Raw genomic sequence first — 57,671 nt, forward strand, 5'->3', positions numbered from 1 at the left:
ACTACGAGAGCGCCCCTTCCCTCGTTGTTTACCTGGTGCTGAATTCGTCCCTTGGTCACTGCCATTTGTGTCGTCATTCATTTTGTTCACCTCGATCAAAGTTTTTATGTATTGGGCAGCGAATTGAGATTAAACAGGCCACTATCCGACTCATCGAACGACGGCGCCGCCGCCGGCATCGTCGCATCAGGCGCCGTCGCTGGCGGCGCCTCGGACGTTGGTTTGACCCTCGATTTCTCGAGAGCTTGCTGTGCCAGACGCATCGCATCTGTGCGAGACGGCTGGTCCGGCACATCGTCGTCTGGCAGCCATTCGTGGGTCTTGGATTTTCGCTTTTCCTTTCGCCGCATGGTTTGGCCGTTGCTTTGGAATAGCGCCCGCATCCGAAAACTCACAAAGGTCTCGTCCCATTTTGCCGGCGGATATAGTCGGCCGATGTCTTCTGATGTCGTGAGGTTAGTGGCATAGACAATGCGCGCATCCCTGAGCGAACAGTACACTTTCAGCTTGTTGCCAATCTGACTGAAGTCCTGGGCAATCGTTTTGCTGGTGTAACGCCAGCCACCAATCTTGATGTAGGGGCGCTCACCTTTTGCAAGACTCCCTCTGATGACCACCGTAAATGCTTTGTACATCATCACCCCGTGCCCGCCTTCGTCCCGGCGAGAGATATTTGGAATGGGAGCGTAAATAAAAGGGCTAGCGGGATTGTCCATCACTGCGGCCAGCGCATCGATGGGTTGCGCCATCAGAAGCCCAGCAGTACGCTGTTCATTGTGATCGGCGGTGACTTTCTCCAGGGCGCAAATCAGATCGGTGAGCCTTATATCTAACTGGACCGCAGTTTGTTCCGGGTTTTCGCGACGGGTATCTAAGACATTCGCACCATAGGTGGCAGGGCTGCTTTGCAGTGCCGCCCTTGTCATCAATCCAAATACTCGCTCGATATTGTGGCGAGTCCACCATGATCGAACCGGCCCGAAATCGACTGCGGCGCCAATGATATCGATGATATTGTCGATGACATGAATGGCGATATTCGACCATCCGTTATCCATGCGGATGACATCAAACCCCTGCCCGGCGAGCCCAGCGAGCAATTGATTCGCAAAGACTTTCCTGCCTGCGCCGATGGCAATGGCCACGCTCCCAGATTTTGCCAGCACTGGTATAAGTCCCGTTTCAATGGTCTCGAGCACCGAATCCGAGCTTGGTGTGATTTCCAGAGCCACTATCGCGCCAAGAATTAACTCGTAGTGCTCATCGATGAGCAGACCAATGTGCCAACGCGGCAAAGGCACCACGATCTCCACGCCAAAGGGATTGGTGACCCTGATAATGCTGGCGGAGTCGATCTTATGGAAGTCGAGCTGCACGGCGCCGAAGGGTCTTCTTGTTTTGAACACTGGCGCGTTACCCGTACCGATGTTGCTATTGCCGACAGCCAGTGGGCCACAGCGTGCGGCAAGGTAGCGCTTTTCGTGGACTCGTATAAGCTGCTTGCAATATCGCCGCAGTGTTTCAATTCCTTCAGACTTGGTGTTGAGGGGCCACTCATTTTCCTTGAGCCCTTTTTCCTCCAGCCAATCGATGACCTTGCCATGTAATTCTTCGATGCTGAGGCGAGCATTCTGGTACTTATTTTCACGACGGGTTCGCAAGAATTCAGACTGAATAAATTCTTCCAGAAGGCTAAAGCGCCCAAACAGCTGGCCTAAGGCGGCAGAGCAACCTGGTGCTGCGTCGCCTTCCATCCTCTGTACTTTAATGTGCCGCGTGTAGCCTTGAATGTTGCAGCCGAGAATCAGAGCTCGATATCCAAAAATCTGGCCATCAGTAGCGACGCTCTGGCAGCGCCGCATGAGACGGCTCAAGACCTGCCGACTGATGCGAGTTTGCTCGAAGATGTGTTCCTGCGGATAGCCTTGCGCATAAAGCTCGACGGCTTCACAGCGCGACTTGGTGACTGCCAGCTTGCGACCAGTGAGTGCGCTCAAATCAATCGCTGGCCACCCCCGCAAGGGAATCTTCAGCATGCTGCAACGGTGTTTTGCTTGCATCATTTTTGGCTCCTCAGCGTGGACACCGTGGATAGACGCGTGATGGGTGCATCCTGCGTTTCGCAGCTCACAGCGCCGGCTTGTATGGCTCTGGCGATCGCGGCGAGCATGCAGGCTCTATCGATTCCGCTTTGCGACAACAGCGTCTCGAAGCTGACAGAACCAAGGCGTTCAAGCATCGAGCACATCACCCCGGCCTCGTTTTCACAGGAATGAAGCCTTGCTCTGTTCATGGATGCGCACAAGAAGATCCAGTTTTCGATCGGCACCTGCCGATCGCGTACGTAGTGATCGGTGATCAGCATCGGCTGCGCTGTCCTTGTCGTGTCAGCAGCACCTGTTCCGGTTAGAGAGGCAATCAGCGGGGGACGTAAGCCATCGAGTAGATAGCGAGTTTCATAGTCCTTGCTTCTCCCGTCACGTAACTGCGCGGTGAAACCAGGAGTGTCGGCAGTTGTTCTCGGCCCATAGCCGACCACACCCAATTCCCCCTTAAGCAAAATGGCGAGATAGAAATTGAGCTGGCCGCAGAATATAAAGCGGCGGCCGTTTTTGGGGGATTGGAAATAGAAGAGATGAGCCTTCTTCCCCGCAAACTCCCTTACAGAGGGCGGCGCGGGTGTCTGGTCATCGATGACTATTACAGTCTGCTGCGGTCGTGCTGGCATACGTCCTCCGATGAAGAGATGACGATGTCCTGAAACTACAACACGTAGGCATGATAAAACCCTTGACTCTCTTCTGAATTACGAAGAAAATCAAATCGCTCGCTCAAGTTGTTCATTCGAGGCAAACGGTCGCGGCAAACGACCGTTTCCTGTCTACGTATTATTAGATCATTTCATCACCTAAAAAATTGAACGTGTTAAATCCTGGCGCATCACCGCGCCATATGGTGACCGTACTACATACCCATCTGTGCAAGTTCTTGAAATACTGCGCGTTTTCCGAGGCAATTTCTCTTTGCTGAGAGGTACGTAGTTCAGCGGTCGTTGATGCTACAGCAGTGCGTTGCGATATCTCTTTCTCAGCACCTCCTCTAGTGTGATAACGGCCAAATTCCTTAATATATTCCGGAGGGCAATGCGCCTTGACTGCAGCGCCAGGCACGAGCACAAGCGATTTATAGATGGCGTCATGAATTGGGAATCAATAATAGCGGCTACAATGCCAGGGCTCTAAGCCGAGCCAAGCTTTATCAATCTCCCAAATACGATGCACCCTCGATTCGCAATTGAATTAGCGTTATGGATTTTTGTGCCAGTCTTCTGCAATCTATCAGATCGAATTTTTAGATTCCAGCGCTAAATCACCATTTCCGCATTCACTTACAATTCCGCATTATGTGGAACAATGAAGATATACAGAACTGAAGCGTAGAAATTCAACGTTTTCCCGAATCTTATTATTAAATTCACTCCTATCCCGATAATAGGTCCACAAAATTCTGCGTACGAGGGTTCAGCGGCCTGCCACATCAGGGCTAAGTTGCAACAGGGTGTTGCGCCCGTGCTTGTCAGCGAAGCTTGGCATGTCCAAAAACACCGTCCGGCCCTACCTGCACTCGAAAACCGTCGAGTCAGCCTCCGCCTAGGCGGCGCTCCAGCTTTCAGCGCTCCTCAAGACCCAATCGACAAAGTCACGCAAGCAGTGGCGCACGCTGAAACAGCTCAATAAGAAATTGAAGGAATTGAGATTCGAGCGGTCTTACGAGCGTGTCGCGGCACTCACCAGGCAATAGAAGGAGAGTCAAACTGCGTGGGGAGATTAGCAGCGTCACCGAATTGGACTTCATCGACTACGTCATGCAGTCTGGCAACAACGACGGTACCACCAGCAGCCTCTATGCCCTGGCTCAGGCCATCGGCGTGCAGCCCGGTGACACCACCACCGGACAATAACAACGGCCGCGTCCAGCACCAAACCCTGCGCGGCATGGGCGGCTGCATTACCGTCGACCTTACTAAACAGGCGACCCGCGCATACGAAGGAAGGGCGTGATCGGCGGCTACGACGCGGTCGGCAGTGAGCGGTATTGGAAAGGCCTACAGACGGAAGAACGTGTGAAGCAGGTCTTGATATGCGAAATCAGATCAAGCATTCCATCCGTCATAATATTTATGTGGACGTGAAAGTACCTACTCCATCCGTCATAATATTTACGTGGAGACAATGCTAGAAAGCAAGAGTAATCGGCATAAATATTAGGACAGGTCCAACCTGGATTATCCAAAAAATTCTTTAAATTCAAATACTTAATATATAACTGATTTGTCACGCTACTTATGTTGAAGCGTTGCTGGATCGAATCAAAAGGATCTAAGCCGTCGTCGCTAGTTAGATAAACGCTGCAAGCCAAGTAATTTCCAACTGGTGCCCGACGTGGGTGCAAGCGCGCTGGCCTTCATCGGCGAGCGCTATCAAGACGCCCAACACTCGCCTGTGAGAAGCTCCGTGAGCTGCTCGACATCGTCCTTGCCCAGGAGTCAGTTCGTCAGCGCCGATCGCCGCCAATTCACGCCATCAGCACGCGATGCAAAACCGACGGTAACTCAGTGCAAATGCTCGTCCGCAAGATCGACAATTACCTTCGTCAGCTTTTCGGTGCCCATGGCCACGGCTGCGGCCACGCCGACGGTCACCACGGCGGAGGTCACCAGAATGGCGCCGGCGGACAGCGTCATTCCGGCGACGGCTGATCCTATGCCCACGGCGACAGTTGCTTCGATAAGAGTCGGGGCGGCAATATCCACCGCGACTAGCGCTGCGATGCCGGGGATGACTTCCAACAGAGTGGCTTTTCCGGCGTCGTAAGCCGCCGCTGTTTGGCCATTGGCCAATAGTTCGCCGGCACCAGCAAGCCCTCCCGCAAGCTGGGCCGCCGGGGCGGTCCAATCGATCAGCTCGTTCGGCACGGGCGTGCCACCATAGGTGTCAAGCGTCTTGAGACCAAGGTCCCGCGCCGACTCGATAAGCTTGTCGCCAGCCTGTCCGATGATCGACGGTGCATCCGCCTCGGCGTTAACGGCAATGACGCCGTCGCCAATGGCGCCGCCTCCGTCCGGGCCGTATTCCCCCACGCTCACGGCCAGTGACGATCGCGTGCCCGTGCTGGATGGACGATGGGCGGTCCATGCGCGCAACGCGTCCGCCGCCGCAGGCTTGCCAGCCGCCGGCGTGGCAGGCGTGCCGGTTTCGCCGCAGACGACCCACTGGGGCAAGCCGGCATATTCGATATGCGCCGTCAGTGCAGCCATTGTGGCGTCGGACACCCGAAAATGCCCGGATCCCATCCGCAGCGATCCCGCCGCGCCCGGCGCCCCGCCGTGGATCAGGATTTCGAAGCGTCCAGTCGCGTCCGCCAGCGCCGCGTCGCCGCTCCACGGCAACAGAACGAAGGCGCCCGACCGGCCGTACAGATCGGCGCGTAGTTTGCTGGCCCCGCCCGTCTCTCGGATCCCCACCAACTTGTAAGTGCCCGTTGGCGGGTCGCCGTAGGGCAACAGCGGATCCCGTGTGGGGTTTTTATGTTCAGCGGCAATCGTGTCGGCCACGCGGCCCGATATCGGAAACGGACCGAGCAGTATCCGCCCTTCCCCATCCTCGAGCCAGATCTCTCCTTCGTAATCGCGATTAATCGGGAGATGGATGCAGAGCTGGTCCATGATCGGCTACCTTTCAACAGTCAGAGCACTTCGGCATAGCGTTGTACCATTTGAGACATGGCAAAATGGGTGTGGGCCCGGGCCTGCCCAGCGCGCCCGAATCGTTGTGCTTTATCGGGATGCTGTAATAGCTCGGCGATCCAGCCGGCCATCGCCTGAGCAGAATAGTCTTCGATGAGGTAGCCGGTGGTGCCGTGCACCACTTGGTCGGCGGTGCCGCCGACCGCGTTGGCGACCACCGGCAGTGCGCACGCCATCGCCTCCAGCGACGAATTCGGGCAACCCTGTGCTTCGGACACCATGACAAATACGCGAAACGCAGGCAAAAACGACAAGGCGTCCGAGCGCGGCCCGATGAAATGGATGCCCTTTATTCCGCGCTGTGCAATGTCGCCTAACACAGACTGCACGTAGTCGGCATGCCGTGGGTCGACGCCGCCGACCACGGTCAAGCTTGCGCCAGGGACTTGGGCCTGGAGTTCGGCGAACACGTCCACCAGGAATGCCAGGCATTTGGTTGGGCTCAGCCGGCACGTCGTGACCACGGCCAGCTCGGGGACGGCGTCCGGTGGCAACAGGTCGACGTCTGGCGTGCCGTTTTTACGCGCAGGTACGCCGTTCGGGATGACGGCCGTGCTGCGACATAAACGCGACGCGGCCTCAGGGACACCGCCAGCGTATTTCCCGACGAGCAAATCCAAGCGCCTCAAATAATCATCGGATGAGAACGCGATGCGGCGTTGCAGCTCGCCGCTGGCCTGAAGTTCGTCAAACAGGCTGGGCCCGGGGCTGACGTCAACCAGGCGCACTTCGGCATGCTCGAGCGTCTTGGCCAGCAGCAGCTTGCAGGCGCTATCAACGTTCCAGAATACGATGGTGCGTACGCCCAGCCGTCGCGCGAGTTCCAGTATGGCCTGCGTTCTCTCGACCAGCGTGCGGACCTGCGCCAGGCCGACACACGGTATCCGGGCCGCCATCAGACTGGCGACGAAGTCTGTTTCCAGCACTTCGTCGAGTATGCACAGTCCATAGCGTGCAGCCGCGCCGGCGCTCGACAAGAGATTGAACAGTGAGCGCTGGGCGCCCCCAGCATTCATATTGCTCGTCACGAAGAGCGCTTGCAGCAGACCGCCTTCTGCTGGACGCCGCAGATCGCCATAGTGAGCGATCCAGGACCAGAGCCGCGGCACCAGGTCCGGTCGTACCGGCGCCGGCACGACGCGGCGCCCCGCGTGCATGACGGACCGGATCGCATCGACATAGGCATCGATGTCGGCCGGTTCATGCACCAGCACGTCTTGCGCAGCAACCGCCTCGGTCTGGCCGCCGACATCCGCGCTCACAACCGGACACCCCGCTCGCACGGCCTCCAGGGTGGCGATGCTCATGCCCTCATAGGTGCTGGTGTTCAGGAAGACATCGAAAGCGGAGTACCAGGGGCTGATATTTTCTACTGCGCCGATGCAAATCAAATCCGTCTCGACGCCCAATTCGCGCGCCTGCGCAATCACCGCAGCGTATGCGAGCCGGCCGGCGCCATAGGCGTGGTCCCACCCGCCCGCAATCAACAGCTTCACCGGTGTCTGCAGCCGCAGCTCGGCCAGCACGCGGACTGCGCGGACATAGGCTTTGTGGGCCTTGAACTGGCCGACCATCCCGATCAGCAAGGTGTCGTCGGCGATCTGCATGTCTGCGCGCATGCGGGCCCGCGCCCTGGCGTCGAAAGCCATGCCCGGCCGTGGGCCCAGCTCATGGCGCAACACCGTGATCGGTCTGCTCAGGCCGGCCGACCGCAATTGATCGGCAACCGACCGGCAGACTGCCACCACACGCGGTACCTTGCCTTCGTGCAGAGCCGCAGGGGGCTCGTGCCATCCCTGCCGCGAGTTATGGATCACGGGTGTGGTGGCGATTCCCATGTCCCACAAATGGCGCAGGTCAGTGCTTCGTATCATATGCGTCACGACCGCCGGATGGGCGGACATTAATACTTGGGCGCCGATGCGAGCGAGTTTTTCAGCCCTGTTACGCCCCTTGACATAATGCACCGTGAATGAACGGAAGACGGGCGTAGCATAGTGGATGCCGGCTTGCTCGAGGACAAACAGATGGCCGTCGACACGGCCGTCCAGGGCCGCGACAACATCAAGCACACACCGTTCTGCGCCGCCCAGTCCCAGACTCGGGATCACAAGGTTTAGCGAGGTGCCGGCGGCCGTCGCGAAGGCAATCGGCTGGACTGCGGCAACCCTGTTGCGAATCTGAGGTACAACATCAGACATCCGGACTCCTCACAAAATGGCGCTCGCGCCCAGGCTGGGGATGGATCGTCGCCACGCAATGACGACGTCCCACGCAGCGTACCGAGCATGCCCATGAGTGAATAATATGTCAATATATTTATTGCTATCCTACGCTGAGCGTAGCCGGCAGACGCGCACTGTGTGGCGCCGCCGGGCCATCCCGATCGCCTAGCCGCCAGCTGCGCGGCGAGCATCATCCAGCGTTTTCCGGGCGTTGATATTGGCAACTTCCGCCTCCATCAGTGCCGTATCGCTCTTGAACTGCGCGGTTCGATCCGCCACTGACGTGTCGCCCGCAGGCGCCAGCGCCTTGAGCGCGTCGTTGTAGTCCTTCTGGGCCGTCAGCAATTTGGTTTTGGCCTGCAAATCGGTCAGCTGCTGCTCCGATTTCGTCTTATGGACGGTGGTGGCAAGATCGGTCATATCGCCCAGCAGGCTGGCGGCCTTGTCGGATGAGGCGCTGCTTTTCACGCCCAGCGTCTGTACCATGCCCTGCTCGCTGAACGTGGCGGCGATGGTTTTGTTGGACAAGAAGGCGTTCTCGAGCGGAATCGTGTACACATAACCGAGCTGGCTGAACTTTCCAGGGTCTGCCGAGGCGACTTTGTTCGCACAGTAGGCGTCGGTGCATAAATCCAGCTGGCCATCGGCGGGGATGCGGTATTTAAAGCCCTCCGGCTGATCGTCCGCCACCGCTGCCTTGAAGTTGGCTGGCGGCGTCGGCGCCTGCCGCGCCACCGTGCTCAGTGGCGAAATCTGAAAGTACACGCCAGTTGACTTTGCCAGACTGTCGTAGTCATAGCTGGCCTGCGTGAGTTGCCGGTTAGCCGGCACTTGCAAGTTGACCAGCTCCAGAATTTGCTCGCTGCTCAGCGCTGGAATCGGCGCCTCTGTCCCGCGCTCCAGAATTTGCTTGCTGCTCAGCGCTGGAATCGGCACCTCTGTCCCGCGCTCCGGAATTTGCTTGCTGCTCAGCGCTGGAATCGGCGCCTCTGTCCCGCGCTCCGGAATTTGCTTGCTGCTCAGCGCTGGAATCGGCGCCTCTGTCCTGCTTGAAAACACCTCGCCGTTTTGCGGCCACAGAATTGGTTGCGAGGTAAACGACAGGGTCTTGAGCAAGCCCTTCAGCGACACCTTGTAGTCATCCAGCTTGTTGAGCTCCTGTTGCAACGCCACCATGGTGAGGGCCACCGTCTTGCGGCTGGCATCATCCCAGCCCCGTCCCAGCGTCGTGCCCACGGCGGTCTGATCAGCGAGGCGCTTGGTCAGCGCCTCGGTGCGCTTGGTGGCGTCTTTGATCGACTGCTCAAGCGCGTCCACCTGTGCCAGCCGTGCAACCAGCTCAGCGCTGCAGCGTGGTGTATTGGCCGGTGGTTCGACGCTGAGGAACGCTGCGCCGGCAGCCGCCAGCTTGGTTACGTTTTTGGCGACACTGCCGATGAATTCGCCGGTCTTGTCTTCGGCGGAGGCATTGATCGACTTGACTGCGCCATTGGGATGGTAGGCCACCGACACATCTGTCGTCTTGAAGAAACCTTGCAGCGATTTGAAATCCAGCGAGTAGTAGCGTAAGGGATCGGGCAATTCACTGGCGGTAGCGTCCACCGCATAGTCGACACTGAGCAGTTGCCGGCTACCGTTAACGCCCTTCTTCTCGGTGCACGCGAGCCGGCGGCTGACCACCAACTTGTATTGCGTGAAGCTCAGGTTATATAAGGCGCCCGTCTTGAGCGGCTCGCCATTCATGACGCGCACTGATTTTAATTCCGTGCTGCAAGCGCTGAGCAGCACGACTGACACGGCAAGAATACCCTTGATACGGTTCATATTTTTTTCCCTAGTGGTTGGAATCTTGAGTTAACTACGTGCTTCAATCCCTCATGGCTTTCTGGCGAGGATTTCTTCTATCCGGATGCCTTTGTTGACCTTGTCACACACCCCGCCCGGTTTGCTGAATTGAAGATGGTGCAGGCCTACCAGCCTGTTCTGTAGATCGAACACCGGCGCGCCTGAACTGCCCGCCTCGGTGTCGCAATCGTGGGTGAAGTCCGGCGTGCCCTGGCCCTTCCAGCCCTCATAGACGGGCTGGACCACACGGCAGCTGAGGCTGACCTGTTTCGGCCGGCATGCGGGATGGTGGACGATGATGATGTTTTCTTTTGCCGCCACCGGGCTATCGCGCACCGGCGCAGGCAGGAGCGCGTCGCGCCCATTTCTGGCGGCGATTTCCAGGATGGCATAGTCTTTCTGCTGGTTTTTCTCGATCACCTTGCGGCACACAAACTCCCGGTCATTGCCGTCGCCATCCCATGACATGTCGATGATGGTGTTGTCGCAGATGTCCTGATTCCAGTAGTCGTCTGCGTTCACGCCGGTTTCGGGCGCACCGCAATGCCAGTTGGTCAGCAAGCGGTTCTCCGCCACGGCCACGCCCGAACAACACCAGGACACGCCCTTCCAGCTCGCCATCAGCATGCCGACTGCATCACCGAGCCGGCGACGGCCGGTTTCGGCTTTTTCAATCGGTAAAAAACGGTACACGCCGGCCTTTTGCAAGGAATAATAGGGGCGCGTTGCCGCATCCGGCATCAGGATGACCTGGCGGATTTCAATTTCCACGCCGGGATCTGCCTTCAAATCAAACGCGGTACTGCCCTGGCCATAGAGCCGGCGCGTCCAGATGGCCTTTTTATCCAGGTTCAGTGACGATGAAAACACTTCCAGTGGCCGCAGCGACTGGTCGCGGATGGTCAGATACCACTTGGCCTTGTCCGGCGCGCGGACCGCCAGCAGTGCACGGAAGTAGCGCACCTTGCCCACCTCCTCTTCGTAATTTTGTTCGTTGAGTCCGCCGTTTTCCAGGATCGCGCCGACCTGGATGACGCTGCCCAGCTGCGTCTGCATGGTGGCGCCGCTCCCGCATTCATCCTCAGCCAGCACGGGGGCCAGCGTAAGCGCAGCGCCCAGCAACGTTGCATAACGCCAGCTCCGGGACGCGGCGCTCATTTGCACTCCCCTGCGCCCACTTTCTTGGCCAGCAAAAGGTGTTGAATCTGGTTCAGCGAAATGCGGCTGCCGTCAGCCAGTTGCAGCAACCTGGCGCCCGGGCTCCAGGTGCCAGGCGAACTGCGGCGAATATCGGCGGCCCCTTCCGGCGACGTGAATACCCAGCGCGACGGTTCCTGGTCGGCGCCGCGCGCATAGCGGGCAATGGCTTGTACTTGCTTGAGTTCAAAAAAGCCATCGCTCATGGTTTCCTTGCTGAAGGCGTCCGACAAACCGATCACCGTCTCGCACCAGTTCTTCGGCCGGATCTCGACATAGTCCGCATCGCCATATTTCTTGAGCCAGCTCCGCGACGGATCCAGTAGCGCGGCCTCGGCATCGACTATGCCGGCACGCAATTTCTTGGCATCGTCCTGGTCCAGCACCGCACGCGAGGTCAGCATGAGCCGCTGGCGCACGCTGGCCGCGTCGGGAAAATAATCGCCGTGGCAGTTCAGCATGGAGGCCGCAAGGCCGGCAACAAAGGCTGCCGCCTGCGAGGTGCCGCCTTTCGGTTGCGCCATGCGGGTCGTAGTCGCCCAGCCGGGCACGTTGCTGCCGGGTGCGGCAAGGTGCACCATATGATAGCCTTGCGAATAATTGGCCGCGTCATCGAGTTTGGCATTGTGGTCGCTGCAATCGGTGCACGACGTCACCACCACCACATTCGCCTGGTCGCCCAGGTTCATCGGCGACATCGGCGTACGCGGTGTCAGCTCTACCGGCACCTGCGCCGCCGACATTTCGTCGGCCTGTCCGGCTGCGGTGATCCACAGCGGACTCAGCTCCCGTATCCGTTTAGCGGTCTGGCTGCGGAAACGAAAGTTGGCGTCCTTGAGGCTGCCGCTTGCGGCGTCGACTGCCCCATCCGGATAGGCTTCAAACATGGAGGCGAACAAAAACAGCTTGCGCTGCGGCCTGTCGGTCCGGTCCATGGCCTCGCTGATCAGGTCAGCGAATTTCTCGTCCGACAAGCCATCGCGTTCATAGGTGAACAGCTGGGCGCCCGGACTCAGGCCCAAAAAGCCATAACCGTTCGGCTGGCTTATCATGATGCCGGCTAAATGCGTGGCGTGGTGCTCGCTGGCCTTGAACGGAATCTCCAGGCATAGCCTTAGATCGGCAGCCTCATCGCCGTCGCCTGCCGGTCCCGCGTAATTTTTTATCGCCGGCAGGATGTCGGGGTTGGGATAGACCCGCGTGTCGACAAAATGAATCTGCGCGCAACGCCCTTCCGCGCAGCCCATCGCGCAGGCTGGCAGCGCAACGGCGCCGGCCGTGGGATTGCGCAGCATGGTCAGGTAGTCGCCCTCGACCGCCGGGGCTTTTTCGCTCTGGTGGCACTGCATCACCCTGTCCTCGGGGCTGGTGGAGGAATACAGCACTGGCGCGCTACTCCTGGGCTGGACAACGTTGAGGTAGACATTCACCGAGCTGGTCAGTGCATCGCTGAAATGCAGCGGCGGCGCATCCTCGGCCATCTTGATGCGTACTTCGTAGCCCTCAAAAGTCAGCACCGACTTTTTGCCATCGCTGCTGCGGCTAAATTCCGTCACATTCCATAGTTTCTGGTCATCGCGCAATCTGGGCTGGGCGTCAGCATCCCAGCCGTAATACACCCGCGAATAGTTGTACGGCTTGATCCCCATGCTGTCAGGGACCATGATCACCTGGCCCAGCGCCAGCTTGTCTGACGCGATATGGGGATTGAGCTGCTTTAGCAAGGCGATGAACTGCGGCTCGGGACAGCGCAGGCGCTTGGGATAACCCAGGCTGTTTTTAAAAATCGTGCAGATTGAATCTTTCGCTTTGACCTGGTAGGACTTGCTCTCCAGCAGACTCTGCGCGAGTAGCTCGCCTGCCGCCAGCGCGAGGTTGTGCGCCGCTTCCCCACCTTCCAGCCGCATCACGAGTTCAGCATGCCGGTGCTGCGGCGCCGCCGCTTTCTTTTCCGCGGATCCCAGGTATTGCTTGCGGTGGCCCTGGATATCGACGGCAGTCAGCTTCATGTCCAGCGTGCCAGCATTGCCGCAAAAATAATGCATGACCGAGTGCGCATCGTACGGTGTCAGCGGAGTCCATGCATCGCCCACCGGATCGGGTTCGCAGCCTGCCACCCCGATCACATGCTCGTGGCGATACCCCAGGATATGGCCGAGTTCATGCCTGAGTACGCCGATCTTGTCGGCATTGCCGCTGAAATAAATGGGATCGACAAACAAATGGCGGCGCGCCACCGGCGTGGAAGGATAAAAAGACGCGGCCGCAAATTTGCCGCCGGTAGCGACTTTCACGACGTCGAACAGCGGTTTCTTGGGCCCGCCTTCACTCACTTGCGAGAACTTGATGTTGCATTCAGCGCAAGCCTGCTCCCAGTCGCGCGCAGCCTGCTTGAGATGATCGACCACCAGCTGATATTCGGCATCGCTGTCAAACGTGCTGCGCGTAACCGAATACAACAGCTTGCGCTGCTCTTGCTTTTCCCAATAGTCACGCTTGCCATCGACCACGTTCGAGATCAGCTCGCCTGTGGCGAGATTACTGCCCTTGTCGTCCTTGCCGCTATTTTTAAGGCTGATCAGATGCGCGCGCACCTCGTCGCGCGTCAGCAGCAAGTCCCCCTCGACCACATACAGCCGGATACCGGGCGGCTGATTGACTGTGCCCAACAGCTTCAAGTAGCGCTCAAACGCCGTGTCGTCAAATGGATCTTGCAGTGCAGCCTGATGAATTTCAAGCCGGGTGGCGCCCGTTACGGGCTGGGCCGGCGAACTGGCGCTGAATAAAAAAACCACAACCGCCAGGGTGAGTCGGATGAGCCGCATGGAAGTCCCCCAAAGACAGACTGCGCGTGACACTGCTGGAAAATTGCTGCGCCATTGTCCCTTGGGTTGACGCGCCGAAAACTCTCTAATTATCACAATGATAATTATTAATATTGAAAAACAACGGTGTTGAGTTTCCTGCCCCACACGTGCAATTTGGTGAGATTTCCACTGCCTTACATCTGCTAACATCGCCCACCACGTTTTATTGTTAGTAAAACAATCGTTCCTAACATTCATCGAAAGTGCAGGCAAAATGAAACCCATTCGTGCAGCCGTGTTACTTGCCTTCATTGCCGCAGCGCCGGCGGCTCAGGCCCAGACCACCCTGAGCATTAGCCAGCTTCAGGCATCGACGAAATGCAGCGACGCGCTGATTTTTATCACCGACACTGGCAGAGAAGGCATGTTCGTTCCGGTTCCCGGCTCGACGGCAGTGGCCAATAACGGCACCACGCTGTCCTGTAATGCCAACGGCGGAGCTGGCCGGGTGGTATATAAACGCGTCTACGACAGCACCATCAATGCGAAATGGTTTGGTTTGAGCGAAACCGCAGCGGATAACTCCGTGGCAGTGCAAAACGCCATCGACTCCGCCAAAAAAGGCCAGGAAGTGCTGATCCCGGAAGGCTCTTATACCTTCCAGAATTCGATCACGCTGCCCGACAACCAATACATCCGTCTGACGGCAAGAGGCGAGCTGACCTTCAATGCAGCTGAGGGCATTGTCGTGATTGGCCGATTTGGCCATGTGCTGGATTTGACCCGGCTACACAATCATGCATGGGAAGATACGCCGCGCTACGGCTACACCGGCACTGCAATCAAGCTGGTCAATGCGGTGAATGCCACGGTCAAGGTGAATTGGATCGACGGCTTTAAAACCGCCATCATGCTCACCGGTGAAGGACATAACGGTTCGCAATACAACAAGATTAATTTCGACCTCCTGACCCATAACGACATCGGTCTGCAACTGACCACGGAGAGCGATGGCCAGCTGAATTGGGTCAATGAAAATACCTTTACCGGCGGCCGCATTAGCGGCCTCACGGGCCTCTCGGCGGTACCGGGCGCCGGCCAGACCGATCCTTTTAACGGCAATAAGTTCTACAACATCGGCTTTGAGGGCGCCACGACGGGTGTGGATGTCGACAAGTTCTCCTGGAATATATTTATCGCCCCTCGCCTGTTCTCTGCCGAAGGCGTCGTCAACGGCTTTAAGTTCAGCCCTTCCTCGCAAGATAATGCGATTGTCACTACCGGCCTGTACGAAAACGCGTTTGTTTCCAACGGTGTTGCCGCCAATGCCGGGGTACGCACCCTGGTGCTGGGCCGCTTGCTGACGTCTGATGGCGTGACCTCGGGCGTGCTGAATATTGCCGATGACAACGGACGCTTCCTGGGGCTGAAACGCGATACGCCGGTCCCATCCAAGAGCAAGTCGCGGGTGTTGCCATTGTCTACGCTGACTGGCGTCTCGCCGTAAGCGCCACCGCGCACGCACGGCACCAAAGGCTGCAGCCCCCGGGCGCGCAGCCTTTTTCTTTGGGGCCGGGCTGGCGCGTTGTATCCTGAATGCCAGTCTGTTACCATTTGCCTTGAAGTATTATCTTAAGGCAATGGCATACGGACATTGCCAACTTTGTTTGCCCGACCCAGCCACCGTCGCCCGGCAAACCAAGCAACAGAGCTCCGCCACCCCGAGCTTGTCGTTTAGAAAAATCAACTTAGCTATGCTGAAGAAAATTTCTGTCGACCACGCACGTGCGGGCATGTATGTACACGAACTGTGCGGCTCGTGGTTCGACAATCCATTTTGGAATCCGACTTTCCCCTTACGTAACAGTACGGATGTCAACAAGCTCCAGGCCAGCGGCGTACGCGAACTGTGGATCGATACCAGCAAGGGCTGCGACGTCGAGTCGCCAGACCAGGACCAAGACGAGGCCAACGCGGCCGCGCCGGTCCAGGAGCCCGTGCCCTCGCCGCCCGCCTTCGCGTTCGTGCCCCAGGCCGCAGCCAGCATGCAGGATGAAGTGGCCCGCGCCACCAAAATTCTCAAGAAGACCCGCGACGCGGTCGGCGTGATGTTTGAGGACGCGCGCATGGGCCGTATGGCGAGCGCCCAGGCCGCCATGCCGCTAGTGGAGGAAATCGCCTCGTCCGTGATGCGCAATTCCGGCGCCCTGGTGAGCCTGGTGCGCCTCAAGCAGGCCGACGATTACACCTATATGCATTCCGTCGCCGTGTGCGCCATGATGATTGCGCTGGCCCGCCAGCTGGAACTCAGCGATGAGGAAGTGCGCGACTATGGTCTGGCCGGCCTGCTGCACGATATCGGCAAGATGGCGATTCCGGCCGCCATCCTGAACAAGCCAGGCCGCCTGACAGATGAGGAATTCTTGACGGTCAAGCGCCACCCGAGCGCCGGCTATGACATGCTCAAGACTGTGGAAGGCATGCCGGAGATCGTGCTGGACGTCTGCCTGCATCACCACGAACGCATGGACGGCATGGGCTATCCCGACCAGCTGGCAACGCAGACCCTGAGCCAGGCCGCGCGGGTCGGCGCCATCTGCGATGTATATGACGCGATCACCTCCAATCGGCCGTACAAGCAAGGCTGGAGCCCGACCGAGTCCTTGCGCAAGATGGCCACCTGGGCCAAGGAAGGCCACTTTGACGAAAAACTGTTTGCCGCCTTCGTCAAGTGTATCGGTATTTATCCGGTCGGCACCCTGGTGCGCCTGAAATCCAACCGGCTCGGCGTGGTGATCGACAACAGCAAGTCGCTGCTCAAACCAACGGTGCGCGTGTTCTTTTCGATTACGTCCATGGCCTATCAGGCGCCGACCACGATCGACCTGAGCCGTCCCGGCACCATGGAGGCGATTGCCGCCTCGGAAGAAGCGCATACCTGGAAAATCCGCAATCTGGACAGCTACTGGACGGCTGAGTAGCTTTTTCGCCCCTTCATGGATGCAAGCCCTGCTCCGGCGCCAGCCGCACAGCACGCCGCTGACGCCCCGCAGCGGCGATTTGGCTAATTTCCACAAGTCAACGTCAACTACTTTTTATCATGTTGTAGCAATGCCGAACGTGACTAATGGAGACAATCTGACCCAGCCCTAACTCCTAAGATTCTATATACGAATTGCGCATGTGCTTATGCGCTGTATGGACATGGGAGAAAGACATGGCATTGCGAAATGTAAGCGTCGCCAAACGGTTGGGCATCGGGTTTGGCCTGGTTTCGGTTCTGCTGCTGATTATCATTGTGCTCGGACTGCGCAGCATGCAGCAGATCCAGTCGCGCATGATAGAAATTACCAAGGTCAACGACGTCGAAACCCGGCTGGCCCAGACGATGGACCTGACCGTCACCGAGCGCGCCCTGGCCTTGCGCAACCTGATCCTGCTCAAAGAGGAAAAGGAAATTCAAATTGAAATCAAGCGCATCGCCGACCAGGAACAGAAATACACCGCCGCGATGGACAAGCTGGGCAAGATGTTCTCCGACCTCAACCTGACCACCTCGGACGAAACCGCCCTGCTCGCGGACATCCGCAAGCAAGGTGAACTGGCGGCGCCGTTCTACCGGCAGGCGCAGGATCTGGCGCTCAAGCAGCAGCAAGACCAGGCCTACCAGATCCTGCGCTACCAGTTCCGGCCGATCCAGAAAAAATGGTGGGAGCTGCTGCGCCAGCTCATCGCGCTCGAGGAAAAACAGAATACGGAAGCAGTGGCCCTGGCCGAAGCGGCGTATGACAGCGCCCGCAACCAGATGCTCATGATCGGCACGCTGGCCCTGCTGTGCAGCCTGGCCGCCGCCTGGCTCATCACGCGCAGCCTGGTCAGCGAGCTGGGTTGCGAGCCCAATGAAGCGGCGGACATTGCCAACGAAATCGCTGCCGGCAACCTGACCGTGCCGATTCATCCGCGCGCTGGCGACGACCACAGCCTGCTGCACGCGATGCAGACCATGCGCGACGGCCTGACCCGCATCGTCGGCCAGGTGTACACCAGCAGCGACACGATTGCCAGCGCCGCCGGCCAGATCGCCAATGGCAACCTGGACCTGTCATCGCGCACCGAGCAGCAGGCCAGCACGCTGGAAGAAACCGCGTCATCGATGGAGGAACTGACCAGCACCGTGCGCCTGAATACGGACCGCGCGCGGCAGGCCAACGGCCTGGCCGTGAGCGCGTCCGACGTTGCGGCCAAAGGCGGCGCGGTGGTGGCCCAGGTGGTGGATACCATGGCGGCCATCGACACCTCGGCGCACAAGATTGTGGACATCATTGCGGTGATCGATGGCATCGCGTTCCAGACCAACATCCTGGCGCTCAACGCCGCTGTCGAGGCGGCGCGCGCGGGCGAGCAAGGCCGCGGCTTTGCCGTCGTCGCCAGCGAGGTGCGCACGCTGGCCCAGCGCAGTGCTGCGGCAGCCAAGGAAATCAAGGAGCTGATCGGCGATTCGGTGGACAAGGTCCAGGCCGGCAATCGCCTGGTCGAACAGGCCGGCGCCACCATGGACGAGGTGGTATCCAGCGTCAAACGCGTGACGGATATCATGACCGAGATCATGATGGCCAGCCAGGAGCAATCCGCCGGCATCGAGCAGATCAACAACGCCGTGACCCAGATGGACGATGTGACCCAGCAGAACGCGGCGCTGGTGGAAGAAGCCGCGGCGGCCGCGCAAGCCATGCAGGACCAGGTCAACAGCCTGAACCTTGTGGTCAGCACCTTCCGCCTTGCCGGTGCGGGTGGGCACGCGATGACTGCCGTCGCCAAGCCGTTGCGCCGGCCAGCCCAGGCCGCGCCTCGCCTGACGCACAGCACTGCTGACGCGGACGCATGAGGGAGCTGACATGGGCCGCATCGAAAATCTGCAGGACACCACGCCACAGGTGTTCTGGCATGCCAGCGCCGTCACGGCGGAAGAACGCCTGCATCAACTCAGGCAGCAGCCGGCCACTATCTGGCTGACGGGCCTCAGCGGCGCCGGCAAGTCCACCCTGGCCTACGCGCTGGAACGCCGCTTGTGCGCGGACGGCCGCCTGGTCTATGTGCTGGACGGCGACAACCTGCGCCATCATCTGAACAGCGACCTCGGTTTCAGTAGCCGTGACCGCCGCGAGAACATCCGCCGCAGCGCCGAAGTGGCGCGCCTGCTTAACGACGCGGGCCTGATCGTGATTTGCGCCTTCATTTCGCCGCTGCGCGAAGACCGCGCCATGGCCCAGGCCATCATCGGCCAGGCCAACTTCATCGAGACCTATGTCAGCACGCCGTGCGCGGTATGCGAGGAACGCGATCCCAAGGGGCTGTATCAGAAAGCCCGCGCTGGCCTGATTCCCGAATTCACCGGCATCTCGGCGCCCTACGAAGTGCCGCTGGCGCCCGCGCTGGTGCTCGATACCGAACTGCTGACGCCGGACCAGGCATGCGCGCGGCTCCTGCAGCATCTGGCGCCGCGCCTGCGCTGATGTCATGGGCTACGACATCTTCAACGGCGATGCCGACGGCATCTGTGCGCTGCACATGCTGCGCATGGCGACACCGGCGCAGCGCACGCTGATTACCGGTGTCAAACGCGATATCGCCTTGCTGCGCCGCGTGCCCGACGTGCCGGATCCGGACTTGCTCGTGCTCGATATCTCGCTGGACGCCAACGCCGTTGAACTGGACCGCCTGCTCGCCAATGGCGCCAGCATCACGTGGTTCGACCACCATGCGGCCGAGCGCGCACCGCGCCATCCGCGTCTGAACCTGCATCACAATGATTCACCGGACGTCTGCACCAGCATCCTGGTGGACCGCCAGCAGCAGGGTCGCTACCGGCCTTGGGCGGTGGTGGCCGCGTTTGGCGACAATCTGGCCGCGCCAGCGCAGCAACTGGCGCACAGCCTGCACCTCAGCGCGGACGACTGCGCAGCGCTGGCGCAGCTTGGCCAGACGCTCAACTACAACGCCTACGGCGAGTGCGAGAGCGATCTGCACATTCCGCCGGCCACACTGTATCAGGCCATCAGCGCCTGCCCGCATCCTTCGGACATGCTGCACACCCCGCTCTACCAGGCCTTGTATGCGAGCTACCGCGATGACTGCGCGCGCCTGCATGGCGTGCAGCCGCACTGGCAGCAACACGGCAACGCCGTCTATCTGCTGCCCGACGCACCGTGGGCACGCCGCGCCAATGGCGTGCTGGCCAACCGCCTTGCGGCTGACGACCCACAAGCCAGCTTCGCGGTGATCCTGACGCGCAGCGATGGCGATTACCTGGTCAGCATCCGCTCTGGCCAGCCGGAAGCACGCAGCGCTTGCCGCCTGTGCCAGCAATTTCTTGGCGGCGGTGGACGCAAGTCGGCGGCCGGCATCAATCATCTGCCGGCCAGCGAGCTGACGCGCTTCATCGCCTGCTTCGAAGCTTATTTTGCGCCCGGCGCGCACTACGGCCATGCGGCCTGACCCGCTCAGCATGCAAGCAGCGGCAGCGCCGGAGCGCACCGCTGCGCCAGTCAGCCTGTGGACGCTGGCACTGCTGTTCCTGCGCATCGGCTGCACCGGGTTTGGCGGCTTCATGGCGATGGTGGCTGTTACCCAGCAGGTGTTGTGCGAACGGCGCCGCCTGCTGCCGCAGGCGGATTTGCTGGATGGCCTGGCGCTGGCCTCCGTGCTGCCCGGTCCCGTTGCGGTGAATGTCGCGGCGTATGCGGGTTACCGCCTGCGTGGTGCGGCCGGCGCCGTCATCGCCTTGCTGTGCGCGGTCTTGCCGGCGTTTTTTTGCATGGTGGCCCTGGGCACGCTGTATCTGCGCTACGGCAGCAGCGATGCGCTGCGCCCCATATTTGCCGGTATCGCGCCGGCGATCGTCGCAATCGTGCTGGCAGCCGGCTGCCGGCTGTGGCAAGGCGCAGTACATGACGGCCGACAGGCTGCCCTGGGCGTGGGCGCGGCGCTGGTGATGGTCTGGCAGCCGGGGTTGGCAACGACGCTGAGTGTGATGGCAGTGGCAGCCGCGATTGGCTATCACAGTTACGGTGGTCGGTCGGCCCCGTCGCCAGCGCTGGCCAGCCGCGCGCCACTGGCGGCGCCGCAAGGCACGCGTCGCCGCTGGCCACAACGGCTGGCGATGCTGCTGGTAGCGCCGCTCGCCGCGCTGGCGCTGTTGAGCGCATCGCCCATCCTGCTGCAATTGCTCGGCGTGTTCTCCAGTATGAGTTTGCTGGCGTTTGGCGGCGGCTATGTCTTCATCCCGCTGCTCCAGCATACGGTCGTGGAAGCCTATCACTGGCTCACGCCGGCCGAATTTACCGACGCGCTGGCGATTACCCAGCTCAGTCCCGGTCCGGCCATGATCAGCTCCGCGTTGATCGGGCTGAAGGTTGCCGGCTTTTCCGGCGCAACGGCAGCCAGCATCGGCATGTTCGTCCCCAGCGCCATGCTGATTGTGGCCGCAAGCGGCGCCATGCAGCGGATCCGCAGCAGCACTTCAGTACAGGCGGCGCTCAGCGGCATGCGCGCAGCGCTGTCGGGCATGGTGTTTGCGGCCGCCGTCACCATCAGCCGCAGCCATCCGCTACACCTCGCCACTGTACTGGTCTGTGTGGCGGCACTGTTTGCGCTGCTGCGCTTACGTGTCGATGCCGCTGTGGCGGTGCTGTGTGCAGCACTGTCTGGCTGGCTGTTTTTCTAGGAGAGTTGCATGCATACCCATTCCCAGACGGCGCAGCAGGCCCCACGCCCAGTCATGATGATCCCGTTACGCCGCTGCGGCAGCCATGCGCTGCGGCTGCGGCTGAATATGGCGCCGCAGTTTTATTCGCCCTACCCGCTGCACATCGTGGATTTCATGCCGCTGCTGCCGCTGTATGGCGACTTGCGCGACGACCGCCAGTACTTCCGCCTGGTCACCGACCTGTGTGGCCTGCAGGCGGTCAGCATGGTCAAGTGGCCGCAGATGAGCTTTGATCCCGTTGAGATTTTTGAAACGCTACGCCACCAGCCGCGCAGCATCCACCGCATCCACTGGGAGCTGCTAATGCGCGCCGGCGCCCAGCAAGGCGCCAGCGTGGTCATGGACAAGTCACTCGACAATGTCCACTACGCCGACGAACTCATGGCGCTACTGCCCACCATGCTGTTCATCAACGTGGTGCGCGATCCGCGCGCCCAGGTGGCCTCCATGAACCGCGCTATCATTCACGACTTTGACACCCATCTCAACGCGGAAACCTGGCTGGCCGCGCACCGGGCCGCCGACCACGTGATGCAGCGCTATCCTGAACGCGTGCTCACCATCCGCTACGAAGATTTTGTCGCCCAGCAGCGCGCCACGCTGGAAACCCTGTGCCACTTCCTCGGCATCGACTTCCAGCCGCAGATGCTCGATATCGGCGCCTCGCAGGAGGCCAGACAAATTGCACAGTTGTCGGCGCTGTGGTCGTCCAACTGCTACCCGCCGATTGCCGCCAATATCGACAAATTCCGCCAGCAGCTGTCGGCGGACGACATCAACCTCATCGAAACCCTGACCGGCGACTATATGGACCGCTACGGCTATACCCGGCTGGCCAGCGGTGATGCCGATTTGTCACCACGCCGCCGCGCCGAGGCGGTAGCCCGTTCCGACGCCGCCCGCGAACGCGCCTGGCGCGACCTGGAGCAGGACAATTTCCGCGATTACGTGCTGCGCCGCTGCCGCGCCGACTACCTGGCCCAGCTGCGCGCCCGCCTGAGCCAGCACGCCGTGGCGCCCGGGCGCGATAACAAGCCGGCAACGCTGAGCGAACTCGATCCGGCGGCGTTCGAGGTGAGTGACTGAAAGCCACGCGCGCCACCGCTGGAGCTGACTTAAGGCCTTGATTTTGCTATAATTCCCGCCTTCACACGTAAGGAATCAAGCCATGTCACTGCTAGCCCACCAGCTTGAACTGCTGTCGCCCGCCAAAACCGCCGAAATCGGCCGCGAAGCCATTTTGCACGGCGCCGATGCCGTCTATATCGGCGGCCCGGCCTTCGGCGCGCGCCATAACGCCAGCAATCCGATCGAGGATATCTCCAGCCTGGTGGAGTTTGCACACCGCTACCGTTCACGCATTTTCGTGACCATCAACACCATCCTGCATGACGCCGAACTGGAAGCCGCGCGCAAGCAAATCTGGCAACTGTACGATGCCGGCGTCGATGCGCTGATCATCCAGGACATGGGCCTGCTGGAGATGGACCTGCCGCCGATCCAGCTGCACGCCAGTACCCAGTGCGACATCCGCACCGTGGAAAAAGCCAAATTCCTGGGCAATGTGGGCTTCTCGCAGCTGGTGCTGGCGCGCGAACTGACGATTGAGCAGATCAAGAAAATCCATGCCGAGGTCGATACGCCGCTGGAGTACTTCGTCCACGGCGCGCTGTGCGTGGCGTACTCGGGCCAGTGCTACATCTCGCACGCCGACACCGGCCGCAGCGCCAACCGCGGCGACTGCTCGCAAGCCTGCCGCCTGCCATACACACTGAGCGACAGCAAAGGCGGCGTGGTCGCTTATGAAAAACACCTGCTGTCGATGAAGGACAACGACCAGAGCGCTAACCTGGAAGCGCTGATCGATGCGGGCATCCGCTCGTTGAAAATCGAGGGCCGCTACAAGGACATGGGCTATGTGAAAAACATCACCGCCCATTACCGCCTGCTGCTGGACGAAATCCTCGAACGCCGCACCGAGTTCACGCGCGCTGCCAGCGGCAACACCAGCATCCTGTTCACGCCGGACGTCGACAAGACCTTCCACCGTGGCCACACCGATTACTTTGCCAACGGCCGCCTGGATGACATCGGCGCCTTCGACAGCCCGAAATACGTGGGCGTCGAGCTGGGCACCGTGACCCGCATCGCCACCGACCATTTCGACGTTGTCACCAACGACGCCATGGCCAACGGCGATGGGCTGAACTATCTGCACAAACGTGAGGTGTACGGCGTGCAGGCCAACGTGGTGAAGAAGCTGGACGAAAACGAAGACGGCCAAGTCTGGCGCGTGTTCCCTAACGAGGCGGTCAGCGCGCTGACCGGCCTGAAAGTCGGCCTGTCGGTCAACCGCAACCGCGATCATCACTGGGAAGCTGCGCTGAACAAGAAGTCGTCCGAGCGCAAGGTCGGCCTGCATCTGGCGCTGAGCGAACAAGGCCAGGGCCTGCGCCTGTCATTGACCGATGAAGATGGTTTCGTCAGCGAGACCACCGCCGCCATCGCGCTGCAAACGGCACAGAACGCCGACCAGGCCGATACCTCGCTGCGCGCCAGCCTGGCCAAACTGGGCAACACCATGTTTGCAGCTGAAAGCGTAGACCTGAAACTGTCGCAGCCGTGGTTTGTGCCATCGGCCGCCATCAATGCGCTGCGCCGCGAAGCGATTGAAGCGCATGAAGCCGTGCGCCTGGCGGGCTGGGACCGCCCACAACGCAAGGCTGCCGCCGAGCCGCCGGCCGTGTACCCGGACACCCAGCTCAGCTACCTGGCCAACGTCTACAACGAAAAGGCCCGCGCCTTCTATCACAAGCATGGCGTGCAGCTGATCGCCGCCGCCTACGAGGCGCACGAAGAAGCTGGCGAAGTGCCACTGATGATTACCAAGCACTGTCTGCGCTTCTCGTTCAACCTGTGCCCGAAACAGGCCAAGGGTGTGCAAGGCGTGCAAGGCCAGGTGCGTGCGGAGCCGATGACGCTGGTCAGCGGCGACGAAACCTACACGCTGCGCTTCGATTGCAAGCCATGCGAAATGCACGTGGTCGGCGCCATGAAACCAGGCATCCTGAAATCGGCGCCGCCGTCCAACGTGCCTTACAGCCCAATGGTATTCCACCGCCAGCGCCCGCGCGCCTGATACGCTGACGGCGCCGGCCGGCGTTAGCTGGTCCGGAAAATCAGCTCTTTCACCTGCCGCAGCTTCGGTGCGACGGCAGGTACCGTCAACATGGTGCTGGCCACCGCCATCAACAGCATGGCGGTAAAGGTCTCATTGGTGATGATGCCTTTGTCGAGCAGGATGTTGACGAAGATGATCATGATCAGCGCTTTGGTTTGCAGCAGCCAGCCGATGATCGATGCCTCACCCGGCTGCCATTTCAGGATCTTGCCGGCGATCTGCACGCCGAGCAGCTTGCCCGTCACCGACGCCACCAGCAGCACCGCTGCGGCGATGAACACCGCCGAACCGCCCATGCCCCAGTTGGTGCGCAAACCGGTGCTCAGGAAGAAGACCGGCATGAACGCCAGCAGCACGTGGTGGCGCATCAGGTCCATTTTCTCCTGGTCGAACCAGTGCGCGTCCATCACCGCACCGGCCAGGAAGGCGCCCACCATGAAATGCAGGCCGGCCCAGTCGGCTGCAAAGCCGCACGCCGCCAGCCAGATCAGCGACACATACCAGCGGTCGCGCTCCGGCAGGCGCGCCATGAGCTTGCGGAAGCCCCACGCCGCCAGCGCGAACAGCACCAGGAAGCCAAGCTGACGGCCGACGCGCGTCCAGTCCAGCAGGATCAGCGCCAGTACGCCCCAGATGGCAATGTCGTCCAGGCTGGCGTAGCGCAGGATGCGCTGGCCGATAGGCTGACGCAAAATCTCAAGGTTCTCCATCAGCAGAATCAGAATCGGCAGCGCGGTCACGGCGCACGCCATGCCCACGCCCAGCACGAATTGCCAGTCCTTGCCGTTCGGGCCGATCCAGCCGCTGTACGACAACATGCCCAGCGCCGCCACGCAGCCAAACAGCAACGGCGTGCCGAGCGCCATGGTGGCGGTGATCACGCTTTCGCGGCGGTGCTCCCAGGCCTTGGGCAAATCCAGTTCAATCCCCGCGATCATCACAAACAGCATCACGGCCCACCAGGCAATGCTGTTCAGCGACTGGATGACCGGTGGCGTGAACACAAATTTGTAGTAATCCGGAAAAGCCGAGCCCAGCACGCCGGGTCCCAGCAGGATGCCGGCGATGATTTGCACCACCACCAGTGGCGCATAGTAATTGGTGTCGCACAGGCGCCAGACCAGATAAGGAACGGAAAAGATGATCAACATTGCCAGGAGAAAAATCTCCGTGGTGCTCATCGCAGTATGCATCGAGGTATCCCCAGGTTATGTAATTATGTAATTTCACTACGCAAAAAGTATAAACTGACTGTTTTAAATCTAGCAAAACATTTGTTTTTATAGCCAAAAGAGTATTTGGAAACGTTGTTTTATCTGCTTGACAGGTCATATCACTCAATATATCTTCACGTTCGTTGCCATATGGCAATATCGTGGCGCCTTCACATACTTGAATCATTCGTGCGCTGCGAAAACATTTTCTGTAGCAAAATGCGCGGCGCCACGGTGATGTGCCGTTGGCAACCTTTTATACCTGCCAAAAGCCAAGGGGATAGCATGCTTATACGTTCAGATCGACAGCGAACGATGGAAACGTTTCACCGACTAAGAATAACCGGGTTGCCACTCGCACTGAGCCTGGCGCTGGCCGCGTGCGGCGGTAGCAGCGACAACGCGCCAACGGACAGCGGCCGTACCGCCAGCGCCATGCGGATGGGCGGCGCGGCGGCCGAGCCGGAGGTGGTATTGACGCCGGTTGGCGCAACGTCCAGCGGTTCGGAGCGAGGTGACCTGTCGGCCGCCGCTGCCATCGACCACAATTCCAACACGCGCTGGGGCAGCCTGTTCAGCGACGACCAGAACCTGACGCTGGATTTCGGTAGCAGCAAACCGATCAACCGCGTGCACATCGAGTGGGAAAACGCCCACGCCACCAAATACCTGCTGCAGGTATCGGACGACAACAAGACCTTCACCACGATTAAAACCGTGGACAACAGCCAAGGCGGCACCGAGGACTGGACGGGCCTGAATGCCCAGGGCCGTTATCTGCGCATGCAAGGCGTTACGCGTTCGACCAACTACGGCTATTCGATTTTCGAGATCCAGGCGTATTCCGGCGGATCGGCAGGCACGCCGACCGATCCGACCACGCCAGATCCGGTGCAGGTGGATCCGACCAAGCCAGGCGTGACCATCAAGCCCGTCACGGCCACGTCGTCCAAGGTCGAGAATCCCGCCAACGCGGCGGTCTACGCGATTGACGGCAAGACCAGCACCCGCTGGTCCAGCGACGCCAAGGACGGCGACGGCGCCTGGATCCAGTTCGACTTTGGCGCCAAGACCCAGGTTGGCTATATGAAGCTGCTGTGGGAGAACGCTTACGGCAAGGCTTACGATCTGCTGGTCTCGGACGACGGCCAGAACTTCACCAAGATCCGTTCCGTCACCGACGGCAAAGGCGGTACCGAGGAGTTCTTCAACCTCGGCGTCAACGCGCGCTACCTCCGCCTGCAAGGCGTGGCCCGTGCAACGCAGTATGGTTACTCGCTGTTTGAGGTGGAGTTCAAGACGCCAGGCAGCGACAACTCGCTGGGCAGCTCGGCGACGTCGGCCTTCAACTTCCCGGCCAGCGGTGCGGGCTGGGCGCCCTTGCCTGCTTCCGGCGAACCGATCGAATCGCTGCAATTCACGCTGCCTGACGGTACGCTGGTGACCCGCTTCGGCGCCCGCGGCCTGGCGCGTCATGGCCGTGAGCGCGGCGAAGAGTGGAACGAAATCGGCTACGGCCCCAACGAAACGGTGGACCCGGTCACCGGCCTGCCGGTCGATAAGGGTCCGGGCAACTACCTGACCTTCGTGCCGCAATACTTCAAGAACCGTACCTGGGGCATGGAGATCATCGACAACAGCAAAGTGCCTGGCGTGACCAAGCCGCAGCTGATCGTCAACCAGTACACCACCGTCGACTTCCTGCAAGGCGGCGTGGCCTTCTTCCGCGCCATCGACCGGCCGGGCGTGACCGGCTATGGCTGGATGGCGCCAGGCCAGCTGGTGGACGACACGGTCAAGGTCTGCAAGCCGATCGCCTACCCCGCTAACAACAAGCTGGCCAGCGCCAACGGCATCAACGGCGCGTGCACCTTGCAGGTCAAAGAATATCCGGGCATGACGGCGCTGGACACCAACGGCTTCCCGATCGCCGGCAAGGACATCAAGGCGCGTCCGCTGGTACAGGGCGACGTGATCGAGGTATCGCCATCGATGTTCTCGACCACCGACTCGATGCAGTCCAAGGGCGACAACGGCGGCATCCGCTACTACTCGTATGAGTGGGTGTATGTCGTCGGCCAGGGCCTGAAGCCATGGTACGGTGTGCAGCCGCGCCTGAACTCCGTGCCGCTGCCAACGGAAACCCTGTCCGGCGGCGCCGGTTCGGTGGGCTACAACTACTCGGACAACGCCTTGTTCATGTTCCAGCAGCCGCATACCAATATCGGCATGCAGAACATGCAGCGTTTTGTTGAGGGCCGTCGCCTGTTCCACACCAACTTCACCACCGGCGATCACAACGAACCTGGCAATGACCGCTACGATGCTGCCGTCGGCCTGCAAGGACCGCGTTTCAACCAGTCGTCGTGCTTTGCCTGCCACGTCAACAATGGCCGCAGCTACGCGCCAACTGCGCTGAACCAGCGTCTGGACAGCATGTCGGTGCGGGTGGCGTCGACCAACGCTTCGGGCCAGCAGCTGCCGCATCCGGTGTATGGCACCACGGTGCAGATGAATGCCGTGTCGTCCACCGGCGTGCCGCAGAACTGGGGAACCGGCGTGCGCGTGTCGAGCTTCGAAACCACCAGCAAGAAGCTGGCCGATGGCACCGCCGTCGAGTTGCGCAAACCGGTGCTGGCGTTTGAAGGTCCTACGCCGGATACCGTGTCGCTGCGCGCAGCCCAGCCGATCATCGGCGCCGGCCTGCTGGAAGCCGTGGCGGAAGCTGATATTCTGGCGCGTGCAAGCGCGTCGCCGGACGTCGATGGCGTCAAAGGGGTCGCCAACTATGTCTACGATTCGGAAACCGGCGCGGTGCGTCTGGGCCGCTTCGGCTGGAAGGCATCCAAGGCGACGCTGCGTCAGCAAGCAGCAACTGCGCTGCTGCAGGACATGGCCGTGACCTCGCCGGTGTACCGCAACCGCTCATGCAATAGCGACCCTGCCAGCTGCGGATCGGCCGCACAGCAAAAAGGCATCTCGGAAGTGGACCTGCAATCGCTGTCGCGCTATCTGGCGCTGGTGGCCGTGCCTGCACAACGCAGCCTGGCCAGCGGCTTCCCGAAAGGCGTGGCGCCGATTGATGAACTGAACGTCGATCCAGCCAAGGTGGCTGCCGGCGCCAAGGTCTTCACCGGCATGCGCTGCGTGGCCTGCCACACGGCGGAAATGAAGACGGGTAGCGGCCACCTGTTTGCGGAACTGCGCAACCAGACCATCCGTCCCTACTCCGACCTGCTGCTGCACGACATGGGCACCGGCCTGGCCGACAAGTTCGCTGAAGGTCAGGCCAAGGGCAATATGTGGCGTACCGCGCCGCTGTGGGGCCTGGGCTACACCGATAAGGTCATGGGCAACAGCGCCAAAGTCGGCTACCTGCACGACGGCCGCGCACGCAACCTGACCGAAGCCATCATGTGGCACGATGGCGAAGCAGCCAAAGCGCGCCAGCGCTTCGAGAATCTGTCGAAGACTGACCGCGATGCACTGCTAGCCTTCCTCAAGTCGCTGTAATGTGAATCAACCGGGCCACTCGCTGGCCCGGTTTTTTTGCGCTGCTTACTTCTTCATCTCGTCCTTCTTCATTTCATCCTTTTTCATTTCATCTTTCTTCATGTCGTCCTTCTTCATGGCGTCTTTCTTCATTTCGTCCTTTGCCATGTGGTCTTTCTTGGCCGGCTTCTTCATGGCGTCCTTGCTCATCTCTTCCTTCTTCATGCTGTCCTGAGCGTAGACGGCGCCGGTCATGGTCAGGCAAGCGGTGATCAGTGCGATGGTAATTTTTTTCATGATGGTTCCTCTGTAAGAAAATAAATGAAGGTTCAGCTGCCGCCGAACCAGTTATACCCCTGGTCTTCCCAGTAGCCGCCAGAGTAGGTATTGGTGACAAAAATGGCTTGTACGTGCTTGGGATTCTTGTAGCCGAGCTTGGTCGGCATGCGCAGCTTCATCGGGAAGCCATAGCGCGGCGGTAATGGCTGGCCATCGTAGGTCAGCGCCATCAGTGTTTGCGGATGGAGCGCGGTGGCCATGTCGATGCTGGTGAAGTAGTCGTCGGCGCATTTGAAGCCGACATATTTGGCGCTCAGGTCAGCGCCGATACGGCGCAGGAACACGCTGAACGGCACTCCGCCCCACTTGCCGATGGCGCTCCAGCCTTCAACGCAGATGTGCCGCGTGATCTGGCTTTGCTGCGGCATCGCTTGCAGTTGGCGCAGCGTCCATGGCTTGCGGTCGGCAATCAGACCGCTGAGCTCCAGCCGCCAGGCTTCGCCATCGACGTGACGCACCTCGTCTTCCTCGTAATAGGCGTTGAAAGGAAATGGCCGCGTAATCATGCTGTCCGGGTAGGTCGGCGCGAGGCGATTCGGGTCGAACAGCAGGCCCTGTGCACGGTCGTTGAAGCGGGACACGGACATCAGCGCCTGCTCCACGCTTTCCTGGCTGTCGAGCGAACATCCCGTCAACAGGCTCAGGCCGCCCAGCGTCAGGCTGCGTTGCAGGAAGGCGCGCCGCGAAGGCTGCGCTACTTTGGCGATGGCGTCTTTGAGCATGGCCGCGCCATCCGGTGGAATAATAATCGACATGATGTATCCTGTTGGTTTAACGGCCGCGCAGCATGGCCAGCAAAGTGCGTGGTACCAGCGCCACCATCGCCACATGCACCACGATGAAGGCGCACAGCCCGGCCATGGCAAAGAAATGCACGCGGCGCGCGCCTTCGTAGCCGCCCATCAGCTCCCGTAAAATCGGAAACTGCACGGACTTCCACAGCACCAGGCCGGACATCACCAGTAGCACGCTGTCCAGCATGACGAATACATAGGCCAGCCGCTGCACGCTGTTGTAGTGGCGCAGATCGGCGTGCGCCAGCCTGCCGCGCAGGGCGGCGCTCACGTCCGCCAGCACCTGGGCCGGCGAGATAGGGAAAAATTTGCGGCGCAGCCGCCCTGTCCACAGATTGATCGCCAGATAACAGAAGCCATTGGCGACCAGCAGCCACATGGCGGCGAAATGCCACTGCAACGCGCCGCCCAGCCAACCGCCCAGCGTGAGCTCCTTGGGAATCGCGAAATCGAGAAAGCGCGTCGCGTTGTAGATCCGCCAGCCGCTCAGGACCAGAATCACCACTGCAACCGCATTCAACCAGTGGGCACAGCGCAGCCAACCCGGATGGATAAGGCTTTTGACTTTGCGGTCATTGTCGGCATATGATGCCGACGCAGGATCAGGCGTGAGTTGGCGTTTCATGATGTATTGCTTGTTTATGTGAGAGTGACAGGTAATTCGCTGGGACCGGGTAAATGGTTACAGCGCGAGACAAAAATTTTTTCAGCCGATATTTATCAAACACATGCTGTTACCAAAAGCGCCCACAGAGCGAATAACAGAGACAGACGCCCTGCGTCACACAGAGCTGCGCTTGCATGCGCTGTTTGTGCAGGGCCTGGATGGCGACGCCCAGGCATATCGTCACTTCCTGCAAGCGACGACGCCCTACTTGCGCGCCTTCCTGCGGCGGCGCCTGAGCGGCTGGCCGAGCGAAGTGGAAGACCTGGTGCAGGAATCGCTGCTGGCGATCCACAACCAGCGCCTGAGCTACGAGCACGGCCTGCCGCTGACCGCGTGGATTTACGCCATCGCCCGCTACAAATTGATTGACTGGCTGCGCCGTCACGCACGCCAAGACGCGCTGCACCAGCCGCTGGAGGACGAAGACGCGCTGTTTTCCAGCGCCGACCAGGAGGCCGGCGAGGCGCAGCGCGATTTATTCAAGCTGCTGGCCACACTGCCGGACAAGCAGCGCGAAGCCATCGTCTACACCAAGCTGGATGGACTGTCGATGCGCGAGGCGGCGGATCTGCTGAAGATGTCCGAAGCGGCAGTCAAAGTATCCGTGCACCGCGGCTTGAAAGCACTGGCAACGACACTGAGAGAAGCATCATGAAAACCGATGACCTGATAGACATGCTTGCCAGCGGCCCCGACGTCGCCATCAGCGCGCCGTCTGCCCGTTCTGCGCTATCGCCTTTGCTGTGGGGCCTTTTGGCCAGCTTCCTGATGATGCTGGTACTGCTGGGCGTACGGCGCGACCTGATGGCGGAGCTGATGCTGCCCGCTTTCTGGAGCAAGCTGGCGTTCTCAGTGGCCTTGATGGCGGCAGGCCTGATTGCCGCTCGCCGCCTGTCGGTGCCGGGAGCGCGCACCCGGACCTTGCCGGCGCTGATCGCCGCGCCATTGCTGCTGGCATGGACCGCCAGCGCCGCATTGCTGACGAATGCCGCACCCGAAGCACGGGCCGATCTGTTCTGGGGCAGCACCTGGCACTACTGCACCATGCTGATTGCACTCATTTCCCTACCCATGTTCGTCGCGATATTGCGCGTGATGCGCGAGCGCACGCCGACGCGCCTGCGCCTGGCCGGCGCCGCCGCAGGCTTTGCCGCTGGCGCCACGGCTGCTGTCGTGTACTGTCTGCACTGTCCCGAACTAAGTATTGTGTTCGTCGGTTTCTGGTACCTGCTCGGCATGCTGGTTCCCGCCGCGCTGGGCGCCTTGATCGGTCCCCGCGTACTGGCCTGGTAAGCGATGCGGCCGACCGAATTCGAACCGCCGGAAGCGCTGCGCGACGTCGTCAAGTGCTTCTGGCATCTCCGCCGCGACCTTGGACCGCAGCGTTCGTCCTTCGAAGTGATGCCGGACGGGTATGCTGAAATCATCTTCCATTTTGGCGGCAACTGCAGCGCGGACGGCATCCAGACCTTGCCTTCGCCATTTCTGGTCGGACTGTTAAATCAGCCAGTCCATTTCAGCGCGCACGGCCTCCTGGACATACTTGCCATCCGCTGTTTTCCGTGGACGGTGTTTGAGTTACTTGGCCTGCCGCCCGCCAAGGACAGTATCCAGCTATTCGAGCATCCCGTGGCCGGCTTGCATGCGACACTGGCGCAGTGGATGCTGGCCGGCCGCATCGACCTGGCGGTGGCCGCGCTGGAACAGCATCTGCTCGGCGCGCAGGCGCAACTGGACACCACATTGCGCAAGGCCGGCGAGGCGATACGCCAGACAAACGGCGCGCTGCCGGTCAGCCAGGTCGCAGCAGCGGCGCATGCCACTGTGCGTACGCTGGAACGCAAATTCAAGCAGTCCGCCGGCCACACGGTCAAAGACGTATCGGGACTGGTGCGCTTTGAGCAGGCGCGCAATCAGCTCATGCAGCAGCCGGATTCGGACCTCGCTGATCTGGCGCAACGCCTGGGCTATACCGACCAGTCACACCTGAGCCGCGAGTTCAAACGCTACAGCGGCACCACACCAGCCGCCTTCGCGCGCAAGGCCGGGAAGGCCTGAGCGCTGCCATTTTGTCGCGTTTGTACAATCCGGGCGCGATCGCTGCCGATAGACTGGCTGCATGAATACTACCTATGACGTGATGATCTGCGGCGCCGGCCCTGTCGGCCTGTTTCTGGCTTGCGAGCTGGCGTTGGCAGAATGCTCGGTGCTGGTCCTGGAAAAGGCGGAGCAACCGGATTCCTTGTTGAAGCAACTGCCGTTCGGCACACGCGGACTGTCGTCCCTGAGCGTGGAAGCGCTCGACCGCCGTGGCCTGCTGGAGCAGCTCGAAGTGCCCCGGCGGCTCAAGAATCCGTTCGGCGATAACAAATCGGTGCAGGCCGGGCACTTTGCCGGCATCGCATTTCAGTACCCCGACATCGATACGGCACAATGGCCTTATCGCCTGCCCAGCTCCACGCCCACCAATCTGCTGGCGGAGATGCAGGAACTGGAGTCGGTACTGGCGCGCCGCGCCAGCACCCTGGGCGTGCACATCCTGCGCGGCCACGCCATCACGGAGTGCCAGCAGAGCGCAGATGCGGTTTCGGTTCAGGCAAACAGCCAGTCGTTCCAGGGCCGGTGGCTGGTCGGCTGCGATGGCGCACGCAGCATGGTGCGCAAGCTCGCCGGGTTTGATTTTGCCGGTACGGAGCCAGAGTTCACGGGTTACACCACGCGCGTCGATATCGCCGATCCGGAAAAACTCAGTCCGGGCCGCACCATGACGCCGCGCGGGATGTACTTCCAGTCCCAGCCTGGCTACCTGGCCATGCAGGATTTCGACGGCGGCGCGTTCCACAACAGCGAAGAACCCATCACGCTGGCACACCTGCAATCAGTCCTGCGCCGCATCTCCGGCACCGACGTGACACTCAGCGCGGTGCACACCGCCACCACCTGGACCGACCGCGCCCGCCAGGCCGGCAGCTACCGTAACCGCCGCATCCTGCTGGCGGGCGACGCGGCCCATATTCATTCACCGCTGGGCGGCCAGGGGCTCAATCTGGGACTGGGTGATGCGATGAATCTGGGCTGGAAACTGGCTGCCACCATCCATGACAGGGTGCCCGATGGCCTGCTCGATAGCTACCATGACGAACGCCATCCCGTCGGCGCACAAGTGCTGGACTGGTCACGCGCCCAGGTGGCTGCCATGCGCCCGGGACCGGAAGGACAGGCATTGCATGCCATCTTCCGCGACCTGGTTGGGACGCGCGACGGCGCCACCTACTTCGCGGCGCGCGTATGGGGCATCTTCACGCGCTACGATCTGTGCGCTGGCCATCCACTGGCCGGCCTCAGTGTGCCCAACTTTGAATATGAGGACGGCACTCGGGTCGGCGACTTGATGCACGGCGGCCGCGCACTGCTGCTGGACTTCACCGGGGACGCCGCGCGCCAGGCCTGTGCCGCCGCTTACGGCGAACGTGTTGAATACGTCGCCGCTCGTGTCAGGGAATCGCTGGGTATCAGCGCCCTGCTGGTGCGCCCCGACGGCACCGTGGCCTGGGCCACCGACGAGACGACGGGCCATGACGGGCTGCCGCAAGCCCTAGCCCGCTGGTTCAGTCCAGCGGCGTAAGCATCACGTTGCGCAGCTCATATGGCGTGCCTTCGAGCTGAAAGCCGATGCGGCCGGATGCCGGTATCGCATGCGACACCCGGTTTTGCGGCACGCCATTCAGCGTCACCTCCACCACGCCGTCGCGGCTGAGGATATCGCAGGCATTCCATTCGCCGACCGGTTTTTCGCTGTCCGCCGCCGTATGGGCTTTGATGCGTGGCTCGGCGCCCGGCTTGCTGGTCAGCGTCTCGTCAAAACTGGCGGCCGCCATAGGCAGCAGGTCACCGGCATTGCCATTCTTGGTTTGCACTTGCAGGCTGACGGGCCAGACGCGGTCAAAAGTACCAGGACTGATGTGCAGCAGCACGCCACCGTTGCCAGGCTTGCCGCTCCAGCGCCATTCCACGTGCAGCCTGTAATTGCCGTAGGTCTGCCGGGTGGCCAGAAAGCCCGACGGTTTGCCCGTGGAGGCGATCACGCCATCCGGCAGCATGCGGAAGGCGTCCTCGATCGCGGCTGCGGGTGTGGTCTGCAATTCCCAGCCGCTGAAATCGCGGCCATTGAATAAATCGGCTGCACCCGCCGTCTGCGCGGACAGGCTGAATATCACTGCACTTAACAACTTGTTCACTGTGTCTCCTCCGCTAAACATCTGCAAGTATCTCACTTTAGAATCTGGCGGACAGCAGAAAAATAGCGCTAGACTACAGCTTATGGCTATCTACGACACCTTCAAGACCCGCACCGCGCAGGCGCTGCCCAAGCTGACGCCCACGGAGATCAAGCGCATCCAGCGTTTCGGCACGCTGGTCGCCTTCCGTGATGGCCAATGCCTGTTCGACGCGGGCCTGACCAGTTTTGGCATGTACGTGGTGATGCAAGGCGCCATCCGCATCAGCCGGCACGACGGTCTGGGGAATACCTCGGTGATCGCCGAACATGGCGCTGGCGAATTCGCTGGCGAAATCAGTCAGCTCTCCGGCGCGCCCACGCTGGTCAACGGCCATGCTGTCGGCGACGTGGAAGCGCTGGTCCTGACCACGGAATCCTTGCGCGCGCTGCTGATCGCCGAGGCGGAGCTGGGGGAACGCATCGTCCGCGCCTTTATCCTGCGCCGCGTCGAACAGATCGATAACAAGGATGGCGGTCTGGTGCTGGTCGCAACGCCCGGCCATGCGCGCATGCATAGCTTGCAGGGATGGTTGTCGAGTAACGGCCTGCCGCACCGCGTGCTGGACCCGCGCAGCGATGAGCAGGCGCGCGCCCTGTGCGAACGCTATCAGCCCGAAACCCAGGACTGGCCTTTGGCCGTCTGCCCCAATGGCGACGTCAAAAAGAATCCCAGCATTGTGGACCTTGGCCGCTGCCTGGGCACGCTGCCGGAACTCAGCCCGGACCAGGTCTGGGACGTGATTGTCGTTGGCGCCGGCCCAGCCGGTCTGGCCACCGCCGTCTATGCGGCGTCGGAAGGCTTGACGGTACTGGTGCTTGAAACACGCGCTTATGGCGGGCAGGCCGCAGCCAGCGCGCGCATCGAAAACTACCTTGGCTTCCCGACGGGGATCTCGGGCGGCGCCCTGGCCGGCCGCGCGTTTGTGCAGTCGCAGAAGTTCGGCGTGAAGATGGCGATACCGGCGCCAGCGGGCCGTCTGCTGTGCGGCGCCTATCCGCTGCAGGTCGAGATGTGCGGCAGTCTCACGCGGCTGCAGGCGCGGAGCGTGGTGCTGTCATGCGGCGCGCGTTATCGCCGTCCATCGCTCGCGAATCTCAAACAGTTTGAAGGCAAAGGCGTGTATTACTGGGCCTCGCCGCTGGAAGCCGGCTTGTGCGCGACGGAGGAAGTGATACTGGTCGGCGGCGGCAACTCCGCGGGACAGGCGGCCGTCTACCTGGCCGGCCACGCCGCCAAAGTGCACATGCTGATCCGCAAGGACAGCCTGGCGTCCACCATGTCCAGCTATCTGATCGACCGCATTGCCGCCACGCCCAACATCGAGCTGCACACGGAATCGGAAATCGTGGCGCTGGAAGGCTGCGCAGAAGAAGGCCTGCAGCAGGTCCGCGTGCGTCACCATCGCAGCGGCGACGAGGCAGACTACAATATCTGCCGCGTGTTCCTGTTCATCGGCGCAGACCCTAACACCGGCTGGCTCAGCGACTGCGGTGTGCAGGTCGATGACAAAGGCTTTATCCTGACCGGCTACGACTTGCCCGGCGCGGCGCAGGCGGAACGCGCGGCGCTGGAGACCAGCATTCCCGGCGTGTTTGCCATCGGCGACGTGCGCGCCAACTCCACCAAGCGCGTGGCCGCCGCCGTTGGCGAAGGCGCTGCCGTGGTATCGCAGATCCACGGCTTCCTGGCCAGTCAGCGTTAGGCGATATCGATACGCTGGTGCGGCTCCAGATCGTGGAACACGTCTTCCTGATGCAGCGGGATATACAGGTGGATCGCCTTCCCGCGATGGAAGACACCGCGCAACTGATTGCAAACGCTCCAGACACGTTCGTAGGAATCCGCGACTTCAATCAGCGCCCACGGACTATCGTTATCGCCCTGCCTCACCATGCTGACTTGCTTGACATGGAAATACAGCGCCAGGCCTTGTGCAACGCTGTCTTCACAGGCGTCGCCATGCAGTCCGGTCAAGATTACTTGCATTTTCAACTCTCCTCAAGCGATGATATTCAGGCCGCCGTCCACATAGACCGTGCTGCCCGTCAGGCGTTTGGCATAGGGCGAGGCCAGGTAGGCGCAGGTGTTGCCCACATCGACGATATCGACCAGCTCACCGAGCGGCGCCCGCGCCACGGCGTCGGCAAGCAGATGATCGAAGTCCTTCAGTCCCGATGCCGCGCGGGTTTGCAGCGGCCCCGGTGAAATGGCGTGCACGCGGATATTGTGCGGTCCTAGTTCAAACGCCAGATAGCGGCATGCCGCTTCCAGCGCGGCCTTTACCGGTCCCATGACGTTGTAGTTCGGGATGACCTTGTCGGCGCCATGGTAACTCATGGCGAACATGCTGCCACCGTCCGTCATCAATGGCGCGGCCAGTTTCGCCATGCGGATGAAGGAGTGGCAGGACACGTCCATCGCCTGCAGGAATCCGTCCAGCGAACAGTCGAGCAAGCCGCCTTGCAGATCCTGTTTGGCAGCGAAGGCGATGGAGTGGACCAGAATATCCAGCCTGCCCTGCTCTGCCAGTGCGGCAAACACTGCCTCCAGCTGGCCAGGCTGCATCACGTCCAGCGGCAGCAACTGCGCATCGATCTGCTGCGCCAGCGGCGCCACAAACGGCAGCGCCTTGTCGTTGAGATAGGTGAGCACCACGTCCGCGCCCAGCTTACGGAACGCCAGCGCGCAACCCCAGGCGATCGAATGTTCGTTGGCGACGCCAACCACCAGCGCGCGCTTGCCCGTCAAGATGGGATAGAGGGTTTCGGTGCTCATCCAGCCTCCACCAGTTCCAGCGCGTGCTGCGCAATCATCAATTCTTCATTGGCAGGGATTACCCAGACGTCCACCTTGCTGCCAGGCGCACTGACGCGCGTGACACCGCGTGGATTGGCGGCGTTGGCAGCTTCGTCCAGCGCCACGCCCAGCCAGGCCGCATCCTTGCAGACGGCGGAACGCAGCGCTACGCTGTTTTCGCCGATGCCGCCCGAGAACACCAGCGCATCCAGTCCGCCCAATGCCGCAGCCAGCGAACCCAGTTCGCGGCCGATGCGGTAGACCATAAGCGCAATCGCCGCCTTGGCGCGCGGCTCGTCACTCTGTTCCAGCGTACGCATATCGGACGAGATGCCGGAGACGCCGAGCAGACCGGATTCCTGGTACATCAGCTTCTGTACCGCCGCCACATCCATGCCCAGTTCCTGCATCAGATACAGCACCACACCCGGATCGAGCGCACCGCAACGCGTGCCCATGGGCAGTCCGTCAACCGCAGTGAAACCCATGGTGCTGGCCATGCTGCGGCCGGACTGCATCGCACACATGCTGGCGCCGTTGCCGAGGTGGGCAGCGACGACTTTCGCCTGCGCCAGCCGGGGTTCTGCCTTGGGCAATACGCTGGCGATGTACTCGTAGGACAGCCCGTGGAAGCCGTAGCGGCGCACGCCAAGGTCCGTGATGCGGGCCGGCAGCGCAAACTCCTGCGCCTCCGCCGGCTGGCCGACGTGGAAGGCGGTATCAAAACAGCCGATCTGCGGCACATCCGGCGCCATCGCCAGTACCGAACGCACCGGCGCCAGATTGTGCGGCAGATGCAGTGGCGCCAGCGGCACCAGCTTTTCCAGCTCATCGACCAGCGCGGCATCCAGACGCTGCGGGCCGCTGTACGCCACGCCGCCATGCACGATACGGTGGCCCACCGCAATCACGCGGTGCCCATCGAGATGGGTTTGTGCGAAGTCCACCAGGAAGCGCATGCCGCCTTCGTGGTTGAGCGGGCCATCACGCCATTCGCGCTCGCCGACCACGCTGCCATCCGCGTTCTGGGCGATGAAACGGGCCACGCCGCTGTACAGGTTCTCGATCTTGCCGCGTAGCGTCAGATCCAGCGCCGGACCGCTGTACATGGAAAACTTGATGCTGGACGAACCAGCATTAATCACAATGATGCTGTCATTGGCCTGCATCTGTTCAGCCTCCGAGAATACGCGCGCCAGACAGTTTGCTATGCGCCACCAGTACAGCCACCGCACACGAGGCCAGGCGTGCCTGCACAGTATCGGCACGGCTGGTGAGTATCACCGGTACACGCGCGCCCAGCACGATGCCGGCCGCACTGGCGCCGGCCATAAAGGTCAGGCTCTTGGCCAGCATATTGCCCGCCTCCAGATCCGGCGCGACCAGCACATTGGCCCGTCCCGCCACTGGCGAGACCAGATGCTTGATGGCGGCAGCTTCCGGGCTGATGGCGTTATCCATCGCCAGCGGGCCGTCCAGCAAACCGCCCGTGATCTGGCCACGGTCGGCCATCTTGCACAGCGCGGCGGCATCGATGGTGGATGGCATTTTGGCGCTGACCGTTTCCACCGCCGCCAGGATGGCGACCTTGACGGGATCGAAACGCAGCACATGCGCCAGGTCGATCGCGTTCTGCACGATGTCGACTTTCTCTACCAGCGTGGGAATGATGTTGACGGCAGCGTCAGTGATGATGAGCGGTTCGGCACGGCCTGGCACATCCATCACGAAGCAGTGGCTGAGCCGGCGCGCGGTGCGCAGGCCGGTGGCGGTGGCGACGACAGCGCCCATTAATTCATCGGTATGCAGGCTACCCTTCATCAGCGCGGTCGCGGCGCCTTCGTGCACAAGCTGCACGGCGCGTGCGGCAGAGGCGTGACTGTGTTCGGTATCGATGATGGGCAGTGCGGAGATATCCAGCCGCGCTTCATCGGCGACCTGGCGTATACGGTTCTGAGGGCCAACCAGGATGGGTTTAATCAAGCCCATATTGGCCGCGTCCAGCGCGCCTTCCAGCGCGTTGCGGTCACAGGGGTGCGCGACAGCGACCGTGGCCGGTCCGGCATGACGCGCTGCAGCGATCAGTTTATCGTAATGCGGGTGCGTTGCTTCCATGCGATCTCCTCAGTAGACGGCACGGGAATGATAACAATAAATGCAAATAAATCAATCGCTTTTTGTGCGTCGCCGCAAGCCCAGCCAGAGACATAGCAGCACCGGTACACCCAGCGCGACAGCAGATACATGGTCCCACATACCATCGCCTAACAGTGCGGACATCAGTCCAATCACGGTCAGCACGGACAGCGCGATGGGGGCAGCCCACATGCGCAGGAACGAGCCGCTCATGCCGGCACCTGCTGCTGTTCTTCCTTGGCTGCCGCTGCTGCAGCGCGCGCGGGCGCCGGTGCGCCCCGCTTCAGCCAGAGATACAGGCCACTGCCCAGCACAAAGATGGTGATGACATCCAGCGCCGCCCACAGGAACTGCATCCACGGGCCACCGTAGTCGCCAAAGTGCAGCGGCTGCGAAATCAGCAGGCCGGTCAGGTACCACGGCAGCTGGCGGCGGTCGGTAATCTGGGTGGTCTGGGCATCGATCAGCACTGGCTTGTACAGGCGCGACGTCAACGCCTCGTTACCCCGCATGAAGATGCCGTAATGGTGCGGGCTGGTGAACGGCGTGCCTGGGAAGGCGACAAAACCGATCTTCATGCCCGGCTCCGCAGCGACCGCGTGCTCCAGCGATTGCTGCATCGATCCCAGCTGCGTGGGCGGCGGCAGACCTTTGTATGGCGCGACCATTTCCGCCATCTCGGTGTACTGCCAATACTTCAGCAGCAGGTCAGCCCAGGTATTAATCATGCCGGTGGCGCCCACCACCAATGCCCAGGTCAGTGTGACGATGCCCAGCATATTGTGCAGGTCCAGCCACTTGACGCGCGGGCCACGCTCGCGGCGCACCTCGCCAAAATCCAGCTTGCGCATGAACGGCGCGTACAGCACGACACCGGAAATAATCGCCATCACCAGCAGCAGTCCCATCAAACCGAGGAACAGCTTGCCCCACAGGCCTGCGTACAGATCCACATGCAGGTGGAACATCACGCCCAGAAAACTGCCTTCGAAACTGGGCTCGCCCAGCACCTTGGCGGTGCGCGCATCCACGGCGATCGATTTGAATTTTTCGTCGGTCGGATTGTCGCCCATGGTCAGGAACCAGATCTTCGGATCGTCGGCCTCCTGCGACAAATACATGGCCATCTTGTCCGGATACAGCGCCTTGCCGGCCGCGATGACCTTATCCAGGCTGGCCATCGGCGTACCGGCCGCCATCTGCGGCGCTTCGATGGCGTTGCCAAGCGCGTGATCGATCTCGTGGTGATAGATCAGCGGCAGGCCGGTAACGCACAACAGCAACATGAACACGGTGCAGACCAGGCTGCTCCACTTGTGTATCCATGCCCAGCGGCGGACGGCGATTGGTGTCATTTTGTCATCCAGATTACGGTATTCAGACTCCAATGATAATGCAAATTAGTCTCATTCAGCAGCAAAAAAACGTTTCCAACGCTATAATTGAGAATCAATCTCATTTAATTAGTTAAAAAGCCATGCACACCCTGAACCTGAAATTGTCCCCTTTCGCCCTGGCAGCCATGCTGCTGGCCAGCGCCACCGCCCACGCCCAAACGCAAGCGGCGGCCGGCAGCGCCGATGACGTGCAGACGGTCGTCGTCAGCGCCTCCGCCGATGCGTCGGCCGGCGGCCTGCCGAAGAACTTCGCCGGTGGCCAGGTGGCGCGTGGCGGCCGTGTGGGCATGCTGGGCAATGTGGACATGATGGACACGCCGTTCAACACCTTGAACTTCACGTCGGCGCTGATTCAGGACCAGCAGGCGCGCAGCGTCGCCGATGTGCTGCAAAACGATCCGTCGGTGCGCGTGGCGCGTGGCTTCGGTAATTTTCAGGAACTGTATGTGATCCGCGGCTTCGCGGTCAGTTCGGACGATCTGGCCTACAACGGCTTGTACGGCATCCTGCCGCGCCAGTTCGTGGCCTCGGAACTGCTGGAGCGCGTGGAAGTGTTCCGCGGTGCGACCTCCTTTGTCAACGGCGCCGCGCCGGGCGGTGGCGGCATCGGCGGCTCCATCAACCTGCTGCCTAAACGCGCCGGCAACAAGCCGCTCACGCAAGTGACCGTGGGCGTGGAAACCGGCGGCCAGGGTTATGCCGCCGTTGATATCGCACGCCGCTTCGGCGCCGACGGCAATACCGGCATCCGCGTCAACGCCGCGCGCCGCGACGGCGACACTGGCGTCGACCGCGAACACCGTGAACTGAACGTGGCCTCGATTGGCCTGGACTTCCAGGCGCGCGACTTCCGCCTGTCGGCCGATATCGGCTATCAGGATCACAAGCTGAAAAACCCGCGTCCCGCCGTGACGCTGCTAGAAGGCGTGGCCATGCTGCCGGCGCCGGACGGCAGCAGCACCTGGGCGCAGAACTGGACCCGCTCCAACGAACGCGACACCTTCGGCACCCTGCGCGGCGAATGGGATCTGGGCAAGGATACGGTAGCCTGGGCCGCTGCCGGTGTCCGCAGCGGCAACGAGGACAACAGCCTCGCCGAGCCGACCGTCAACAACAATGATGGCAGCGCCACCTCCTACCGCTTCGACAATACCCGCCGCGATAGTGTGCGGACTGGCGAAATCGGCGTACGCACCAAGCTGCGTACCGGCGGCATCGGCCACACGCTGAGCGCAAGCGCGTCCAGCTACTGGCTGGAGTCGAAGAACGCCTACGCTTTCAGCGCATTTGGCGGCCTGAGTACCAACATCTACAAGCCGGTTGACGTCACGGCGCCTGCGGCCAACTTCTTTGTTGGCGGTGTGCTCAGCGACCCGCACCTGACCGTGAAAACAATCCTGAGCAGCTACGCCATCGCCGATACGCTGTCGATGCTGGACGATAAAGTCCTGCTGACTATCGGTGCGCGCCATCAGACCATCAAGACCGATGGCTTCGACTACACCACCTCGGAACGCAACGCGCATTACGACCAAAGCAAGGTCACGCCGGTTGCCGCCGTGGTCTACAAGCCGGTGAAAGACGTGGCGCTGTATGCCAATTACGCCGAAGGCCTGCAACAAGGCCCGACGGCGCCCGCCCAGAACGTCGACAATAAAAACCAGATGTTCGCGCCTTACGTATCGAAGCAAAAGGAAGTGGGCGTGAAATACGAACACGGCACGCTGGGCGCCACCGCTGCCCTGTTCAGCACCAAGCAGCCATCGGCCTTCGTGAAAAACGGCCACTTTGGCGTGTTTGGCGAACAGCGCAACCAGGGCGCCGAACTGACGGTGTATGGCGTGCCGGTGCGCGGCCTGCGCGTGCTGGGCGGCCTGACGCTGCTCGATGCCAAGCAGCGCGTGACTGACGGCGGCAAGAATCAGGGCAATGACGTCATCGGCGTGCCGGATACGCAGCTGAACATCGGCGCCGAATGGGATGTGCCAGGCGTGAGTGGCCTGAACCTGAATGCGCGCACCACGTACACCTCGTCGCAGTACGCCGATGGCGCCAACCAGCAGGAACTGCCGGCATGGACCCGTCTTGACCTGGGCGCCAGCTACGCTACCCGTGTGCTGGACCGCAACGTCACCTTCCGCGCACGCGTGGATAACGTCACCGGCAAGAGCTACTGGGCTTCTGCCGGTGGCTATCCAGGTTCGGGCTACCTGATTCTGGGCGCGCCGCGCACCGTGGCGGTGTCGGCGAGCGTGGAGTTCTAATAGATCTCGCGGCGCAGGCGCTGCATTTGCATATCATGACGCTCGACCCAATGTCGGGCGTCATCCCAGCGCCGCTCCATGCGCTGCAAATAATCGATCAGGTCGCGGCGGTCCTGTTCGCGGCGGCGATCCTGCTTGGCGGTTTCCTCGTTGGCCGGCCGGTCTTTGGCTTCCTGATTGGCGCGGATCTCGCGCTCCAGCCTTCCCAGGCGGTTGCGCGCATCATGCACGCGATCAGCCAGCTCATTCGCTTCATCCACCGCCTGGCGGTACTTGGCCGCGGTGATTTCATAATCCTGCCCGCTGACGTAAGCGTGCTTCATCTGGCTTTGCAGCGCAGGCGCGCAGACCTCCACCGCCATGCCGGTGTTGGCACGGCCGCGTTCAAAGGCATTGTCCGGCGTGCAGTAGCGCGCATTCTCCTGACGCCAGGCGTTGGTGTAGGCATCGCGCGTGGCGGGAATCACGAACACGCCATCGCGGCTGGCGTTGGCCATGCGTTCGTCAAGGCGGAATGGCTGGCCATAGCCGTCGGCCGCGCCGGTGTCGCGCCAGTAAGTGCTTAAGCGCGCCTCCCAGGCCTGGCGATATTCCTGTTCATGGATCTTCAGGCCTTTTTGTTTGGCCTCGCGGCTGCGCATGCCGAATTCCTTGCCGCTCGTCGCGTCCTGCGTGCCTAGGTTGCGCCAGTAGTTGATGATCTCCGCATTCCATGCGGCGCGATAGGATTCTTCCTGAATGTCCACGCCGGCGCTCCGCGCGGCGGCGGCGCGGTTGCGGAACTCGCTGTCCGGAAGGCCGTTGCTGGCGTCGTTGCTGCCGGCATCCGTCCAGAAGGTGCGGTTGCCCGCGCGCCAGCCATTGGCATATGCCGCTTCGTCAAAATGCAGTTGTGCGGCAGCCGCCCTGCTCCGGCTCAATTCCTTTTGCGAGGATGGCTTGCCTTCCGTGCCATCGCGCTTGCCGGTGTTTTCCCAGTAGAGCGAGTTACCGGCAGCCCAGCCGGCATCGTAGGCCGGACGGTTTAGCGGCGTCTTGTTTTTACGGAGGTCTTCCGAGGCAGCCAGCGCGTCGAAGCGCGCCAGCTTGCCCTCCGTGCCATCGACACCGCCGAATCGATACCACAGGTCCCAGTTACCTTGTGCCCATCCGGCCGTGTAGCGCGCGGAGGCGTCTGCGGCGCCGGCCTTGTTGCCATGGTCATCGCAAAACTCCTTGCGTTCTCCAAAGCTGGGCGGCTCGCCCTTGGTGCCATCGTTCTGGCCGATGGCGACCCAGTCATCGGTTTTGCAGGCGGAGATCAACTGCTCGTTGGACATGCTGCAGCCAGCCAGCAGCAGTAAAAGGGGAATCAGGCGCAATGTGGTGTTCATGCGCCGAATTATAATGCCAATTTGCTATGGCGTTGCCTGAAAAATCACATCAACTTGCAAGCCGCCACTATCGGCGCGATTGTTCAGCTGGATCGTGGCGCGGTTGCGCGCGGCGGCGCGTTCCGCGATCGCCAGCCCTAACCCGCTGCCCGGCTGATCCTGGCCAGGCAAGCGGAAGAAGCGCTCAAACACTTTGCGCTGCATGTCGGGCGCGATGCCCGGACCTTGGTCAGATACCGACAGCACCACCTGTTCCGCCGATGCCGCAATACGCACCGTCACGCGGCTCTGCCCGGGCGAGTACTTCACCGCATTGCTGACCAGATTATCGATCAGCGACGCCATGCTCTCCAGATGCAGCGGCATGGCACAGGTATCGGGCGCCAGCAGTTCTATCTCGATGCCGCGTGTGGCGGCGATCTGGCCGGCCATGGCCAGACGGTCCGCCACCAGTTCCACCAGATCGCGCGGCGCCAGCCTGGCGTGATCGCGGTCGCTGCCGGAACGGGCCAGGGCCAGCAGCTGATGCACGGTATGCGTGGCACGCTGCACGCCGGTACGCAAGCCATTGCCTGCTTCCGCCAGCCGCTGCGGCGTGCGCGCTTCACCAAGGCTCTCCGCATTGATCTGGATGATGGACAGTGGCGTCTTCAATTCATGCGCAGCATCGATCAGGAATTCCTGTTCGCGTTCCAGCCTTTCCGTCAGCCGCTCCATCAGGCGGTTGACAGAGCCCACCAGCGGCGACAGCTCCTGATACGGCGACGGCGCCAGCGCCGACAGATTGGCGCCGGAGCGCTGCTCGATCTCGCCAACGATGTCGTTCAGTGGCCGCAGCCCCACGCGGATGATGAACCATGCGGGCAGCAACAGGAACGGTATGCTGAACAGCAGCGGCGCCAGGTAGTAGCCCACGCTGGACACTTGCAGCATCCACTCGCCTATCACTTCGGTGGCCATCCGCACCGTCACATCGGTGGCCGGATCATGCTCCACCGACGCCACCCAGCTATCGCGCAGGTTCTGGTGGTAGGGTCCCGCAACGGCGTCAGTGCCCGGCAAGCCGGCATCGGGTGTCTGATACAGCAGCCGGCCATGGCGCCAGACCTGCGTTTGCAAGGCCGGAATATACCAGCCCAGTTCCTTGTACAGCGCGTAGTGCAGCGCTTCCATCTTGTGCACCACCGGCTGTATCTCTTCTTCGGGTCGGCCATCCATGGTCTGCATCACCACCAGGATGCGCAAGGCGCTGGCGCGCAGTTCGCGCTGCATATCGCGGCGCTTGGCAGTGCGCGTCTCGTACATATCCAGCGCCAGGTTGGCCAGCCACACCACCGCCATCACCGAGATGAAGCCGAACAGCAAACGCCGGAACAGCGAGCGGTTCTTCATTTGTCGACCACGTAGCCGACGCCACGCACCGTGCGGATATAGCCCTCGCCGATTTTCTGGCGCAGATGGGACATATGCACATCCAGCGCCGCACCTTCGCTGTGCGGCAGTGCGCGCGACTCCAGCTCGCGCCGCGTCAGCACGCGGTCCGGATAACGCATCAGCGCATGCAGCAAGGCGAATTCGGTTTTCGACAGCACCACATTGACGCCGCCGCGCGTCAGCAGCATGCGCTTGTCGTCGAGGACCAGGTCCTTGACCTTCCACACCGGCTCGCCGGCTTCGGTCCAGCCGCTGGCGCGGCGCATCACCGCGCGCAGACGCGCCAGCAGCTCACTGACGGCAAATGGCTTGACCAGATAATCGTCGGCGCCACGGTCCAGGCCATTCAGGCGGTCTTCCAGGCTGTCACGCGCGGTGATGACGAGTATGGGCAGCGTCAGGCCGGCCGCGCGCAGATCGCGCAGCACCTCGATCCCGCTGCCGTCCGGCAGGCCGAGATCCAATAGCGCCGCATCGAACGGTTCCGTTTCGACCCAGCGGCGCGCATCGCTGGCGCGGCGCACCCATACCACTTCAAGTCCCGCGTCCTGCAGCGAGGACTGCAAAGCCTTGCCCAGCTCTAGATCATCTTCAACCAGGCATATCTTCATGGGGTAATACCTCTTTTGTTCATGGCCGATATCTACGCACTTTCTTGCATATAAGTCAATCGCCTGCACGCCACAGCCTTAGGCAAACGTTAAGGTTTCTTTTGGATTTAATTAAGAGAATCTGGCGAGAATGACTGAATAAATCTACAACCACAAGACGAGGGACAGCAATGGAAAGGATGAAAACGACGCCGACGCCTATCGCATCGGCAGTCTTCATGATGTTGGCGTGCGGCGCGGCGCCGGCGTGGGCGCAAAGCGCGGACAAGCCGATGGAGCAAGTAGTGGTCACCGGCATACGCGCTTCGCTGGAACAGGCGCTGACCCGCAAGCGCAATAGCGACACGCTGGCCGAAGTCATTTCGGCCGAAGACATCGGCAAAATGCCGGACAAGAACGTGGCCGATGCCGTGCAGCGCGTCCCGGGCGTGAACATTTCATCCTCCGCCGGCGGTGAAGGCGGCTTCGCCGAAAATGACCGCGTCAGTATTCGCGGCACCAGCTCCAGCCTGACGCAGACACTGGTCAACGGCCACACCATCGGTACCGGCGACTGGTTCGTGCTGGACCAGACCGGCGCGGTCGGGCGCAGTGTCAGCTATGCGCTGCTGCCATCGGAAATCGTCAGTGCGGTCACGGTGCAGAAAAGCCAGCAGGCCGATATGGTGGAAGGCGGCGTCGCCGGCTCCGTCAATATTGAAACCCGCAAGCCGCTGGACTTCAAGAAGCAGTTCACCGCCGAAGCCACGGTACAGGCCATCTACGCCGACCTGCCGCGCAAGACCGATCCGCAGATGAATGCGCTGTTCGGCTGGAAAAACGATGCCAAGACGTTTGGTGTGCTGGTCCAGCTGTTCTACGAAAAACGCCATGAGCGCCGTGATGGCCAGGAGTTCTACGGCTATACGCCTATCGATGCCGAGAGCAATGCGGCCAAGGCCCATCCGGAACTGGCTGGCATCCTGGCGCCATCGGGCATCAGTGCATCGCTGTTTGAACAGGAGCGCAAGCGTACCGGCGGTGCGATTGACCTGCAATTCAAGCCTTCGCGTGACCTTAGCTTTGATATCAACGGCTTTAGCTCCTCGCTGGATGCGGCCAACTACAACCGCAGCTTCTACAACAATATCTCGGCCAACATCAATGCCACCGATCCCATTACCGGCGCCCCGGTTGGCGTGGTGCCTTCTGCGTATGTGATCAAGAGCGGCACGCTGGTGTCGGCGACCATTCCGGCCTCGCAGTATCCGGCAGTCAGCGCGACGAAAACCTATAACTCGTCGCTGTATTCGGCATTCGGTGACCAGATCTATCGCCCCGGTTCGGCATCGTCTTCCGCATACATCGATCTGGATGGCAGCTACCGCGTCAACGACGACTTGCGCATCAGCGGCAGCGTGGGCTACACGCGCGGCGTTGGTAAAACCCCGTCCGATATCGGCTACGAAGCAGGCCTGACTGGCGCCGGCTCCACCTATACCTTGAACGGTCTGTCGCCAGCGACGATGTCCTTCCCTGGCGCGGACACCTCCAGATTCACCAACTACGTGACCGCGTCGGCCTGGGGTTCCAACGTCAAAACGCAAGACACGGAAAAATACGGCCAGCTCGATGGCGAGCTGCGTCTGGACCGAGGCGTGATGGAGTCGGCCAAGTTCGGCGTGCGCTACGCGGAACACCACCGCAGTACCAGCCAGCCGGAGAACCGTAGCTGCCCGGCCTGCGACGGCACCACGTCCGCGCCGCTGCCGCAATGGGATGGTTCGACCTTCCCTGGCAATTTCGGCAAAAACATCAGCACCGATGCGGGCTTCCTGCGCAATGTCTGGCAGATCAGCCCTGCTGCCATCGCCGCCTGGGCCGCCAAGTACGACCTGGCCGGCGGCCCGACCACCCGCAACTGGGCTGGCGAACTGGATGTCCGCGAAAAGACCAGCGCCATTTACGGCATGGTCAATCTGGCAGGCGATAGCTGGCGCGGCAACGTGGGCGTGCGTTATGTGCACACCAACCAGGCCACCATCACCAACGTCCCGGGCGGTTCCAATCCTATTGGGCTGGACAACATCAACGGTCCGTACACGCCAACGCTGAACGAGCGCGGTTACAACGATGTACTGCCTAGCGCGAACTTCAAGTTTGACCTGTCGCCGACGCTGGTAGGCCGGCTGGCTGTAGCCAAGACCATGGCGCGGCCAGACTACAGCGCCATGGTTGGCGCGGTCACGCTCAATGACACCAACCTGACCGGCAGCAGCGGCAATCCAAACCTGAAACCGGTGCGTTCGGTGAATTACGACGCGGCGCTGGAATGGTATTTCGCACCGAAATCCTTGTTGTCGGCAGGCGTGTTCTACATGGACATGTCGTCCTATGTTACCTATGGCACGGCCAACCTGACCTACTACAACACCTCGTTCAAGCGCTTCGACAGTTATTCGATTTCGTCGCCGACCAACATCGCTGCAAAGAACAAGGGCGTGGAACTGGCGTGGCAGCAGCACATCTGGGGCGGCTTTGGCGCGTTGGCCAACTACACCTACACCGATGGCTCGGCGGAGGATGGCAAGCCGGTGGTGGGCAACTCCAAAAACACCTACAATGCCGAAACCTATTATGAGGACGACAGGCTGAGCGCGCGTCTGGCTTACACCTACCGCTCGTCCTTCTCCGGCGGGCTGTATAACAGCTTCCCGCAGGTGATGGCGGGCACCGGCAACCTGGCGGCGTCGCTCAACTACAAAATCAACGACAACCTCTCGATTACATTCGATGCGCTGAACCTGAATAATGCCGTGCTGCGTTACTACGGCACGAACAAGGACCAGCCTATCGCCTCGTATTCGAACGGCCGTCAATACTATCTGGGTCTGCGTGGCAAACTCTAAACCTGTGCGGGTACAGGCAATCGATGCCTTCCGGGGCATCACCATCCTGGTCATGATCTTTGTGAACACCCTGGCTGGCGTGCGTGGCATGCCCGCCTGGATGGATCACGCGCCCGCCGACGCGGATGCCATGACCTTCCCGGATGTGGTGTTCCCGGCCTTCCTGTTCATCGTCGGCATGTCGATTCCGTTCGCCATGGCGCAGCGGTCGGCGGCAGGCGACGGCGGCTGGCGCCTGTGGCGGCATGTGCTGGCACGTGCCGTGGGCTTGCTGGTGCTGGGCGTGTTCATGGTCAATGCCGAGGAAGGCTACAACGAAGCTGCGATGGGCATGTCCATCCATTTGTGGTCGCTGCTGTTTTATGCATGCGCCATGCTGGTGTGGGCGGTGTACCGTTTCAAGGAACGGGCACTGGCCTGGGGCTTGCGCGCCACCGGCGTTGCCGGCCTGCTTGCCCTGGCATTCCTGTTCCGTGGCGGCCCCGATGGCAGTCTGCGCCTGGCGCCACAGTGGTGGGGCATACTGGGACTGATTGGCTGGGCATACCTGTACAGTGCCGTGGCATGGGGCGTTACACGCGGCCGCCAGTGGGCGCTCGCGGCCCTGATTGTGGCCGGTACAGTGGCGATACGCAGCGAGGACGCCGTCCACACATCGATCGCGCTATGCGGCATGCTGACCGCGCAGATTTTCTTTGGTGCGGAGCGTCAAGCGCCGTTTCTGCGCGCCGTGCTGCTGGCGGCGGGGCTGGCGGCGCTGGCTCTGGTGCTGCGTCCCTATTTCAAAATCTCCAAGATTTACGCCACCCCAAGCTGGGGCCTGTACAGTTCCGCCATCTGTGTGCTGCTGTTCGCCGCGCTGTACTGGGCGGTGGACCTGAAGCGCTGGAGCCGCTGGACTGCGTTCTTCCAGCCGGCGGCCGCCAATCCGCTGCTGGTCTACATCATTCCCTTCATCGTATATGCGGCGATGCAGTACTGCCACCTGTCTTTTCCCGCCGTGCTGGGCGCCGGCTGGCCCGGCTTGCTGTGGGCGATGGCCTATGCGGTGATCGTGATGGTGCTGGCCATGCTCCTCAACCGCATGCACATTAAATTACAACTCTGAACACTATGCGTATCAATTCTATCGACGCCGTGCGGGGCCTGACCGTGGCCGCCATGCTGCTGGTGAACGACGCGGGCGACTGGTCGCACGTCTACCCGTGGCTGGAGCACGCGGAATGGCATGGCTGCACGCCGGCCGATTTCATCTTCCCCATTTTTATGCTGATCGTCGGTGTTTCCATCCAGCTCGCGCTGGGGCGGCAACTGGATGCGGGTGCACCGGCCCAACCCATGGCACGCGCCGCGCTGCTGCGCGGCGGCCGCATCATCCTGCTTGGCATCGCCCTCAACGTGATTGCTGCACTGCTGCTGCATGGACGGGATTTCCGCCTGCTTGGCGTGTTGCAGCGCATTGGCTTCTGCTTCGCCGTGGCCGGCCTCATGGCGATTTACCTGCGCAGCGTGCGCGCGCAATGGGCCGCACTGGCCGCCATCCTGCTTGGCTACTGGGCCTTGCTCGCTGCCAGCGGCGGCGTCGAACCGGTCGTGAACCTGGCTGACCGCATCGATACCGCGCTGCTTGGCCACCTGGCCTATCAATACGACGCCGCCACCGGACTGGCGCACGAACCGGAGGGCATATTGAGTACCCTGCCGGCGCTGGCCACAGTCATCCTTGGCATGCGCGCCGGCGACTGGATACGCCAGCAACGCATCGCCAGACTGGGATGGGCCGGCGTCGCCGCCATGCTGATTGGCGGCGCATGGGCGGTAGCGCTTCCATTGAACAAGCAGTTGTGGACCTCGTCGTTTGTGCTGTGGACTGGCGGCTTCGGCATGCTCGTGATCGCCCTCGCCTACCAACTGGTCGATGTGCGCGGCTGGCCGCCGCTGGGCCGCGCAATGGGCGTGAATGCCATTGCGGCCTATGCCGGTTCCTGGATTGCGACCTGCCTGCTCACCGGCAGCGGCATCATCACGCCGCTGTATCAGAACGTATTCCGCGCGCCGCTGGAACCGTTGTTGGGGCCGGAGTTTGCCTCGATGGCCTTCGCTGCCGCGTTCACCGGCGTGTTCTGGCTGGCGATGGTCTACGCGTACAAACGCAGCTGGCGCCTGACGATTTAAAACGTCCAGCGCAGCGATACCGTCAGGCTGCGCTCCTTCTGCACCGGCGCCTCGCCCACCAGCGAGCGCGCCGGCCGGTCGCTGCGCACCAGCAGCGCTTCTGTCATCAGCGACAGGCGCTCGGCCAGCGGCCAGTCGTAAGCCAGCGCAACGCCATAGCCGACTTCATTGTTCGGATCGGACGGAATCAGGTCATGCTCGCTGGTGCTGAAACGGTCATAGCGCACCGCCGCCGTGCCTGGCCCCAGCGGATGGCTGGCCAGCACGAACCATGACTGAAAATCCAGCCCGACGCCATTGCGTCCCATGATGGTATCCCCGCGCATGGCCTGCATCGACAACTCCCACGTGCCCTGCGGACGCCAGACGGCGCTGAGATGGTCGAAACGCGTACGCCAGCCGTATTGCCAGTCCTTCACCACCTGCGGATCGGCCAGATTATCGTAGTGCAGCGCGGCCAGTTCCAGCCGTGTGCCGAAATTCAGATTGGCGCCGACGTAGTAGCCAAGCTTGCCGTCGATCTCGCGGAACGGATGGATGTCGCGCCACTGGCGCAGCAGGAAGCCGTTCGGCGGCCGGTACACTGGCAGGTCAGCCAGCTTCACGGTGTCGTTACGGCCAGCGATACGGTCGCTGATCGACCAGCCGCGCCAGGATAAAAGTGTGCCAGTAGAGTCGTTGCCGGTGTAGACGGCAGCCAGCACACCGACATCGTACGGCGCGCCACTGTAGCGGCCCAGCCGCCGCGCACTCCATTCAATGCCATTGGTCCGCAGTTCCTCGCCGATCCAGCTGTTGATGGCGGAACTGGAAATGGTGCGCTTGGGCACCCAGCCCACGCTGTCGTAATCGATTTCCACGCTGGTCGGCGGAAAGAAGAAGCCGGCCTTGACGCGGGTCTTCCAGGCGCCGGCCGGCACCGGATTCCACGAAAGATAGGCCTCGCGCACATCGACAATGCCGCGATGCTGCTGGTCGGCGCTGAGCTCCAGGCTGGCGCTCACGCTGTCCAGCACATCCACGTCGCCGCGCAACACGGCCTGGCCGATGCTGAGCCGCGGCGAATTCTGGTCATAGCGTGTCTTGCCCAGGCCACTGTCCAGGAAGCTGCGGCCGGCGTCGGAGTCGACCGCGCGCACGTCGAGCAGGCCGCGCCACTCCGCGTCTGGTGCGGCACTGGCGCCGGCGCCGGGCAGCGCCAGCATCACGGCGCAGGTCAGGAAGCATAGTTTCATGCTTGCATGATACACGGCTATAATCCAGCGTCTATCAACCTGGAAGAAGAAAGCGACGGATGATTAAAAGTTTGCGTATCGCCGGACTGGCCCTGCTGGCCTGCGTTTCCGGTACGGCCCTGGCCGCCACCTTTGAGACCATAGAACCGGCGCCACTGAAAGAAGTCTGGATCAATGGCGGTTTTTACACCTACCACTTCCAGCGCGACAAAGACCTGAACGGCGCCAATGGCGGCCTCGGGGCGGAATGGCGTTTCTCGACAGTCGCCTCGGTCACCGCCGGCCGTTTCTACAACAGCGACCGCGCTTACTCCAACTATGCGGGTGTCTACTACCAGCCATTCAAGGTTGGCCCGGTACGCATTGGCGCCGTGTTGGGCGGCTTTGACGGCTATCCCAAAATGCGGAATGGCGGCTGGTTCCCCGCCGCCATTCCGACACTGAGCTATGAATATGAGCGGGTCGGCGTGAATGTCGCCATCATACCGACCTACAAAGACCGCCTGTACGGCGGCATCTCTGTACAGCTCAAACTCAAAGCCTTTTAACTACGCGCCTTGCTCACGGCGATCTGGTCCAGGATATGTTTCGGCACTTCCGCATAGTGCTTGAACTCCATGGTGTAGGTCGCCCGGCCCTGCGTCAGCGAACGCAAGGTGGTCGAGTAGCCAAACATCTCGGCCAGCGGCACGGAGGCGCGTATGATCTTGCCGCCGCCGCCCGGGATTTCATCCATGCCCTGCACCATGCCACGGCGTGACGTCAGATCGCCCATGGCGTTCCCCATGAACTCTTCCGGCGTTTCCACCTCGACCTGCATTACCGGTTCCAGCAGCACCGGACCCGCGCGCCGCATGCCTTCCTTGAACGCCATCGAACCGGCCATGCGGAAGGCATTCTCGTTCGAGTCGACGTCGTGGTAGGAGCCAAACGTCAGCGTGGCACGCACATCGACCACCGGATACCCCGCCAGCACGCCTGAACGCAGCGTCTCCTGGATGCCCTTGTCCACCGCAGGAATGAACTCGCGCGGCACCACACCGCCCTTGATGGCATCGACAAACTCGTAGCCCTTGCCGCCCGCTTCCAGCGGCTCCAGCGTCAGCACCACGTGGCCGTATTGACCACGGCCGCCCGACTGCTTGACGAATTTGCCTTCCACATCCGTCGCCTTGCGCGTGATGGTTTCGCGGTAGGCTACTTGCGGCTTGCCGACCGTCGCTTCCACGCCAAACTCGCGCCGCATGCGATCCACCAGAATCTCCAGATGCAGCTCGCCCATGCCGGACATGATGGTCTGGCCGGATTCCTCGTCCGTATGCACGCGGAACGACGGATCTTCCTGCGCCAGGCGATTCAAGGCGATGCCCATTTTTTCCTGGTCGGCCTTGGTCTTCGGTTCGACCGCCTGCGAAATCACGGGCTCGGGGAAGATCATCTTCTCCAGCACGATCACATGGTCCGGCGCGCTGAGCGTATCCCCGGTGGTGACGCCTTTCAGCCCCACCGCCGCCGCGATATCGCCCGCGTACACTTCCTTGATCTCCTTGCGTTCGTTGGCGTGCATCTGCAGGATGCGGCCCAGGCGCTCCTTCTGCTGCTTGGTCGGGTTGTACACGGTGTCGCCGGAATTCACCACGCCCGAGTACACGCGGAAGAAGGTCAGCTGGCCCACAAACGGGTCGGTCATGATCTTGAACGCCAGCGCCGAGAACGGGTCGCTATCGGTCGGATGGCGCTCGATCGGCTGGTCCTGTTCATCCGTACCGGCGATTGCCGGCACATCCACCGGCGACGGCAGATATTCGATCACCGCATCCAGCATGGCCTGCACGCCACGGTTCTTGAAGGCGCTGCCGGCCAGCATCGGCACGATCTCGTTGCGGATGGTGCGCAGGCGCAGGCCGGCCTTGATCTCGTCCTCGGTCAGCACGCCGCCGTCCAGATATTTTTCCAGCAGCTCGGGCGTGGCTTCAGCCGCAGCCTCCACCATTTTCTCGCGCCATTCCTCAGCCACGGCTTGCAGACCGGCCGGGATGTCCTCGTAGGTGAACTTGACGCCCAATGTCTCGTCGTCCCAGTTAATCGCCCGCATCTTGACCAGGTCGATCACGCCATGGAAGTTGTCCTCCGCGCCCAGCGGCACCTGAATCGGAATCGCCACGCCCTTGAGACGGTTGGCAATCTGCTCGCGCACACGGAAGAAGTCCGCGCCCACCCGGTCCATCTTGTTGATGAAGGCAATCCGCGGCACATGGTATTTATTCGCCTGGCGCCACACGGTTTCCGACTGCGGCTGCACGCCGCCGACGGCGTCGTACACCATCACGGCGCCATCCAGCACGCGCATGGAACGCTCCACCTCGATGGTGAAGTCCACGTGGCCCGGCGTATCGATGATGTTGATACGGTGCTCGGGGAAATTGCCGGCCATGCCTTTCCAGAAGGCGGTGGTGGCCGCCGACGTAATCGTGATCCCGCGCTCCTGTTCCTGCTCCATCCAGTCCATCGTTGCGGCACCGTTATGTACCTCACCGATCTTATGGTTGACTCCGGTGTAAAACAGGATGCGCTCGGTGGTCGTGGTTTTGCCGGCATCGATGTGTGCGCTGATGCCGATGTTGCGGTAACGCTCGATAGGGGTCTTGCGGGTCATCACGATCTCCTTGGGATCTGCTATGGGAAGTCTCAAGTGCGGCAATAGTCACCGAAATCAAGAGCCTGTTTAGCGTGCGACATAATCAATGGCAATTAATGTAGTCTGTAACATAATCAAACAGCTTAACTCTCATCTGGAAAAACTGCATGCGTGTACCACCAAAAACTACCCTCCTCCTGACCTTGGGCATAGCGCCGGTTCTGGCTTTAGCCCAGGCTTCCGACCTCGAACTACGGCTGGAACGTTGCGCCGTGCTGGGTGACGCCAGCGCCCGCCTCGCCTGCTACGATGGCCTGTCCAAGACCGCGCCCACAGTGCAGGCGGCCGGCGAGAACGCGGTGGCCCCACTGGCCGTCGGCGCCAGCGACAAGGTGGCGGAAGCCGCCGATGCGCCAGCCCGCACCCAGCCGTCGGCGCCGCCGCCGGAACCCAACGTGTCGCCCAAGGTCGCGGCGCTGACCACCATTCCGCCCGAAGACACGGTCTCGCGCATGGTGCAGGAGTGGGAACTGGACCGCTCCGCCAAACGCGGCGTGTTCAATTTCCGTCCGCACCATGACACCTACCTGCTGCTGGCAAATTACAGCACCAGCTCCAATGATGCGCCTTTTAAGGACTTTACGCCCGCGGGCATCAAATCCAAGCACGTCGAACTGACTTATCAGATCAGTTTCAAGATGAAGCTGATCGAGCAGCTCATGAGTTCGCCGGTGGACCTGTGGTTCGGCTACACCCAGAACAGCTTCTGGCAAGCCTACAACCGCGCGGCGTCGAGTCCCTTCCGCGAAACCAATTACCAGCCCGAGCTGATGCTGACCACGCCGCTGGCGCTGGACCTGGGCGTGCTGGACGTGCGTTATCTGACGCTGGCGCTGAACCACCAGTCGAATGGCCAGACCTCGACGCTGTCGCGCAGCTGGAACAGGGTTTACGCGGAAGTGGGAGCGGAAAAAGGCAAGTTCGGCGTGTCGTTCCGCCTGTGGAAGCGGCTGGATAACGCCCGCTCAGACAATGACAACATCGACATCACGGACTTCATGGGCCATGGCGACGTTCGCGCCACCTACCGTTTTGATGGCCATGAGCTGTCC

General features: G+C 61.4%; 44 protein-coding genes (2 of these 44 running past the window's edge). 20 read left to right on the top strand and 24 right to left on the bottom strand.

Annotation, left to right across the window (positions count from 1 at the left end; translation table 11 throughout):
• From GTP58_RS08400 to GTP58_RS08435, 8 genes are all read right to left on the bottom strand, one after another.
• On the bottom strand, window positions 1–81 hold the beginning of the coding sequence (locus GTP58_RS08400) for an ATP-binding protein (RefSeq protein WP_161077021.1). Its footprint begins 996 nt before the window's first position; only the first 81 of its 1,077 coding nucleotides appear in the window; its start codon is at window positions 79–81; its stop codon lies beyond the left edge, outside the window.
• A gap of 23 nt (window positions 82–104) precedes the next feature.
• Complete coding sequence (locus tag GTP58_RS08405) at window positions 105–2,063, bottom strand: hypothetical protein (RefSeq protein WP_161077022.1); 1,959 nt, start codon at window positions 2,061–2,063, stop codon at window positions 105–107.
• Window positions 2,060–2,728 carry a hypothetical protein gene (locus GTP58_RS08410; protein ID WP_161077023.1) on the bottom strand — a complete coding sequence of 223 codons (669 nt, stop codon included), beginning with the start codon at window positions 2,726–2,728 and terminating at the stop codon, window positions 2,060–2,062. The genes GTP58_RS08405 and GTP58_RS08410 overlap by 4 nt, the downstream gene beginning before the upstream one ends.
• Before the next feature lie 1,884 nt (window positions 2,729–4,612).
• Window positions 4,613–5,725 carry a hypothetical protein gene (locus tag GTP58_RS08415; protein ID WP_161077024.1) on the bottom strand — a complete coding sequence of 371 codons (1,113 nt, stop codon included), beginning with the start codon at window positions 5,723–5,725 and terminating at the stop codon, window positions 4,613–4,615.
• A gap of 20 nt (window positions 5,726–5,745) precedes the next feature.
• Complete coding sequence (locus tag GTP58_RS08420) at window positions 5,746–8,007, bottom strand: glycosyltransferase (protein WP_161077025.1); 2,262 nt, start codon at window positions 8,005–8,007, stop codon at window positions 5,746–5,748.
• A gap of 189 nt (window positions 8,008–8,196) precedes the next feature.
• Window positions 8,197–9,855, bottom strand: coding sequence for a hypothetical protein (locus tag GTP58_RS08425; protein WP_161077026.1), 1,659 nt, complete (start codon window positions 9,853–9,855; stop codon window positions 8,197–8,199).
• A 51-nt stretch (window positions 9,856–9,906) separates the two neighbouring features.
• Window positions 9,907–11,034: a serine protease gene (locus GTP58_RS08430; protein WP_161077027.1), complete on the bottom strand. Its 1,128-nt coding sequence runs from the start codon at window positions 11,032–11,034 to the stop codon at window positions 9,907–9,909.
• On the bottom strand, window positions 11,031–13,898 hold the full coding sequence (locus tag GTP58_RS08435; RefSeq protein WP_161077028.1) for a S8 family serine peptidase: 2,868 nt from the start codon (window positions 13,896–13,898) through the stop codon (window positions 11,031–11,033). The genes GTP58_RS08430 and GTP58_RS08435 overlap by 4 nt, the downstream gene beginning before the upstream one ends.
• Window positions 13,899–14,154: 256 nt before the next feature.
• On the opposite strand from GTP58_RS08435, the gene GTP58_RS08440 reads away from it, so the two are divergent.
• The 8 genes from GTP58_RS08440 to GTP58_RS08475 all read left to right on the top strand — a co-directional run bounded on the left by GTP58_RS08440 (window position 14,155) and on the right by GTP58_RS08475 (window position 24,784).
• Window positions 14,155–15,387 (top strand): glycosyl hydrolase family 28-related protein, encoded by a 1,233-nt coding sequence (locus GTP58_RS08440; protein ID WP_161077029.1) that lies wholly within the window; start codon window positions 14,155–14,157, stop codon window positions 15,385–15,387.
• Window positions 15,388–15,634: 247 nt separating this feature from the next.
• Window positions 15,635–16,861 carry an HD-GYP domain-containing protein gene (locus GTP58_RS08445; RefSeq protein ID WP_161077030.1) on the top strand — a complete coding sequence of 409 codons (1,227 nt, stop codon included), beginning with the start codon at window positions 15,635–15,637 and terminating at the stop codon, window positions 16,859–16,861.
• Between the two features lie 236 nt (window positions 16,862–17,097).
• On the top strand, window positions 17,098–18,765 hold the full coding sequence (locus GTP58_RS08450; protein WP_161077031.1) for a methyl-accepting chemotaxis protein: 1,668 nt from the start codon (window positions 17,098–17,100) through the stop codon (window positions 18,763–18,765).
• A gap of 10 nt (window positions 18,766–18,775) precedes the next feature.
• A complete protein-coding gene (gene cysC / locus GTP58_RS08455) occupies window positions 18,776–19,393 on the top strand; it encodes an adenylyl-sulfate kinase (RefSeq protein WP_161077032.1) in 618 nt (205 codons plus the stop codon).
• A gap of 4 nt (window positions 19,394–19,397) precedes the next feature.
• Window positions 19,398–20,375: a DHH family phosphoesterase gene (locus tag GTP58_RS08460; protein WP_161077033.1), complete on the top strand. Its 978-nt coding sequence runs from the start codon at window positions 19,398–19,400 to the stop codon at window positions 20,373–20,375.
• The gene (chrA, locus tag GTP58_RS08465; protein ID WP_229215466.1) at window positions 20,365–21,603 is read left to right on the top strand and encodes a chromate efflux transporter; all 1,239 of its coding nucleotides are present in this window, start codon (window positions 20,365–20,367) and stop codon (window positions 21,601–21,603) included. The genes GTP58_RS08460 and chrA overlap by 11 nt, the downstream gene beginning before the upstream one ends.
• A gap of 9 nt (window positions 21,604–21,612) precedes the next feature.
• Window positions 21,613–22,731: a sulfotransferase gene (locus GTP58_RS08470; protein WP_161077034.1), complete on the top strand. Its 1,119-nt coding sequence runs from the start codon at window positions 21,613–21,615 to the stop codon at window positions 22,729–22,731.
• A gap of 82 nt (window positions 22,732–22,813) precedes the next feature.
• Complete coding sequence (locus tag GTP58_RS08475) at window positions 22,814–24,784, top strand: U32 family peptidase (protein ID WP_161077035.1); 1,971 nt, start codon at window positions 22,814–22,816, stop codon at window positions 24,782–24,784.
• Between the two features lie 23 nt (window positions 24,785–24,807).
• Here the strand turns inward: GTP58_RS08475 and GTP58_RS08480 are convergent, their stop codons facing one another.
• Window positions 24,808–26,007, bottom strand: coding sequence for a cation:proton antiporter (locus GTP58_RS08480; protein ID WP_373924728.1), 1,200 nt, complete (start codon window positions 26,005–26,007; stop codon window positions 24,808–24,810).
• Between the two features lie 348 nt (window positions 26,008–26,355).
• Between GTP58_RS08480 and GTP58_RS08485 the strand changes: the two genes are divergently transcribed.
• The gene (locus tag GTP58_RS08485) at window positions 26,356–29,553 is read left to right on the top strand and encodes a di-heme oxidoredictase family protein (RefSeq protein ID WP_161077037.1); all 3,198 of its coding nucleotides are present in this window, start codon (window positions 26,356–26,358) and stop codon (window positions 29,551–29,553) included.
• Window positions 29,554–29,598: 45 nt separating this feature from the next.
• Here GTP58_RS08485 and GTP58_RS08490 read toward each other — a convergent pair whose 3' ends face one another.
• Genes GTP58_RS08490 through GTP58_RS08500 form a run of 3 tightly spaced genes read right to left on the bottom strand, consistent with a single transcriptional unit; the run spans window position 29,599 to window position 31,290 of the window.
• A complete protein-coding gene (locus tag GTP58_RS08490) occupies window positions 29,599–29,829 on the bottom strand; it encodes a pentapeptide MXKDX repeat protein (protein WP_161077038.1) in 231 nt (76 codons plus the stop codon).
• Window positions 29,830–29,861: 32 nt separating this feature from the next.
• Window positions 29,862–30,626: a molybdopterin-dependent oxidoreductase gene (locus GTP58_RS08495; protein WP_161077039.1), complete on the bottom strand. Its 765-nt coding sequence runs from the start codon at window positions 30,624–30,626 to the stop codon at window positions 29,862–29,864.
• A 16-nt stretch (window positions 30,627–30,642) separates the two neighbouring features.
• Window positions 30,643–31,290 carry a cytochrome b/b6 domain-containing protein gene (locus GTP58_RS08500; RefSeq protein WP_161077040.1) on the bottom strand — a complete coding sequence of 216 codons (648 nt, stop codon included), beginning with the start codon at window positions 31,288–31,290 and terminating at the stop codon, window positions 30,643–30,645.
• Between the two features lie 103 nt (window positions 31,291–31,393).
• On the opposite strand from GTP58_RS08500, the gene GTP58_RS08505 reads away from it, so the two are divergent.
• The 4 genes from GTP58_RS08505 (at window position 31,394) to GTP58_RS08520 (ending at window position 34,957) form a co-directional block, all read left to right on the top strand.
• Window positions 31,394–31,987 (top strand): sigma-70 family RNA polymerase sigma factor, encoded by a 594-nt coding sequence (locus GTP58_RS08505; protein ID WP_084559993.1) that lies wholly within the window; start codon window positions 31,394–31,396, stop codon window positions 31,985–31,987.
• Window positions 31,984–32,625: an NrsF family protein gene (locus GTP58_RS08510; protein ID WP_161077041.1), complete on the top strand. Its 642-nt coding sequence runs from the start codon at window positions 31,984–31,986 to the stop codon at window positions 32,623–32,625. The genes GTP58_RS08505 and GTP58_RS08510 overlap by 4 nt, the downstream gene beginning before the upstream one ends.
• A gap of 3 nt (window positions 32,626–32,628) precedes the next feature.
• Window positions 32,629–33,390 carry a helix-turn-helix domain-containing protein gene (locus GTP58_RS08515; RefSeq protein ID WP_161077042.1) on the top strand — a complete coding sequence of 254 codons (762 nt, stop codon included), beginning with the start codon at window positions 32,629–32,631 and terminating at the stop codon, window positions 33,388–33,390.
• Between the two features lie 61 nt (window positions 33,391–33,451).
• On the top strand, window positions 33,452–34,957 hold the full coding sequence (locus GTP58_RS08520; RefSeq protein ID WP_161077043.1) for an FAD-dependent monooxygenase: 1,506 nt from the start codon (window positions 33,452–33,454) through the stop codon (window positions 34,955–34,957).
• Here GTP58_RS08520 and GTP58_RS08525 read toward each other — a convergent pair.
• Window positions 34,941–35,570, bottom strand: a complete 630-nt coding sequence (locus tag GTP58_RS08525) for a DUF1080 domain-containing protein (RefSeq protein WP_161077044.1) — start codon at window positions 35,568–35,570, stop codon at window positions 34,941–34,943. The two genes, GTP58_RS08520 and GTP58_RS08525, sit on opposite strands and share 17 nt — an antisense overlap.
• An 82-nt stretch (window positions 35,571–35,652) precedes the next feature.
• Here GTP58_RS08525 and GTP58_RS08530 point away from each other — a divergent pair, with 82 nt between their 5' ends.
• Window positions 35,653–37,314, top strand: a complete 1,662-nt coding sequence (locus GTP58_RS08530) for an FAD-dependent oxidoreductase (RefSeq protein WP_161077045.1) — start codon at window positions 35,653–35,655, stop codon at window positions 37,312–37,314.
• Here the strand turns inward: GTP58_RS08530 and GTP58_RS08535 are convergent.
• Genes GTP58_RS08535 through GTP58_RS08560 form a run of 6 tightly spaced genes read right to left on the bottom strand, consistent with a single transcriptional unit; the run spans window position 37,311 to window position 41,899 of the window.
• Window positions 37,311–37,598 carry an RNA-binding protein gene (locus GTP58_RS08535; protein ID WP_161077046.1) on the bottom strand — a complete coding sequence of 96 codons (288 nt, stop codon included), beginning with the start codon at window positions 37,596–37,598 and terminating at the stop codon, window positions 37,311–37,313. The two genes, GTP58_RS08530 and GTP58_RS08535, sit on opposite strands and share 4 nt — an antisense overlap.
• Window positions 37,599–37,610: 12 nt before the next feature.
• A complete protein-coding gene (gene fabI, locus GTP58_RS08540; protein WP_161077047.1) occupies window positions 37,611–38,387 on the bottom strand; it encodes an enoyl-ACP reductase FabI in 777 nt (258 codons plus the stop codon).
• Window positions 38,384–39,577 carry an acetate/propionate family kinase gene (locus GTP58_RS08545; protein WP_161077048.1) on the bottom strand — a complete coding sequence of 398 codons (1,194 nt, stop codon included), beginning with the start codon at window positions 39,575–39,577 and terminating at the stop codon, window positions 38,384–38,386. Before GTP58_RS08545 ends, fabI begins: the two co-directional genes overlap by 4 nt.
• 4 nt (window positions 39,578–39,581) lie before the next feature.
• A complete protein-coding gene (locus tag GTP58_RS08550; RefSeq protein WP_161077049.1) occupies window positions 39,582–40,523 on the bottom strand; it encodes a phosphate acetyltransferase in 942 nt (313 codons plus the stop codon).
• A 51-nt stretch (window positions 40,524–40,574) separates the two neighbouring features.
• On the bottom strand, window positions 40,575–40,757 hold the full coding sequence (locus GTP58_RS08555) for a hypothetical protein (RefSeq protein WP_161077050.1): 183 nt from the start codon (window positions 40,755–40,757) through the stop codon (window positions 40,575–40,577).
• Entirely contained in the window at window positions 40,754–41,899 is a 1,146-nt protein-coding gene (locus GTP58_RS08560; protein WP_161077051.1) for a PepSY domain-containing protein, read from the bottom strand. The genes GTP58_RS08555 and GTP58_RS08560 overlap by 4 nt, the downstream gene beginning before the upstream one ends.
• Window positions 41,900–42,021: 122 nt before the next feature.
• On the opposite strand from GTP58_RS08560, the gene GTP58_RS08565 reads away from it, so the two are divergent.
• Window positions 42,022–44,205: a TonB-dependent siderophore receptor gene (locus GTP58_RS08565; RefSeq protein ID WP_161077052.1), complete on the top strand. Its 2,184-nt coding sequence runs from the start codon at window positions 42,022–42,024 to the stop codon at window positions 44,203–44,205.
• On the opposite strand, the gene GTP58_RS08570 is transcribed toward GTP58_RS08565, so the two are convergent.
• The 3 genes from GTP58_RS08570 to GTP58_RS08580 are packed head-to-tail and all read right to left on the bottom strand — an operon-like array spanning window position 44,202 to window position 47,623.
• Entirely contained in the window at window positions 44,202–45,578 is a 1,377-nt protein-coding gene (locus GTP58_RS08570; protein WP_161077053.1) for a DUF2799 domain-containing protein, read from the bottom strand. The genes GTP58_RS08565 and GTP58_RS08570 overlap by 4 nt on opposite strands.
• Before the next feature lie 24 nt (window positions 45,579–45,602).
• Complete coding sequence (locus GTP58_RS08575; RefSeq protein ID WP_161077054.1) at window positions 45,603–46,970, bottom strand: HAMP domain-containing sensor histidine kinase; 1,368 nt, start codon at window positions 46,968–46,970, stop codon at window positions 45,603–45,605.
• Complete coding sequence (locus GTP58_RS08580) at window positions 46,967–47,623, bottom strand: response regulator transcription factor (protein ID WP_161077055.1); 657 nt, start codon at window positions 47,621–47,623, stop codon at window positions 46,967–46,969. Before GTP58_RS08580 ends, GTP58_RS08575 begins: the two co-directional genes overlap by 4 nt.
• A gap of 170 nt (window positions 47,624–47,793) precedes the next feature.
• On the opposite strand from GTP58_RS08580, the gene GTP58_RS08585 reads away from it, so the two are divergent.
• Genes GTP58_RS08585 through GTP58_RS08595 form a run of 3 tightly spaced genes read left to right on the top strand, consistent with a single transcriptional unit; the run spans window position 47,794 to window position 52,686 of the window.
• Window positions 47,794–50,511: a TonB-dependent receptor gene (locus GTP58_RS08585; protein WP_161077056.1), complete on the top strand. Its 2,718-nt coding sequence runs from the start codon at window positions 47,794–47,796 to the stop codon at window positions 50,509–50,511.
• The gene (locus tag GTP58_RS08590) at window positions 50,498–51,619 is read left to right on the top strand and encodes a DUF5009 domain-containing protein (RefSeq protein WP_161077057.1); all 1,122 of its coding nucleotides are present in this window, start codon (window positions 50,498–50,500) and stop codon (window positions 51,617–51,619) included. Before GTP58_RS08585 ends, GTP58_RS08590 begins: the two co-directional genes overlap by 14 nt.
• Before the next feature lie 5 nt (window positions 51,620–51,624).
• Complete coding sequence (locus tag GTP58_RS08595) at window positions 51,625–52,686, top strand: acyltransferase family protein (protein ID WP_161077058.1); 1,062 nt, start codon at window positions 51,625–51,627, stop codon at window positions 52,684–52,686.
• Here the strand turns inward: GTP58_RS08595 and GTP58_RS08600 are convergent.
• Window positions 52,683–53,921: a hypothetical protein gene (locus GTP58_RS08600; protein WP_161077059.1), complete on the bottom strand. Its 1,239-nt coding sequence runs from the start codon at window positions 53,919–53,921 to the stop codon at window positions 52,683–52,685. The genes GTP58_RS08595 and GTP58_RS08600 overlap by 4 nt on opposite strands.
• Before the next feature lie 59 nt (window positions 53,922–53,980).
• Between GTP58_RS08600 and GTP58_RS08605 the strand changes: the two genes are divergently transcribed.
• A complete protein-coding gene (locus GTP58_RS08605) occupies window positions 53,981–54,469 on the top strand; it encodes a hypothetical protein (protein ID WP_161077060.1) in 489 nt (162 codons plus the stop codon).
• Here the strand turns inward: GTP58_RS08605 and fusA are convergent.
• Window positions 54,466–56,577, bottom strand: coding sequence for an elongation factor G (gene fusA, locus GTP58_RS08610; protein WP_161077061.1), 2,112 nt, complete (start codon window positions 56,575–56,577; stop codon window positions 54,466–54,468). The genes GTP58_RS08605 and fusA overlap by 4 nt on opposite strands.
• 149 nt (window positions 56,578–56,726) lie before the next feature.
• Between fusA and GTP58_RS08615 the strand changes: the two genes are divergently transcribed.
• Window positions 56,727–57,671, top strand: the 5' portion of a protein-coding gene (locus tag GTP58_RS08615) for a phospholipase A (protein ID WP_161077062.1). Its footprint extends 177 nt past the window's final position; 945 of the gene's 1,122 nt are visible here — the first part of the coding sequence; its start codon is at window positions 56,727–56,729; its stop codon lies beyond the right edge, outside the window.

Origin of the sequence: Duganella sp. CY15W (genome assembly GCF_009857555.1) — a bacterium.
Lineage (GTDB): Bacteria > Pseudomonadota > Gammaproteobacteria > Burkholderiales > Burkholderiaceae_D > Rugamonas > Rugamonas sacchari.

What these genes read in the sequence shown, in the direction of transcription:
- GTP58_RS08560 (WP_161077051.1), bottom strand. Translation starts at nt 41,899, where the DNA reads ATGACACCAATCGCCGTCCGCCGCTGGGCATGGATACACAAGTGGAGC.
- fusA (WP_161077061.1), bottom strand. Translation starts at nt 56,577, where the DNA reads ATGACCCGCAAGACCCCTATCGAGCGTTACCGCAACATCGGCATCAGC.
- GTP58_RS08510 (WP_161077041.1), top strand. Translation starts at nt 31,984, where the DNA reads ATGAAAACCGATGACCTGATAGACATGCTTGCCAGCGGCCCCGACGTC.
- GTP58_RS08520 (WP_161077043.1), top strand. Translation starts at nt 33,452, where the DNA reads ATGAATACTACCTATGACGTGATGATCTGCGGCGCCGGCCCTGTCGGC.
- GTP58_RS08420 (WP_161077025.1), bottom strand. Translation starts at nt 8,007, where the DNA reads ATGTCTGATGTTGTACCTCAGATTCGCAACAGGGTTGCCGCAGTCCAG.
- GTP58_RS08515 (WP_161077042.1), top strand. Translation starts at nt 32,629, where the DNA reads ATGCGGCCGACCGAATTCGAACCGCCGGAAGCGCTGCGCGACGTCGTC.
- GTP58_RS08435 (WP_161077028.1), bottom strand. Translation starts at nt 13,898, where the DNA reads ATGCGGCTCATCCGACTCACCCTGGCGGTTGTGGTTTTTTTATTCAGC.
- GTP58_RS08490 (WP_161077038.1), bottom strand. Translation starts at nt 29,829, where the DNA reads ATGAAAAAAATTACCATCGCACTGATCACCGCTTGCCTGACCATGACC.
- GTP58_RS08425 (WP_161077026.1), bottom strand. Translation starts at nt 9,855, where the DNA reads ATGAACCGTATCAAGGGTATTCTTGCCGTGTCAGTCGTGCTGCTCAGC.
- GTP58_RS08530 (WP_161077045.1), top strand. Translation starts at nt 35,653, where the DNA reads ATGGCTATCTACGACACCTTCAAGACCCGCACCGCGCAGGCGCTGCCC.
- chrA (WP_229215466.1), top strand. Translation starts at nt 20,365, where the DNA reads ATGCGGCCTGACCCGCTCAGCATGCAAGCAGCGGCAGCGCCGGAGCGC.
- GTP58_RS08585 (WP_161077056.1), top strand. Translation starts at nt 47,794, where the DNA reads ATGGAAAGGATGAAAACGACGCCGACGCCTATCGCATCGGCAGTCTTC.
- GTP58_RS08415 (WP_161077024.1), bottom strand. Translation starts at nt 5,725, where the DNA reads ATGGACCAGCTCTGCATCCATCTCCCGATTAATCGCGATTACGAAGGA.
- GTP58_RS08405 (WP_161077022.1), bottom strand. Translation starts at nt 2,063, where the DNA reads ATGATGCAAGCAAAACACCGTTGCAGCATGCTGAAGATTCCCTTGCGG.
- GTP58_RS08485 (WP_161077037.1), top strand. Translation starts at nt 26,356, where the DNA reads ATGGAAACGTTTCACCGACTAAGAATAACCGGGTTGCCACTCGCACTG.
- GTP58_RS08410 (WP_161077023.1), bottom strand. Translation starts at nt 2,728, where the DNA reads ATGCCAGCACGACCGCAGCAGACTGTAATAGTCATCGATGACCAGACA.
- GTP58_RS08450 (WP_161077031.1), top strand. Translation starts at nt 17,098, where the DNA reads ATGGCATTGCGAAATGTAAGCGTCGCCAAACGGTTGGGCATCGGGTTT.
- GTP58_RS08580 (WP_161077055.1), bottom strand. Translation starts at nt 47,623, where the DNA reads ATGAAGATATGCCTGGTTGAAGATGATCTAGAGCTGGGCAAGGCTTTG.
- GTP58_RS08600 (WP_161077059.1), bottom strand. Translation starts at nt 53,921, where the DNA reads ATGAAACTATGCTTCCTGACCTGCGCCGTGATGCTGGCGCTGCCCGGC.
- GTP58_RS08555 (WP_161077050.1), bottom strand. Translation starts at nt 40,757, where the DNA reads ATGAGCGGCTCGTTCCTGCGCATGTGGGCTGCCCCCATCGCGCTGTCC.
- GTP58_RS08570 (WP_161077053.1), bottom strand. Translation starts at nt 45,578, where the DNA reads ATGAACACCACATTGCGCCTGATTCCCCTTTTACTGCTGCTGGCTGGC.
- GTP58_RS08565 (WP_161077052.1), top strand. Translation starts at nt 42,022, where the DNA reads ATGCACACCCTGAACCTGAAATTGTCCCCTTTCGCCCTGGCAGCCATG.
- GTP58_RS08495 (WP_161077039.1), bottom strand. Translation starts at nt 30,626, where the DNA reads ATGTCGATTATTATTCCACCGGATGGCGCGGCCATGCTCAAAGACGCC.
- GTP58_RS08535 (WP_161077046.1), bottom strand. Translation starts at nt 37,598, where the DNA reads ATGCAAGTAATCTTGACCGGACTGCATGGCGACGCCTGTGAAGACAGC.
- cysC (WP_161077032.1), top strand. Translation starts at nt 18,776, where the DNA reads ATGGGCCGCATCGAAAATCTGCAGGACACCACGCCACAGGTGTTCTGG.
- fabI (WP_161077047.1), bottom strand. Translation starts at nt 38,387, where the DNA reads ATGAGCACCGAAACCCTCTATCCCATCTTGACGGGCAAGCGCGCGCTG.
- GTP58_RS08470 (WP_161077034.1), top strand. Translation starts at nt 21,613, where the DNA reads ATGCATACCCATTCCCAGACGGCGCAGCAGGCCCCACGCCCAGTCATG.
- GTP58_RS08475 (WP_161077035.1), top strand. Translation starts at nt 22,814, where the DNA reads ATGTCACTGCTAGCCCACCAGCTTGAACTGCTGTCGCCCGCCAAAACC.
- GTP58_RS08575 (WP_161077054.1), bottom strand. Translation starts at nt 46,970, where the DNA reads ATGAAGAACCGCTCGCTGTTCCGGCGTTTGCTGTTCGGCTTCATCTCG.
- GTP58_RS08480 (WP_373924728.1), bottom strand. Translation starts at nt 26,007, where the DNA reads ATGAGCACCACGGAGATTTTTCTCCTGGCAATGTTGATCATCTTTTCC.
- GTP58_RS08440 (WP_161077029.1), top strand. Translation starts at nt 14,155, where the DNA reads ATGAAACCCATTCGTGCAGCCGTGTTACTTGCCTTCATTGCCGCAGCG.
- GTP58_RS08445 (WP_161077030.1), top strand. Translation starts at nt 15,635, where the DNA reads ATGCTGAAGAAAATTTCTGTCGACCACGCACGTGCGGGCATGTATGTA.
- GTP58_RS08460 (WP_161077033.1), top strand. Translation starts at nt 19,398, where the DNA reads ATGGGCTACGACATCTTCAACGGCGATGCCGACGGCATCTGTGCGCTG.
- GTP58_RS08550 (WP_161077049.1), bottom strand. Translation starts at nt 40,523, where the DNA reads ATGGAAGCAACGCACCCGCATTACGATAAACTGATCGCTGCAGCGCGT.
- GTP58_RS08545 (WP_161077048.1), bottom strand. Translation starts at nt 39,577, where the DNA reads ATGCAGGCCAATGACAGCATCATTGTGATTAATGCTGGTTCGTCCAGC.
- GTP58_RS08500 (WP_161077040.1), bottom strand. Translation starts at nt 31,290, where the DNA reads ATGAAACGCCAACTCACGCCTGATCCTGCGTCGGCATCATATGCCGAC.
- GTP58_RS08605 (WP_161077060.1), top strand. Translation starts at nt 53,981, where the DNA reads ATGATTAAAAGTTTGCGTATCGCCGGACTGGCCCTGCTGGCCTGCGTT.
- GTP58_RS08595 (WP_161077058.1), top strand. Translation starts at nt 51,625, where the DNA reads ATGCGTATCAATTCTATCGACGCCGTGCGGGGCCTGACCGTGGCCGCC.
- GTP58_RS08505 (WP_084559993.1), top strand. Translation starts at nt 31,394, where the DNA reads ATGCTGTTACCAAAAGCGCCCACAGAGCGAATAACAGAGACAGACGCC.
- GTP58_RS08430 (WP_161077027.1), bottom strand. Translation starts at nt 11,034, where the DNA reads ATGAGCGCCGCGTCCCGGAGCTGGCGTTATGCAACGTTGCTGGGCGCT.